The 52,509-nt window shown below is 71.2% G+C and carries 41 protein-coding genes and 8 pseudogenes; 30 read left to right on the top strand and 19 right to left on the bottom strand.

The annotated features are described in order from the left end of the window. Positions 1-82: pseudogene (locus OO52_RS53395) on the top strand (alpha/beta hydrolase); the annotation flags it as partial. 438 nt (positions 83-520) lie between these two features. Then, positions 521-1,378, top strand: coding sequence for a GNAT family N-acetyltransferase (locus OO52_RS39665; protein ID WP_030655905.1), 858 nt, complete (start codon positions 521-523; stop codon positions 1,376-1,378). 57 nt (positions 1,379-1,435) lie between these two features. Here the strand turns inward: OO52_RS39665 and OO52_RS39660 are convergent, their stop codons facing one another. Next, positions 1,436-2,071, bottom strand: coding sequence for a TetR/AcrR family transcriptional regulator (locus OO52_RS39660; protein WP_037630703.1), 636 nt, complete (start codon positions 2,069-2,071; stop codon positions 1,436-1,438). Positions 2,072-2,294: 223 nt separating this feature from the next. After that, positions 2,295-2,623, bottom strand: a pseudogene (locus OO52_RS53390) (hypothetical protein); the annotation flags it as partial. Positions 2,624-3,705: 1,082 nt separating this feature from the next. Between OO52_RS53390 and OO52_RS39655 the strand changes: the two are divergent. From OO52_RS39655 to OO52_RS54380, 8 genes and pseudogenes are all read left to right on the top strand, one after another. Then, on the top strand, positions 3,706-6,327 hold the full coding sequence (locus tag OO52_RS39655; RefSeq protein WP_234339927.1) for an AfsR/SARP family transcriptional regulator: 2,622 nt from the start codon (positions 3,706-3,708) through the stop codon (positions 6,325-6,327). Further along, complete coding sequence (locus OO52_RS53385) at positions 6,327-6,503, top strand: hypothetical protein (RefSeq protein ID WP_234339926.1); 177 nt, start codon at positions 6,327-6,329, stop codon at positions 6,501-6,503. Before OO52_RS39655 ends, OO52_RS53385 begins: the two co-directional genes overlap by 1 nt. Positions 6,504-6,776: 273 nt before the next feature. Further along, positions 6,777-7,613 carry an alpha/beta fold hydrolase gene (locus OO52_RS39650; RefSeq protein WP_030655899.1) on the top strand — a complete coding sequence of 279 codons (837 nt, stop codon included), beginning with the start codon at positions 6,777-6,779 and terminating at the stop codon, positions 7,611-7,613. Between the two features lie 386 nt (positions 7,614-7,999). Further along, positions 8,000-8,926: a helix-turn-helix transcriptional regulator gene (locus tag OO52_RS39645; RefSeq protein ID WP_030655897.1), complete on the top strand. Its 927-nt coding sequence runs from the start codon at positions 8,000-8,002 to the stop codon at positions 8,924-8,926. Continuing rightward, positions 8,923-9,663 carry a helix-turn-helix transcriptional regulator gene (locus tag OO52_RS39640; RefSeq protein ID WP_037630699.1) on the top strand — a complete coding sequence of 247 codons (741 nt, stop codon included), beginning with the start codon at positions 8,923-8,925 and terminating at the stop codon, positions 9,661-9,663. Before OO52_RS39645 ends, OO52_RS39640 begins: the two co-directional genes overlap by 4 nt. A 675-nt stretch (positions 9,664-10,338) precedes the next feature. Then, complete coding sequence (locus tag OO52_RS39630; protein ID WP_030655893.1) at positions 10,339-12,645, top strand: molybdopterin-dependent oxidoreductase; 2,307 nt, start codon at positions 10,339-10,341, stop codon at positions 12,643-12,645. 9 nt (positions 12,646-12,654) lie between these two features. Then, positions 12,655-13,137, top strand: a pseudogene (locus OO52_RS54385) (alpha/beta hydrolase); the annotation flags it as partial. Between the two features lie 107 nt (positions 13,138-13,244). Next, complete coding sequence (locus tag OO52_RS54380) at positions 13,245-13,574, top strand: alpha/beta fold hydrolase (protein ID WP_324608322.1); 330 nt, start codon at positions 13,245-13,247, stop codon at positions 13,572-13,574. 70 nt (positions 13,575-13,644) lie between these two features. On the opposite strand, the gene OO52_RS39620 is transcribed toward OO52_RS54380, so the two are convergent. Beyond that, a complete protein-coding gene (locus OO52_RS39620) occupies positions 13,645-14,121 on the bottom strand; it encodes a VOC family protein (protein ID WP_030655890.1) in 477 nt (158 codons plus the stop codon). A gap of 178 nt (positions 14,122-14,299) precedes the next feature. On the opposite strand from OO52_RS39620, the gene OO52_RS39615 reads away from it, so the two are divergent. After that, the gene (locus OO52_RS39615; protein WP_030655888.1) at positions 14,300-15,982 is read left to right on the top strand and encodes an FAD-dependent oxidoreductase; all 1,683 of its coding nucleotides are present in this window, start codon (positions 14,300-14,302) and stop codon (positions 15,980-15,982) included. Between the two features lie 601 nt (positions 15,983-16,583). Here OO52_RS39615 and OO52_RS39610 read toward each other — a convergent pair. Further along, complete coding sequence (locus OO52_RS39610; RefSeq protein WP_234337900.1) at positions 16,584-19,304, bottom strand: AAA family ATPase; 2,721 nt, start codon at positions 19,302-19,304, stop codon at positions 16,584-16,586. Between the two features lie 386 nt (positions 19,305-19,690). Between OO52_RS39610 and OO52_RS54100 the strand changes: the two genes are divergently transcribed. After that, the gene (locus OO52_RS54100; RefSeq protein WP_030655883.1) at positions 19,691-22,588 is read left to right on the top strand and encodes an ATP-binding protein; all 2,898 of its coding nucleotides are present in this window, start codon (positions 19,691-19,693) and stop codon (positions 22,586-22,588) included. A 234-nt stretch (positions 22,589-22,822) separates the two neighbouring features. Beyond that, complete coding sequence (locus OO52_RS39600) at positions 22,823-23,071, top strand: DUF2630 family protein (protein WP_030655881.1); 249 nt, start codon at positions 22,823-22,825, stop codon at positions 23,069-23,071. Between the two features lie 181 nt (positions 23,072-23,252). On the opposite strand, the gene OO52_RS39595 is transcribed toward OO52_RS39600, so the two are convergent. Beyond that, positions 23,253-24,641 (bottom strand): dihydrolipoyl dehydrogenase family protein, encoded by a 1,389-nt coding sequence (locus OO52_RS39595; protein ID WP_030655879.1) that lies wholly within the window; start codon positions 24,639-24,641, stop codon positions 23,253-23,255. 452 nt (positions 24,642-25,093) lie between these two features. Here OO52_RS39595 and OO52_RS39590 point away from each other — a divergent pair, with 452 nt between their 5' ends. The 7 genes from OO52_RS39590 to OO52_RS39560 all read left to right on the top strand — a co-directional run bounded on the left by OO52_RS39590 (position 25,094) and on the right by OO52_RS39560 (position 32,770). Continuing rightward, positions 25,094-27,091: an AfsR/SARP family transcriptional regulator gene (locus OO52_RS39590; RefSeq protein ID WP_030655877.1), complete on the top strand. Its 1,998-nt coding sequence runs from the start codon at positions 25,094-25,096 to the stop codon at positions 27,089-27,091. A 533-nt stretch (positions 27,092-27,624) separates the two neighbouring features. Continuing rightward, the gene (locus OO52_RS39585; protein ID WP_030655875.1) at positions 27,625-28,635 is read left to right on the top strand and encodes a LysR family transcriptional regulator; all 1,011 of its coding nucleotides are present in this window, start codon (positions 27,625-27,627) and stop codon (positions 28,633-28,635) included. A gap of 325 nt (positions 28,636-28,960) precedes the next feature. Beyond that, complete coding sequence (locus OO52_RS39580) at positions 28,961-29,803, top strand: alpha/beta fold hydrolase (protein ID WP_030655874.1); 843 nt, start codon at positions 28,961-28,963, stop codon at positions 29,801-29,803. Between the two features lie 27 nt (positions 29,804-29,830). After that, positions 29,831-30,550, top strand: coding sequence for a hypothetical protein (locus tag OO52_RS39575; RefSeq protein ID WP_030655872.1), 720 nt, complete (start codon positions 29,831-29,833; stop codon positions 30,548-30,550). A gap of 193 nt (positions 30,551-30,743) precedes the next feature. Beyond that, positions 30,744-31,766, top strand: coding sequence for a zinc-binding alcohol dehydrogenase family protein (locus OO52_RS39570; RefSeq protein ID WP_037630693.1), 1,023 nt, complete (start codon positions 30,744-30,746; stop codon positions 31,764-31,766). Positions 31,767-31,951: 185 nt separating this feature from the next. Next, a complete protein-coding gene (locus OO52_RS39565; protein ID WP_030655867.1) occupies positions 31,952-32,236 on the top strand; it encodes a hypothetical protein in 285 nt (94 codons plus the stop codon). 183 nt (positions 32,237-32,419) lie between these two features. After that, entirely contained in the window at positions 32,420-32,770 is a 351-nt protein-coding gene (locus OO52_RS39560; RefSeq protein WP_234339925.1) for an enoyl-CoA hydratase/isomerase family protein, read from the top strand. A gap of 464 nt (positions 32,771-33,234) precedes the next feature. On the opposite strand, the gene OO52_RS53370 is transcribed toward OO52_RS39560, so the two are convergent. Continuing rightward, positions 33,235-33,519, bottom strand: a complete 285-nt coding sequence (locus OO52_RS53370) for a hypothetical protein (protein ID WP_030655863.1) — start codon at positions 33,517-33,519, stop codon at positions 33,235-33,237. A gap of 282 nt (positions 33,520-33,801) precedes the next feature. On the opposite strand from OO52_RS53370, the gene OO52_RS53365 reads away from it, so the two are divergent. Continuing rightward, positions 33,802-34,554: a GNAT family N-acetyltransferase gene (locus tag OO52_RS53365; protein ID WP_234339924.1), complete on the top strand. Its 753-nt coding sequence runs from the start codon at positions 33,802-33,804 to the stop codon at positions 34,552-34,554. On the opposite strand, the gene OO52_RS39540 is transcribed toward OO52_RS53365, so the two are convergent. From OO52_RS39540 to OO52_RS39525, 4 genes are all read right to left on the bottom strand, one after another. Further along, on the bottom strand, positions 34,532-35,368 hold the full coding sequence (locus OO52_RS39540) for an alpha/beta fold hydrolase (protein ID WP_030655861.1): 837 nt from the start codon (positions 35,366-35,368) through the stop codon (positions 34,532-34,534). The two genes, OO52_RS53365 and OO52_RS39540, sit on opposite strands and share 23 nt — an antisense overlap. Positions 35,369-35,453: 85 nt before the next feature. Further along, the gene (locus OO52_RS53360; protein WP_234339923.1) at positions 35,454-35,660 is read right to left on the bottom strand and encodes a hypothetical protein; all 207 of its coding nucleotides are present in this window, start codon (positions 35,658-35,660) and stop codon (positions 35,454-35,456) included. Next, the gene (locus OO52_RS39535) at positions 35,642-36,472 is read right to left on the bottom strand and encodes an alcohol dehydrogenase catalytic domain-containing protein (protein WP_234339922.1); all 831 of its coding nucleotides are present in this window, start codon (positions 36,470-36,472) and stop codon (positions 35,642-35,644) included. Before OO52_RS39535 ends, OO52_RS53360 begins: the two co-directional genes overlap by 19 nt. Positions 36,473-36,868: 396 nt before the next feature. Next, positions 36,869-37,441, bottom strand: coding sequence for a TetR/AcrR family transcriptional regulator (locus OO52_RS39525; RefSeq protein ID WP_030655860.1), 573 nt, complete (start codon positions 37,439-37,441; stop codon positions 36,869-36,871). Between the two features lie 145 nt (positions 37,442-37,586). Between OO52_RS39525 and OO52_RS39520 the strand changes: the two genes are divergently transcribed. Both OO52_RS39520 and OO52_RS39515 read left to right on the top strand, forming a co-directional pair. Further along, complete coding sequence (locus OO52_RS39520; RefSeq protein ID WP_030655859.1) at positions 37,587-38,087, top strand: cupin domain-containing protein; 501 nt, start codon at positions 37,587-37,589, stop codon at positions 38,085-38,087. Between the two features lie 148 nt (positions 38,088-38,235). Then, on the top strand, positions 38,236-38,670 hold the full coding sequence (locus OO52_RS39515; protein ID WP_030655858.1) for a universal stress protein: 435 nt from the start codon (positions 38,236-38,238) through the stop codon (positions 38,668-38,670). Positions 38,671-38,803: 133 nt separating this feature from the next. On the opposite strand, the gene OO52_RS39510 is transcribed toward OO52_RS39515, so the two are convergent. Further along, on the bottom strand, positions 38,804-39,505 hold the full coding sequence (locus OO52_RS39510) for an AlbA family DNA-binding domain-containing protein (RefSeq protein ID WP_030655857.1): 702 nt from the start codon (positions 39,503-39,505) through the stop codon (positions 38,804-38,806). 618 nt (positions 39,506-40,123) lie between these two features. On the opposite strand from OO52_RS39510, the gene OO52_RS39505 reads away from it, so the two are divergent. Beyond that, positions 40,124-41,041, top strand: a complete 918-nt coding sequence (locus OO52_RS39505; protein WP_030655856.1) for an NADP-dependent oxidoreductase — start codon at positions 40,124-40,126, stop codon at positions 41,039-41,041. A gap of 523 nt (positions 41,042-41,564) precedes the next feature. Here the strand turns inward: OO52_RS39505 and OO52_RS39500 are convergent. Both OO52_RS39500 and OO52_RS48555 read right to left on the bottom strand, forming a co-directional pair. Next, positions 41,565-42,155 (bottom strand): lamin tail domain-containing protein, encoded by a 591-nt coding sequence (locus OO52_RS39500; RefSeq protein WP_324608321.1) that lies wholly within the window; start codon positions 42,153-42,155, stop codon positions 41,565-41,567. A 652-nt stretch (positions 42,156-42,807) separates the two neighbouring features. Continuing rightward, positions 42,808-42,930: pseudogene (locus OO52_RS48555) on the bottom strand (two-component system response regulator); the annotation flags it as partial. A 528-nt stretch (positions 42,931-43,458) separates the two neighbouring features. On the opposite strand from OO52_RS48555, the pseudogene OO52_RS39495 reads away from it, so the two are divergent. From OO52_RS39495 to OO52_RS54800, 3 genes and pseudogenes are all read left to right on the top strand, one after another. Continuing rightward, positions 43,459-43,853 (top strand): annotated as a pseudogene (locus OO52_RS39495) (transposase); the annotation flags it as partial. Between the two features lie 89 nt (positions 43,854-43,942). After that, positions 43,943-44,704 (top strand): hypothetical protein, encoded by a 762-nt coding sequence (locus OO52_RS39490; protein WP_030655854.1) that lies wholly within the window; start codon positions 43,943-43,945, stop codon positions 44,702-44,704. Positions 44,705-44,752: 48 nt separating this feature from the next. Next, entirely contained in the window at positions 44,753-45,001 is a 249-nt protein-coding gene (locus OO52_RS54800) for a transposase (RefSeq protein ID WP_359260597.1), read from the top strand. A gap of 238 nt (positions 45,002-45,239) precedes the next feature. Here OO52_RS54800 and OO52_RS39485 read toward each other — a convergent pair whose 3' ends face one another. The 4 genes from OO52_RS39485 to OO52_RS39470 form a co-directional block, all read right to left on the bottom strand. Further along, positions 45,240-46,211 carry a quinone oxidoreductase family protein gene (locus OO52_RS39485; protein ID WP_030655851.1) on the bottom strand — a complete coding sequence of 324 codons (972 nt, stop codon included), beginning with the start codon at positions 46,209-46,211 and terminating at the stop codon, positions 45,240-45,242. 290 nt (positions 46,212-46,501) lie between these two features. Next, entirely contained in the window at positions 46,502-47,740 is a 1,239-nt protein-coding gene (locus OO52_RS39480; RefSeq protein WP_030655849.1) for an epoxide hydrolase family protein, read from the bottom strand. A gap of 119 nt (positions 47,741-47,859) precedes the next feature. Continuing rightward, the gene (locus OO52_RS39475; protein WP_030655847.1) at positions 47,860-48,318 is read right to left on the bottom strand and encodes a nuclear transport factor 2 family protein; all 459 of its coding nucleotides are present in this window, start codon (positions 48,316-48,318) and stop codon (positions 47,860-47,862) included. Between the two features lie 306 nt (positions 48,319-48,624). Continuing rightward, positions 48,625-49,365 carry an SDR family NAD(P)-dependent oxidoreductase gene (locus tag OO52_RS39470; protein WP_030655845.1) on the bottom strand — a complete coding sequence of 247 codons (741 nt, stop codon included), beginning with the start codon at positions 49,363-49,365 and terminating at the stop codon, positions 48,625-48,627. 287 nt (positions 49,366-49,652) lie between these two features. Between OO52_RS39470 and OO52_RS39465 the strand changes: the two genes are divergently transcribed. Both OO52_RS39465 and OO52_RS39460 read left to right on the top strand, forming a co-directional pair. Continuing rightward, positions 49,653-50,258 (top strand): TetR/AcrR family transcriptional regulator, encoded by a 606-nt coding sequence (locus OO52_RS39465; RefSeq protein WP_037630687.1) that lies wholly within the window; start codon positions 49,653-49,655, stop codon positions 50,256-50,258. Positions 50,259-50,474: 216 nt separating this feature from the next. Beyond that, positions 50,475-50,606 (top strand): annotated as a pseudogene (locus OO52_RS39460) (IS256 family transposase); the annotation flags it as partial. A 130-nt stretch (positions 50,607-50,736) separates the two neighbouring features. Here the strand turns inward: OO52_RS39460 and OO52_RS39455 are convergent. Further along, positions 50,737-51,240: a hypothetical protein gene (locus OO52_RS39455; protein WP_030655841.1), complete on the bottom strand. Its 504-nt coding sequence runs from the start codon at positions 51,238-51,240 to the stop codon at positions 50,737-50,739. A 395-nt stretch (positions 51,241-51,635) separates the two neighbouring features. Here OO52_RS39455 and OO52_RS39450 point away from each other — a divergent pair. Further along, positions 51,636-52,052: pseudogene (locus tag OO52_RS39450) on the top strand (response regulator transcription factor); the annotation flags it as partial. Positions 52,053-52,200: 148 nt separating this feature from the next. On the opposite strand, the pseudogene OO52_RS53355 reads toward OO52_RS39450, so the two are convergent. Beyond that, positions 52,201-52,290, bottom strand: a pseudogene (locus OO52_RS53355) (HNH endonuclease); the annotation flags it as partial. Positions 52,291-52,509 lie beyond the last annotated feature (219 nt).

Here is a 52,509-nt window from a genome sequence, read left to right as displayed (position 1 = left end):
CGCCAACCTCGGCGGGCACACCGGCACCCCGTGGTTCGAGCTGGAGGACGGGTGCCGGTTCTTCGACCGCCACCTGAAGTGAGGCCGGGCCGTCCGGCGGTCGGCAGACGGCGGCACCGGCCGGCCGGGGTGGCTCCCGGCCGGCCGGTGCGCAGGCCGGTACAGGTCCTGAAGAAGCTGGAAGTCCTGCGGGTACGTGCCGCTCAACGCCCCGGTGGCAACCCGGCGTCGGCGTCGGTGAGTCCGGCGAGGCACATGGTGCGCCGTACCGCACAGGGCCCGTTGGTTTCTCCGGCAACGGCGAGCCGATCGGGCGGACTTATTTCACCTCTGGTCACTCGCGGTTCGGTGCCCCCCGCGCTTGCCCTACTGTGGCGTACCGCGTCCGGCGCGACGGGGGAACTGCTCGGGCGCGGCGGAGCGATGGCGGGCATCCACCGGGGACTGCTCGACGTCATCCAGAGGGAGCCCGGAGCCGTGCCGACAGGCCGGGACTCGGGCGTGAGAGGGAGAACCAGGGATGAGGACCACCCTGCCGATCGGCCTGGGCGAGCGGACCGAGATCGAGGCCTACGCGGACTTCGTCACCGGCGCGCCGCCATCCGTGCGGGACGCGCTCGGCATCGGCTCCCGGCGCTTCGGCCCGGCGGTCGCGGTGGCGGTCCGGGAGAGCCGGAGCCGCTTCTTCGACCGGGCCGGCGGGTTCGGCGCGGAGCAGCCGGTCACGGCGGAGACAGTCGCGGAGGTGTGCGACTTCTACCGTGAACAGGGCGTGGCCCAGGGCTCGTTGATGATCGCACCGGCACTCTTGCCGCGGGACTGGGCCGCGACCGCCGCACGGCACGGCCTCACGGAGGGGAACCGTCTGGTCAAGCTGGCGTGCGACACGGAGAAGACACCGGGTGCGACCGACGGCGTCGCGGCGCTCGCACCCGGTCTGCGTGTCGGCCCGGTCCAGCCCGACCAGGCGCACGAGTGGGCCACGGTCATGATGACCACCTTCGGTCTCACCGAGCCCGCCGCCCTGACCGACATGGCCGCGTCATGCGTCGGCAGGCCCGGCTGGCGGCAGTACGCCGTCTGGGAGGACGAGCGGATCATCGCGGTCGCGAGCGTCTTCCTCAACGGTGACTGCGCCGACATGTTCGGCGCCGCGACCCTGCCGGAAGGGCGCCGTCGCGGCGCCCAGTCCGCACTGCTCACCGCACGTGCCCGGGCCGCCCGGGAGGCGGGCTGCCGATGGCTCGTCGCCGAGACCGGCACGGAAGGCCCCGGCGACCACAACACATCCCTGCACAACATGCTGCGCGCCGGTTTCGAGCGGCAGTACGAGCGGGTCACCTGGGTCTGGCACGCCCAGGCCGCCTCGGCCGCATGACGCCCGGGGCGGCTTCGGCACACGCGTCCGTGACCGCCACCGTCGCCGTGCCGGCCGTCACCGTCCCCGGCCCTGCCCGACGGGCGCGTCCTCGGCGCCCGCATCCCCGTGGAGCAGAGCTTCGAGGGAGGCGGTGAGGTCCGCGGTGAGTTGTTCCGTGCTCATCTCCGCCAGCGCCCCGGCGCGTACGACGTACCGGCTGAACGTGACGCCGACGAGCAGAGCGGCGACGAACGGCAGCCGGTGCCGCAGGTCGTGCTCGTCCAGGAGCCGGCGGTACACCTCGTCGGTACGTTCCTGCATCGCCATGTACAGGGCGGCGGCACTGCCGGTGTCGTCGGCGGCGCTGCGCAGCAGTGCCACGAACGTGTCGTTGCCGTCGGCGCTCTCCATGCGATGGACGTAACCGCGGGCGATACGGGCCGGAAGTGGTTCACGGGTGTCCTCGGCCAGGACGTCGACGTCCCGGGTGCCCGGGACGGCCGCCAGGAACAGGCTCTCCTTGCTGCCGAAATGGCGCAACACCGATCCATGGGTGACACCGGCACGCCGGGCGATGTCCCGCAGGGTGGCCCGGTGGTAGCCGCGCTCGGCGAAGGCCTGCGAGGCGGCCTCCAGAATGGCGCGGCGGTGCAGTTCCGGGTTGCGCGTACGGCGGGGCGGCGCGGGCGGGTCGGTGTCGGGTGCGGCCATGGGCCGAGCCTACCGTCGCGGTCGTTGCCGTCGCCGCCTGCTTCCCGCCTGGTCAGTGCAGTTCCGTGAGGGTCCCGAGGCGGGCGAGCGGTTCGCCGCCGGGCAGCGCGATAGGCGAGTGCACCCGCCCGCGTTGAAGTTCTCCAGTCGGAGGACTCTGGTACCGCGTCGCTCCCGCCAGGATGTGAGGTAGACGTGGGGCGGACCTCCGCCACCGTGGTGGTCACGGTCTCGGTGTACCCGTCGGGCAGTACGCCCCCTCCGTCGACGACGTGAGGGCCTTCGTCGCATCGGCGACGTAGTGCATCCCGAAGGGGAGGATGCTACGGACCGGAAGCGCGAGCAGGCCACGCGAGCGGACGGGCGCCGGCGCAGATCGTGCGGGGGGACGGCGAGCGCGAGGCCGGGGAAGCGGTCGAAGAGCGCGGTGAGCGCGATGCCCGTCTCCATCCGGGCCGGCGGGGCGCCGAGGCAGTAGCGGATGCCGTGTCCCAGCGCCAGATGCCCGGTGGCGTCCCGCCCAGGGTCCAGCCGGTCGGGGTCGGTGGACCGGCCCCTCCTCGCGCAGCCGGCCGTAGACGGCGTGGGGGACCCGGAACAGCTCACCGGGATCAACGACGGGCGCCGGGGTGGGCGTTGGGGTGCTCATCGCGACAGCTGAGCAGATCCGGGGCGCGCGCCGGACGCGCCTCGCGGACGGCCGCGCTCCCGGCCCGGTGCGGAGTCGGCGCCCCGCCACCACGGGCTGACGGTCCGCGGGCCGGTTACGACGCGATCCCGGGGGGAGCCCCGGAGACCCGGCCGCCTCCCGGCCGTGAGGCAGGGGCGGCCGGACGTCCTGGGCAGCGGCCCTCGCCCCTGAGGCACCGTCGGCGCTCCCGGAGGCGGATCGGCACCGACGGCACGCCACCGTCGGGCCGTGCACGGATCCCCCACGGATCCGGCGCGCGCGCAGTCTTGCCGCTCGTGGTGCGGGCGCTCGGCATCCCGGAGAACGCTCCGCCCGATCGGGCAGCGTTGTGGCCTTGTCGCGCACCCCGCCCACCGACCCCGTCGAGGCGGCCTCGCGCGAGGTCGGGTCCGCGCGCCGACCTGTCCGGTCTGGGTGATGTGAGCTGAAGCGGCGGGCGAGACCGTTTGACAGAATGAAAATGACCGACCATATTGGAGTAGTGCGCCGCACACACGGCGTCCATCGACGGGGCTGGGGAGGGTGCCGTGATCTAGCGGCCCGGCCGAGTCCCCTGCCTGCACGGATCCGGCCGCCGGGAGATCCAGCGGACGGTCGGAACCGTCGACATGTGCGCGTATGCGCGCGACCGGTCACCGCCGACCTCGTGGCCGGGTCGTGCGCCCTCCGTCGGCACCGGGCCTCCTTGCCGGCCGGTACGCGTGCGGGGGCCCGGCCCGGCGGCCGGGAGTTCGGCTCGACGGTCCATGCATCCCGCAGCGCGCCGACCCGTCGCATGCCCGCCGTCCGCACGACCCGTACGAGCAGCACGACCCGCACGACCCGCACGACCCGTACGAGCAGCACGCAGAAGACACGAGCCGACCATGACCGGGCCGGCGCCGCGGAACGGTGCGGGAAGCGGTGGCCGGAGAGCGGAGTCGGTGGCGAGGAGAGATGCACGATGACAGGGTTGTCGCGCGAGTCAGCTGATCAGGCCGTCCAGTTCTCCGTCCTCGGACCGGTGCGGGTCTGGCGAGGCGGCGGCGAGCTGTTGCTCGGCCCGAAGCAGCAGCGGCTCATCCTCGCCGTGCTCCTGGCGCGTGCCGGCCGGCCCGTCTCGATGCACGAGTTCATCGACCTGCTGTGGGACGGTGATCCGCCGTCGAGCGCGACCAATGCGGTGCACCGGTACGTCGGAGCACTGCGCCGGCTCCTGGAACCGGACCTGCCCGCCAGGTCGCCCGGGCGGTGGCTCGCCCGGCAGGCGGGTGGGTACCTGCTGCGCGCCGACGCCGGCTGCCTCGACCTGCTGAACTTCCGGTCCCTGGTGGACCAGGCACGGCAGGCGGACGCTGCGGGCGACCCGACGGGCTCCGTGGAACTGTTCACCACCGCCCTGGGCCTCTGGCAGGGGCGGTGCGCGGCGGACCTCGAACCGGTCAGCGCCAGCCACCCCGCCTTCGTCATGCTGGAGCACGAATACGTGTCGGTGGCGTGCGCGGCGGCGGACACGGCGCTGCGCTGCCGTCGTGCCGAGGCGGTGCTGCTGCCGTTGCGGCAGGCGGTGGAGCGCCATCCGCTGGACGAGGCGCTGCTGGCGCGCCTGCTGCTGGCGCTGGCCTCGAACGGCAAGCAGGTCGAGGCCCTGGCACTGTACGAGGAGATCCGGCAGCGGTTGGCGGGGCAACTGAGCATGGACCCCGGCGCAGAGTTGCGGGCCGCCCACGAGCGGATCCTGCTGCACCGCTTCGACACCGGCACGCCCGCGGAGACGGAGGAGGACGCGGGAACCGCCGCCTACGGCCCACCGGCTCCCGCCGGTTCGGGACCATCCCCCGCGCCTTCGGTGAGGACGGCGCGGCCGGCCCAGTTGCCCCCCGGCCTGCCCGGATTCACAGGGCGTAAGGACGCGCTCGCGCAGGCCCGCGCCCTGGCCGCGCGGGGCGGGGGCGCGCTGCGGCTGCTGGCCGTGGACGGCATCCCCGGCATCGGCAAGACCGCCCTGGCCGTGCACTTCGCCCACCAGGTCGCCCGCGACTTCCCCGACGGACAGCTCTACGCCGACCTGCGCGGCTTCGCCCCCGACGGCAAACCCGCCGACCCCACCGACATCCTCCAGGGCTTCCTCGACGCCCTGGGCGTCGCCCCCCGGCGCATCCCCGCCGCGACCGGCACCCGCTCCGCGCTCTACCGCAGCGTGCTGGCCGACCGGCGCGTCCTGGTCGTCCTCGACAACGCACGCGACCTCGCCCAGATCAGACCCCTGCTGCCCGGCACCGGCACCTGCATGGTCATCGTCACCAGCCGCAGCCGCCTGACCGCACTGGCCGCCGCCCACGGAGCACACCTGCTCACCCTCGACGTCCCCTCCACCGCCGAAGCGACCACCACCTTCCTCGAACGCGTCCGCACCAGCCGTCCCGACGCCACCCCCGAGGAGATCCGCCCGCTCGTCGAACGCTGCGGCCGCCTCCCCCTCGCCGTCGCCATGGTCGCCGCCCGGGCAGCCGCCTACCCCGAGCGCACCCTCCAGGACATCGGTCTCGAACTGTCCGCCGGCGACCACAGCCTGGACGGCTTCACCGACGACAACCTCGACAACGACGTACGAGGCGTCTTCTCTTGGTCCTACCGCACACTCGGCCCCCAGGCGGCACACCTCTTCCGGCTCCTCCCCCTGCACCCCGGACCCGACGTCACCGCCGCCGCGCTCGCGAGCATGGCCGGCATCCCCCCGCAGGAAGCGGTGCAGGCCGTGGGCGAACTCGTACGGGCCAGACTGCTGAGCGTGCGCGCACGCGACCGTTACCGGGCCCACGACCTGATCCTCGCGTACGCCGCCGAACTGGCCGTCCAGCACGAGCGGGACCGGCCGGCCGCCCGGTCCCGCATGTACGGCCACCACCGCCAGACCACGCACACCGCGAACCTCGTGCTGCGGCCCGGCCCCCGGCCGGCCGCTCACGCGGCGCCGCTGCCGTCCGTGACGCCGGAGCCGCTGGCGGACACCGCCGCGGCGACGGTCTGGTACACACGGGAACGGCCGGTACTGCGTTCTGTGGGGGAGACCGCGGCCGCGCACGGCAACAGCCGGACGGCGTGGAAACCAGGGTCTTGCGGAGGTGCCAGCAGCGCATGTGATGGCGGCACGACTGGGCCGCCACCATGCGTGCCGCCCTGGGAGCGGCGCGCAAGGCCGACGACGTGGAGGGCATGGCGCGGACCCGCCACGGCCTGGCCGGCGCCCTGCGCTGCCTCGGTGACGTGCCCGGTGCGATGCGCCACCTGGAACACGCACGTCACCGCTTCGGACAACTGGCGCGCCACCACCGACTTGGCGCACGTCCTGAGGAAGGCCGGCGTCGTGTACAACGCCCAGGAGGACCACGTCCGAGCGCTGCGTCACATGGAATCGGCCTCGGATCTGCTGAGCGGACCCGAGCCGCGGCACCCCAAGGCCGCGACTCCGGCCGACACCGCCATGACGCGTGTGGAACTCGGAGGTCCGGAGGAGTCCCTGCGGCTCGCGCGCACCGCTGTATGTTCCGCGACCTGCGTGACCTCAGCGGGGAGGGAGTGCTGATGGCGCTCGGCGACGTACGGCTCGACGCCCGGGACGTGGCGGGAGCCCGGCGCGCCCGGACCGACGCCCTCAGAGGCCTGGACGACCCGGATGTGCCGCTGGCAGCCCAGGCCGGGGAGAAACTGGCACGACTGGACACGGGGAAGGAGCAACGGGGAGCGGCATCGGTCATTTGACCATCCGAAGGTTCACGAGCCGTGCCGGGGCCGCCGCCGACGGCCCCGGTGAGCCTTCGACGGACCCGGGTCCGTCCTCGTCGGCGTCGGGCACCCGGGGCACCGCGAGGGGCGGACCATGTGTGCCGCCTGCCGCGCGGGCCGCGCTGTGGACCGGGGTTTGAGGAGTTAAGTCGTTAGACGGATTCGGCCGTGTCCACTGTCGGGAGACGGTGAGTGTGTCGCCCGGCGGTGCGGTTCCCCCGCTCCGCCTCACACCCGAAAGGCCACACCATGCCCTACATCACCGTCGGCCAGGAGAACACCACCGACATCGACCTCTACTACGAGGACCACGGCACCGGACGACCCGTCGTCCTCATCCACGGCTACCCCCTCGACGGCCACTCCTGGGAGAAGCAGACCACCGCCCTCCTCGAAGCCGGCTACCGCGTCATCGCCTACGACCGCCGAGGCTTCGGCCAGTCCAGCCAGCCCACCACCGGCTACGACTACGACACCTTCGCCGCCGACCTCAACACCCTGATCGAAACCCTCGACCTCCACGGCGCCACCCTCGTCGGCTTCTCCATGGGCACCGGCGAAGTCGCCCGCTACCTCGCCACCTACGGCTCCGCCCGCATCACCAAGGCCGCCTTCCTCGCCTCCCTCGAACCCTTCCTCCTCAAGACCGACGACAACCCCGCCGGCGCCGGCGACCAGGCCTTCTTCCAAGGCGTCTCCGACACCGCCAGGAGCGACCGCTACGCCTACTACACCACCTTCTACAACGACTTCTACAACCTCGCCGACAACCTCGGCACCCGCATCAGCGAAGAAGCCGTCCGCAACAGCTGGAACGTCGCCACCCGCGGCAGCGCCCACGCCGCCTGGGCCGCACCCCTCAGCTGGCCCACCGACTTCCGCAACGACATCCCCCAGATCGACGTCCCCGCCCTCATCCTCCACGGCACCGCCGACAACGTCCTCCCCATCGACTCCACCGCCCGCCCCTTCCACAAGGCCCTCCCCCACGCCGACTACGTCGAGATCGACGGCGCCCCCCACGGCCTGCTCTGGACCCACGCCGAAGAAGTCAACAATGCCCTCCTCACCTTCCTCGCCAAGTAGTCACCGCCGGTGCCACGGTGGCCCACCCCGCGATCCGGCGGTGCGGGCCACCCGGGCACACCGCCGAGCCGTCCGCAGCCGGCGAGGGCGGGAGCGCGGAACACCCGCGTGGTCTGTCGTCGACCACGTCGAATGACAGATGTCAGGGACGTCGCGCGTGTCCAGGTCGGAACGGTCCCGCTGCGAGCAAGTTCCCGCCCTCCTGGTCGTGCGGTCCCGCCGGCGGCCCGGCGGCCTCGGCGACGGGCGGGAAGGCCGGCGAACGAACCGGAGACACGGCATGAAGCCGGACACCCACCCACCCATGCGGCGCGGCCAGTGTCGGCTCGTGTGCCGGGTGTCCCTCATCGGCGACGCACGCCCGAGCCGAAGGGAGGAACGAGACGGTGACGACCACATCCCTCCCGTACCGCGGCACGTGGGCGGGCGCGGCCCCGCGTCCCTCCTCGGCCCCGGACAGCGCCCGGCACGCCGACGCGGCAGGCAGGGGTGGTGGCCTCGACACCTGCTGGCGCGTCCTCGGCCGGGCCGCGCGGGGCCAGGGTGCCGCGGTGGTGGTGCGGGGCGAGGCCGGAACCGGCAGGGGCACGCTTCTGCGAAGCGTCGCGGACCGGGCGGTCGGCAGCGGCTGGCGGGTGCTGCGCGTGCCGGGCGGCGACGCGCGCGCCAGGGGTGCCTTCGGCGCCTTCGAGCCCCTGGCCGATGAACTGCTCGGCCTGGCCGTCGGACTGCCCGACCCGCTGCGCGCGGCTCTGCGGAGGGCGCTGCGGGGAGATCCGGCTCCGGACGCGCCGTCGACGGACGCGGCCCCGCGGCAGGTGCTGGCGTCCGCGGCGCGGCGCGGTCCCGTCCCGGTGGTCGTCGACGACTGCCACCTGCTCGAACCCGCCCCGGTCCGGGCCGTCACGCTCGCCACCAGCCGTCCGCCGGGCACGGCCGTCGGCCTAATGGCGGCCATCGCGGTCGGTGCCCGTGACCCCTTCCACGGGTGCGAGGTCACGGAGGTGTTCACCCGGCTGGGAGCCACACCCTGGCAGGAGTCCGCGCGTGCCGCACTGCGGGCGGTCGGCGTGAGTCTTCCCGGCCCGGGCGCCGTCCCGCACAGGGACCCGGGGCGCTCCGCCCTGACCGCTCACGAACTGCGGATCGTCCGGAGGGCCGCCCGCGGGCTGTCCGACCAGGAGATCGCGGACCAGCTGGCCGTCTCGCCGCGGACGGTGGCTTCCCATCTGTACAAGGTGTTCCCGCGACTGGGCATCAGCTCCCGGCGGGAACTCGACCGCGCATCGCAGGAACTCGGTGATCACACATGACACGAAGTGCCGTCGAGGCACCGGTGCGGGAGCGTCCGGGTTCGGCCGGCCGGTTCCGTCTGACGTCCGTGCCGGAGGCGCCGGTGAGGAGGGCCCCCGCAGGGGTCGAGGAGCCGGACGCCCGGCCGGTGACGCTCACCGTGACGGCGAGCGACGTGCTCACGGAGGAGGGCGCGCAGGCCTACCTCCGTACGGCGTCGGGTGTGCGCGTGGTGCCCTGGGAGGACCGGCACGGAGCGGACGTGGCGCTGGTGCTGGCGCACAAGGTCTCCCTGGCGACGCTCCAACGTGTCGAGGAGGTCGCCAGGTCGGACCAGGGGCGGGGGCTGCCGGTGCTGCTGGTGGTGGACTCGATCAGCGAGCGGCACCTGTGGTACGCGGTCGACCGCGGAGTGGTGGGTGTGCTGCTGCGCGGCGAGGTCGGTTACGCCGACATCGTGCGGGCGAGCCGCAGGGCGCTGCGGGGGGAGTCACCGCTGCCGCCCACCCTGGTGCGCGCCCTGGTCGAGCGCCTGCGCTCGCTGCCCGGGCACCAGCCGGGCTCGTCCGACCTGTCCGCCCGGGAGGTGGACGTCCTGCGGCTGCTGGCCGAGGGGTTGAGCACCGCGGAGGTGGCGGGGCGCCTCAACTACTCGGAACGCACGATCAAGAACGTGCTGCACGACGTCATCACCCGGCTGGGCCTGCGCAACCGGACGCAGGCGGTGGCCTACGCCATCCGCAACGGCGCCCTGTGAGAGCCGGACCGTGGACGGAGGGCCGTCGGGGCACGCTGTCGGGCGCGCCCCGACGGAGCCGGGGTGTTTGCGTACCGTCGCCGTCGAGCGCGAGGCCGATGACGAGCCGATGGCGCCTTGTGCTCCGACGGCACACCCGGCCGGGACGACCGCTCGCGGACGGCGGGCCGTCAGGTCGTCGAGTGGCACGCGGAGGCGGTGTGCGAATGTGCGGCGGACCATGGGCTCGGCGCACGCCCGGCCGGCTCCGCGACATCCCCGGTCAGCGAGCGCCGGAGCTCCCCGGCAGGATCACGCCAGAGCACTGGCGCACTCCCCTGCCCGCGCAGGCGGCGCCTGCAAGCACTTGCTTACGACCCACCAGGCTTCGGGTACGGCCCGGCCGGCGGGCTGTCGTACCAGCGGACCGGCTGGCAGCCGGGCATGAGCCACCGCACGGTCGCGAGCCACCTGTCGCATGTCTTCGCCAAGACAGGCGTCACCTCACGCAAGCACCTGCCCGCGGCGCTCCGCGCCTGACACACGCGGGAACACGGCAAATCACCGCCTTGACAAGGACAGTTCGGTGAAGAAACCCTGTCCTCTGGAATGTGTACCCCTCAGACACCCGGGCGTCACCGCTCGCCGAGCGGATCGTCACCCGGTGTGGGGCCGGCGCGGAAGCGGGAAACACGTATGACCGACTGGCACAAGACAGCGTGCAGCCTCTGCTACGTCAACTGCGGTCTTGAGGTCGCGATCGACGGGCATACGATCACCCGCGTACGCGGCGACAAGGAGAACCCGCGCACCCGGGGCTACCTCTGCCAGAAGGCGCAGCGGCTGACGTGGTACGGCGACCACCCGGACCGTCTCACCACCCCGCTGCGCCGCCGCCCCGACGGCGGCCACGAGCCCGTGGACTGGGACACCGCGCTGACCGAGATCGCGCGGCGCCTGCGGGACATCCGGGACACCACCGAGCCGGGAGGCCCCGGGGCGCTCGCCTACGTCGGCGGCGGGGGCCAGGGCAACCACTCCGGTGGCGCGTACGGGAACGCGCTGATGAGCTGGATGAACTCCACACGGTTCTTCGGCGCCCTGTCACAGGAGAAGACCGGGGACTTCTGGGTCAACGGCAAACTGTTCGGCGGGCAGGTCTGCCACACGTCCGAGGGCGTCGAGGAGTGCGACCTGCTGGTCGCCATCGGCTGCAACCCGTGGATGGCGCACGGCTTCAACCGTGCCCGCAACGAGGTGAACGCCATCAAGAACGACCCCGGCCGGAAGATGATCGTCATCGATCCGCGGCGCACCGAGACGGCGGAGGTGGCCGACGTCCACCTGCCGTTGCGGCCCGGAACCGACGCCTACCTGCTGGGGGCGATCCTCGCCCTCGTCGTACGGCGCGGCGGCGCGGACGAGGCGTTCCTGCGGGCACACACCGAGGGTTACGAACAGGTCGCCGACGCCCTGCTGCGCATCCCCGTGGACGAGTGGATCGCCCACGCCGAGGTGGAGCGGACGGAGGTGGAGCGGGCCGTGGAGCTGATCCTGGCCGCGCGGGCGATGACCGTCCGCGTCGAACTGGGCGTCCAGCAGGGGCGCAACTCCACGCTCAACAGCTACCTGGAGAAGCTGCTGTACCTGGTCACCGGGCACTTCGGCCGGCCGGGCACCAACGCCCTGCACTCCTGGCTGATCCCGCTGTGGAAGGAGTCCCGCGGGGAGCGCTCGCAGATCACCGGGTTCGAGTACATCGGCGGGTACCTGCCCATGAACACCCTGGCCGAAGAGGTCCTCGCCGACCATCCGCACCGGGCCCGTGCCGTCTGGGTGGACTCGTCCAATCCGGCCAACACCGCGGCGGACACGGCGTCCGTCGAGCGCGCCCTCGCGGCATGCGAACTGTCGGTGGTCGTCGACATCGCCTACACGGAGACGGCGGCGCTGGCCGACTACGTACTGCCCGCGGCCTCGCAGCACGAGAAGTGGGAGTGGACGTTCTTCGACTTCGAGTGGCCGACGAACTACTTCCAGCTCCGCCGGCCGCTGTTCGCCCCGCTGCCGGGCACCCTGGTGGAGGCCGAGATCTACACCCGGCTCCTGGAGGAGCTCGGCGCCCTGCCGGACCGGGCGGAGCTCGAACGGCTCACGGAGCTGGCCCGCACCGACCGGCCGAACCTGCTGCGGCACGCCGCCGCCGTCCTGCGCGAGGCCCCCGGCACCGCCCCCGCGCTGCTGTACCGCACGCTCGGCCGCACACTGCCCGAGGGCGCGGCCTCCGCGGCGGTCCTGTGGCCCGGCTGCCACTCCGCCGCGCGCCGGCTGGGACCCGCCGTCCAACGGGCGCTGGGCAGCGAGGCGTCCGGGACAGCGCTCGGCGAGGAACTCTTCGACCGCGTCCTGCGGTCACCGAGCGGTCTCGCCTTCAGCGCGCACGACTACGACGAGGTGTGGAGCCTGATGCGCAGCGAACGCGTCACGCTCGCCGTGCCGGAGCTGCTCACCTGGCTCACGTCCCTGGACCCGGCCGCCGACCGTCGTGATCCCCGTTTCCCGCTGTCCCTGGTCAACGGTCAGCGCCGCAGCCACAACGCCAACCAGATCCTGCGCCCGCCCGCTTGGCGCAGGACCGACCCGGACGGCGCGCTGCGCGCCCGCGCCGAGGACCTGTCCGCCGCCGGTGTCGCCCCGGGCGACTGGGTGGCCGTGGTGTCGAGGACCGGACGCCTGGTCGCGCTGGCCGAAGCCGACGAGACGCTGCGGGCCGGGCAGGTGGCCCTGCCCCACGGTTTCGGCATGTCGGTCCCCGACGGCCGCGGTGGGCGTGTCACCAATGGCCCGCGGATCAACCTGCTCACCGACGCCACCGACCGTGACCCGATCGCCGGCACGCCGCACCACAAGGACGTGCCGGTACGGCTGGAGCGGCCGACGTCCGAGGAACGGGAGAGCGCCCAGCGGGACAGCGACCGCGTGCGTGCGCTGATGGACGCCTGACCGCCGGCGGTGTCGCGGGCCCGGCACGGCACGGGCCCGCGTCCTCTGTCGACGAGACGAGTCCGGCGAAACGAACATACGCTGTACGCCGGGACATACACATCTCTTCCTCCCCTCATCCGCCGGGATCTGAGCACCCGTCGAGGTGTGTTCGCCGCCCTCTGTGCCGAGCCGGTACCGGCCGCCCGGGGCAGGGTTCTCCTGCTGCCGGGCTACACCGAGGACAAGGAGGACTTCCTCCCGCTGCTGCCGCTGCTGTCCGAGGCCGGCTACCGGGCCTTCGCGGTGGACCTGCGTGGCCAGAACGAGACGGACGGCGGCCATGACGCGACGGCGTACCGGCGGGAGGAACTCGGCCAGGACGTCGTGGCGCTGGCCGAGGCGCTCGGCACCCGACCGCATCTGGCCGGCCATTCCATGGGCGGCCAGATGCGGTCGGGGCGCCGCGCTCGCCGCACCCTCGGCGTTCGCGTCCCAGACGCTGCTGTCCTCGAGGCCCGGGCGGGTGAGGGAGCAACGCGGAGCGCAGGTGAAGCTGCTCACCGGGCCACTCACCACGATGACGATGGAGCATGTGTGGCAGGCCCTGCGGCAACCGCGTGCCGCATCGTCCGGCGCCGAGGAGCGTCGCGCGCTGGCTGCGCACCAGCCGCACCCAGCTGCTGGCCACCGGACGGAACCTGCTGGAGGAACCCGACCGGACCGCGGAACTGGCCGGGCTGAGCGGGCTGCCGGTGGACGTGGTGCACGGCGACCGGGACGACACCTGGGCACCGGCCCTGCTCGCGGACATGGCACGCCGGCTGGACGCCCGGCACACCGTCCTGGCGGACACGGGGCACTCACCGCACGTGGAGCGCCCCCGGGCGACGGCGCGGGCGATGACGGGCTTCTGGGACGGCGACCCGATCACGGCGACGGGGCGGTGAGCGGCAGGGTCGTGAGCGGCGGGGCGGTGAGCGACGAGGCTCCCCCGGCCGCCGGGGATCTCACCGCCGGTCAGGCATCCGTGGCCGGAGCGGTGCCGGGGCGCAGCCAGGGGGACGCGAAGTCCACGTGTGCGGGGCCGAGTCCGTGGGGCTCGTCGGTGTAGAACCGCAGCCGGACACCGTCGGGGTCGGAGACCACCAGGAGATGGCCGACCAGGGCGACGATGACCGGTGAGTGGGGCACGCCGAGCGTGTCGAGGTGACGGATCCAGCCGTCGAGTTCCGCCCGGCCCGTCACCGTGAAGGTCAGCGGGTCGAAGCCGGCCAGCCGTCCGGCGGTCGCCGGGTCGAGACGCAGTTCCACGGGCACGTCCACACCGGGGACGTCGAGGATGACGGCGAACAGCTGCCCGTCCCGGGTGACGTGGTCGTACTCCGGGATGCGACGTGCGCCCAGGACGGAGCCGTACCAGGCGATGCTCCGCTCCAGATCGGACACGGGAATCTTGATGTGGTGCAGGCCCCGCACCACGGGTCGGGCGGACATACGAAACACGCTCCTCGGATGTACGTGCCCCGCTGCCGGGGGCACCATCGAACATACTCCGGACGTGTGGGGCCGTTCGTGCAGCGAAACTGTCCTCGCGTGCACATGTGCGCCGCCGGAGCCGCACACACGAGGCGATCCGTCGCCCGGCGGTGTGACCCGGTGGCATTCTTCGGGCATGGCAACCTCATTCCCCGAGATCGGTGATCGTCCCGACGATCTCGCCACCGCCGCCGAAGTGCGGCTGGACGACGGACAGCTCGCCCGGGCCGCCCGGTACGCGACCCGCGAGGAGGTCCGGGCGGGAGACGTCCTCTACCAGGTGGAGGACGACTCGGTCGACCTCTTCCTGTGCGGGACGGCGACGCTGGAGGCGGTCATCCCGTCCTCGGAGGGCGGTGACGGGCACCTCTTCATGACGCACGGCCCCGGCCAGTTCGCCGGCGAACTCAACCTGCTCACCGGACAGCGGCGCGGGCTGACCGTACGCGTCGCCACCGGCGGCACGATCCACCGGGTGCGGCCCGCGGCCTTCCGCCGGCTGATGGCCCAGGAGACCGAGCTGTCCGACCTGCTCCTGCGCGCGATCCTCGCCCGGCGCCGGCTGCTGCGCCAGGCGACGCAGCAGACGCTGCGGATCGTCGGCGACGCCGGAACGGCCGAGGGCCTGGCCATGCGCACCTTCCTGGACCGTCAGGGCGTGCCGCACCGGTGGCTGGACAGCGGTTCCCCGCAGGGTGCGGACGCGATGCGCTCGTCCGGTCTCGCCGAGGAGGACCTGCCCGCGGCGCTGTCGTCGCGCGAGGCGACGCCCCGTGTGACGCCGGGCGTGCTGAGCCAGCAGCTCAATCTCGCCTACCGCCGTACCGGACGCGGCTCGGCCGACCTCACCGTCGTGGGTGCAGGTCCGGCGGGGCTGGCGGCCGCGGTGTACGGCGCCTCCGAGGGGCTGGAGACGGTGCTGCTGGACGGGGTGGCCGTCGGCGGCCAGGCCGCCACCAGCGCACGTATCGAGAATTACCTCGGTTTCCCCTTCGGGCTCAGCGGAGCCGACCTGACCGCGCGTGCCGCCGTACAGGCGCTGAAGTTCGGTGTGCGCATCGCCAGTCCGTGCGGCGTCGTGGGGCTGAGCACCGAGGGCCGCGACCACGTCGTGACCCTGGTGGACGGAACCCGCGTCGAGACACGGGCGGTGATCGTCGCGACCGGAGCGGAGTACCGGGCGCTCCCCCTCGACGGCTGGGCGGAACTGACCGGCTGCGGCATCTACTACGCGGCCACCGACCTGGAGGCACACGCGGTCGCCGGCCGGCCGGTCGCGGTGGTCGGCGGCGCCAACTCCGCGGGCCAGGCCGCCCTGCACCTGGCCCGGTACGCCTCCGAGGTCACCCTGGTGGTACGGGGAACCGATCTGGGCGCCCGCATGTCCGCGTACCTCGTGGAACGGATCGTGAACGACCCGCGGATCACCGTGCTCACCGGCACCGAGGTGACGGCGCTGCACGGCCGGCCGCACCTGGACGGAGTGTCCCTGACCACCCGGGACGGGGGCACCGGGGCACGCTGTATCGACTGCGCGGGCCTGTTCTGCTTCATCGGGGCCCGGCCGGCGACGACATGGCTCGGTGGAGTGGTCCTGGACGCGGACGGGTTCGTGCCGACGGACCGGCAGTTGCCGGCGGCGGACCTCGGACCGCGCTGGAAGGAACTGGGGCGCGAGCCACTGCCGTACGAGACCAGCGTGCCCGGCGTATTCGCCGCCGGCGACGTGCGGCTGGCCTCGATGAAGCGGGTCGCCGCCGCGGTCGGCGACGGCGCCAGCGCGGTCCGCTCGGTCCACCAGTACCTCGCGACGCTCTGAGACGGCCACGGCCGGTCCTCGCCGGGCGAGAATGCGGGCATACGTGATTCCCACACCGGCCCCGAGCCGATGGCCCCGGTTCGGGCTCCCTGGTTGGTTGCCGTAGTGGGCAGGCTTCTACAGGATGGAAACCAGGCGCTGATCCTCCCGACCTGACCGCCTGCCGACGAGCGAGCACTACGCCGACGAAGTCGTCGTCGATGCCGGCGTGGGCCAGCGAGCCGCCCAGCGCACCGCTGCGTGCGCCCACGGCGGCACGAAGAAGATCAGACCGAACAGCGTGCCGCAGGACACGGCAGGGAAGAAGCGGGCCGGAACGCGCCGAAGGTACCGGTCCGGGTCGGCTCCGCAGCAGTTCGTCCGGGACGTCCGTACCGAGGAAGTCGAGGAGGGCGGCGAGTTTCCGGTCGAGCTCAGGTCGCCCGGTGTCCGGCGCGGCGGAAGAGGGGGGGTGCGCCGCGTTCTTCTCGAAGATCATGAAGCCGTGCGGGGCCGCCGAGTCGATGAGCGCGGTGATCTCGGTCCAGGAGGCCGTGCGGATCAGGGACTCCAGTCCTCCTCCGGCGAGGCCGATCCACAAGTGCCCCGGTCGGCGCGGCCGTCACGTGCCGTTCACCTCGTCGAAGGATCTGAGCGCGTCGCGCAGGGCGGCGCGGGAGGTGATGCCCAGCTTGGGGAACACCCGGTAGAGGTGGGCGCCGGCGGTGCGGGGCGAGATGTTGAGCTGCCGGCCGATCTCCTTGTTGGACAGGCCGCTCGCCGCGAGTTCCGCGATACGGCGCTCCTGTGCGCTCATCCTCACGCCCGTCCTGGCGTCCGCGACCCCGACGCCCACGCCGGCCGCGCGCAGTTCGTCCCGCGCGCGCTGCGCCCACAGCGGTGCCTTCAACTGCTGCTCGAACAGTTCCAGCGCCACGCTCAGCTGGACGCGCGCGGCGGTGTACTCGCGGCGCCGGCGGAGCCACTCGCCGTACCACAGCCGGACACGGCCGTATTCGAAGGTCCACAGGGAGGCGTCCGGGACCGCGAGGGCCGCCTCGTACAGCGCGCCCGCCTCGTCGTCGGGCGCGGCGACCGCGGCGGCCGCGGCGAGGATGACCGCGTGGTGCGGTGAGATGGCGTCCAGACGCGCCTGCCGGCCCGCTTCGACGTGTGCGCGAGCCGCCTCGGTCCGGCCGGTGCGCATCGCGGACTCCACGAGGTCCAGGAACACGCGCGAGAAGTGGGGGAAGTGCGAGGGCAGTTCTCCCGGCGGGGTCAGCGCGGAGGTCAGCAGGTAGGCCTCCTCGAAGTCCCCGCGGCCGACCGCGGCGCGGGCCCAGGTCTCGTTCACGGTGGACATCAGCAGCTGCATGCGGCGCGGCTGGGCCCACGCGGTGATCGTGTCGCAGTGCCGGCGCAGCGCTTCCTCGTCTCCGCGGCCGGACGCGACCATGGCCAGCCCGTACGTGAAGATGATGTGGATGAGGTGGTACTCGTGCTCGGTGGCGTCCGCGAAACCCTGGGACGCGATCGTCTGGACCTTGTCCCACTCCCCCCGCATGAACGCCTCGTGGGTCCTGGCCACCACGCCGAAGCGCAGGCTGTCGTACGCCCGGTGCCCGACGGCCTCCCGCCACACGCCGTCGTAGTACGTGAAGCAGTCCAGGTACATGGCCGTGTAGATCAGCCAGGTGACACGCCACAGAGGTGTGTCGGGGGACAGTGCGGCCGTCGCCTTGTCCAGTCGTTCCCGCACGTCATGAGCGGTGCGCGCCGGGTCGGCGACGCAGTCGAAGCACATGCGCGCGGACTCGGAGACCCGGTCTAGCGCGCGGTACACGGGTGGCCACAGTTCCGCACGGCCGCCCCACACCGCCGCGTTGAGCAGGACGTAGAACGCGTCGTCGAACGCGTCCGCGTCGGTCGGGACGGTGTTTCCGCGCGCCGCCTCCATGGCGGGGGGCAGGATGCGGTAGACCGCGTCGATGTCTCCTTCCCGGTGGAACTGCACGTAGCCCGCGGCTGCCGCGCCACGCAGTGACTCCGTGGTCTGGCCGGCCAGTTCGTGGGCCGTTCCCAGGAGTCCGGCGATGCCGGCGGCGAAGGCGGCCTGCTCCAGGCGGCGGGCGCGTTCGGTGGGGTCCTGGCTGAGTTCGGCGGCACGCCGGTACGCCGTGGCGCCCTCCGCGGCGCCGCCACGGGCCACGGCCCGCTCCGCGGCACGGGTGAGTTCGACGGCGACCGCCTCGTCGGGGTCGTCCGCGGCGTGGGCGAGATGCAGGGCACGCCGTTCCGGCTCCGCCTTCAGGACCTCGGCCAGCGCACGGTGCGCGGCTCTGCGGCGTCCGGCCGGGGACAAGTGCACCACGCACGAGCGGACCAGGGGGTGCCGGAAGGTGACCTGCTCCGCGACGTGGTCGACACGGACCAGCCCGGTGCGCTCGCTCGTCTCCAGCAGTCCCTCGTCCCACTCCTCGCCCCCCGCGCCGAAGGCCGCCCGGATGTCCCCCAGATTGCCGGGGCGCTCTCCGTCCAGGGCCGTCAGCAACAGGGCGAAACGTGTCACGGAGCCGAGCTGCCGGACACGGTCGGCGAACACACTCTCCAGCCGGCTGTTGAGCGGCAGGTTCGCCGGCAGGGCTTCGGCGCCGTCCCGCTGGGCCTCGGTGAGCTGGCTCGCCAGCTCCACCAGCGCGAGCGGGTTGCCTTCCGACTCGTCCAGCAGGCGCCGCCTGGTCGTCTCGGCCAGCCCCGGGTGACTGCTGTCGAGCAGCGTCAGCGCGTCGGGGGCCGGCAGCGGTCCGACGTCGAGCACGCGCAGGCCCGTGGGATCGAGGAAGCCGTGTGCCGCGCTGCGCGCGGCCATGATGAAGGCCGCCCGGCAACTGCCGAGCCTGCGGGTGATGAACGTCAGCACCTCGGCGCTGGAACGGTCGATCCAGTGCACGTCGTCCACCACCACGCACAGGGGCCACCGCCTGGACGCGGCCTGGAGGAGCGCCAGCGCCGCCGCCGAGATGGCGAAGCGTCCGGGCGCCGAGCCCTCACGGATGGAGAGCGCCTGTTCCAGCACGCCGCTCTGGAAGGCCGGCAGCCCCGCGAGGTGGTCGAACAGCGGATAGAGGAGCTGGTGCAGCGCGGAGAACGCAAGTTCCTGTTCGCTCTCGACCCCGACGATCTGGAGCACGCGCGCCCCGCCGGAGCGGGCGCGGGCGGTCACGGCGTCCAGCAGCGCGGTCTTCCCCACCCCGGGGTCGCCTCGCAGCAGCAGCGCCGCTCCCTCGTTCTCCGCCTCGACCAGCAGCGCTTCCAGTGCACGCAACTCGGACGTACGGCCCACCAACGACAACGTTCCTCCCACGCCGGAGGGCGGTTACCCCTGCCGGCGCTCATATGGTGGCTGCCGGCGGACGGGTGACGCATCTGTCGGTCGACTGGTATCGGCCGCGTGAAGGGCCGCCACACCTTGCAGTCGCCCTCGCCGCTGGGCCGGTCGGTGCGGCAGGGCGGCGACGGCCTCTGGAGCCCGCCCGCGATGTCTCGGGCACGCCCGCGCGGACGGGTTGTGGAATCAATCTGGAATGTCTTCGCTTTTTCTGCGGAAATTCTTGATTACCCGGAAGGGCGACCTGCGACGCGTTCTTGACTTCCCCATGAAAAGGAAAAACCCGGCCCTACGGTATTCCGTGATAACTTCCGGGTAATTGCCAGGAGCCGGGAGGAACAATGGTCCGTGGACGCGGGGACGAGGACCCACTGGACGGGATCATCGGGCGCGAGCCGGAGATATCGCGTGTCCTGCGAGGCCTTTTCCCGGAGCGGGTCGAGGAGGCGGGCGCCCTCCTCCTCGTGGGTGAGCCCGGCATGGGCAAGACCACGCTGCTGCACGCCATGAGGGCGGAGGCGGGCCGCCGCGGGACCGTCCTCGGCTGCGCCGGCAGCCAGGCCGAGCGAACACTCGCGTACGGCGCCCTCCACCAGTTGCTGAGACCCACCCTGGACCACCTGCCCCAGCTGCCGGCTCCGCAGCGCGCTGCCCTCTCCCGCGCCCTCGGCATACAACACGCGTCCGCCCGTACCACCGAGGCGGACGGCGGTGACGGGCGGCTGCTCGTCGGACTCGCGTCCCTGAACCTGCTGCTGGCTTCCGCGAGCCACCGCCCGGTCACGATCGTCGTGGACGACCTCCAGTGGCTGGACGACCCTTCCCTGGACACCGTGCTGTTCGTCGCACGGCGCCTCGCCGGCGAACCGGTGGGCCTGCTGGCGGCGGTGCGCGGCGACGGCACGTGCGCACCCGGGTGGCCCGATTTCGAGCCGGTTCCGGTCGGGCCCTTGTCCGAGGAAGCGGCCGGACGCTTGCTGGACGCGCAGCCCGTGGTTCCGCGGGGCCGGTTGCGCGGGCAGCTGCTGCGGCTGGCGGCGGGCAATCCGCTGGCGTTGGTGGAGCTGGCGCGAGACGCGGCGGAACGGGGCTTCCCGGGGTGGGACACGGCGGTGGGGGCGGGATTCCCGGTTCCGGCCCGGCTGGAGAAGGCCTACGCGGAACGGCTGGACGGACTGCCGGAGGCGACACGGCGGGTGCTGTTGTTCGCGGCGGCCGCGGACGGGCCGGACATCCGGGCGGCGCTGTCGGCGGCGGCGTCGGTGCCCGGCGGCGGCGCCGAGGCGTGGGCGGCCGCGGAGGACGCGGGACTGGTGCGTCTGATGAGCGGAAGGGTCGCGTTCCTGCATCCGCTCATGCGGTCCGTGGTGTACGGGAGGGCGTCGTTCGCGGAGCGCCGTGAGGTGCACCTGCGGCTGGCCGACGGGCTGGCGGAGGATCCCGACCGGCGGGCGTGGCATCTGGCCGCGGCGTCCCTGGCACCGGACGAGTCGGTCGCGGGCGCGCTGGTGGCGACGGCGGACCGGGCACGCCGACGGGGCGGCTATCGCGTGGCGGCGGCGGCACTGGAGCGCGCGGCGCAGTTGAGCGAGCAGGGGTGGTCGCGGGCACGGCGGTTGCTGGACGCCTGCGAACTGGCCACGCACGCGGGCGAGCCGTGGTGGGTCGAGGCGCTGACGGGCGAGGTGGCCGCGGCCACGGACGACACCGGGATGCTGGCCGAGGCGGCGTTGCACCGGGGGTGGGCGCTGGCGTCGACGGGCCGGCAGAGGGCCGCGCTGTCGCATCTGCTGCCGCTGGCCGCCGACGTGATGGACGCCTCGCCGGTGACGGCGCTGGACGCGGTCAGTCACAGCGCGGTGGTTCTCTACTGCAGCGGTGACGAGGCATTCCGCCGGCAGGCACGGGGGTTGCTGGCACGTATTCCGGGTGACGTGGGCAGCCCGTACGAACAGGTGTGGGCACGTGCCTGCAGTGATCCCTTCGGCGACCGTCGCGGTGCGCTGGCGTCGCTGGAGCGCGCCGCGGCCGAGGCGGACGACGTGCCCGGACGGCTGAGCGTGCTGGGGAGCGCGGCCTGGATGCTGGACGAGACGGCGCTGGGGGTGCGGTTGCTGAGCCGGGTGATGGAACGTCTGCGCACGGTGACGACCGCAGGCTCCAGCGCCATGGTGGGACAGGCGCTGGCGTTGGCACAGTTCGACGCGGGGGCGTGGGAGGCGGCGTGCGAGTCCGCCGAGGACGCGCGGCGGGTGGCGGAGGAGAAGGGGATGGAGCCGGCGGCGTGGGTGGCCGTGTACGTGAGCGCGATGGTGCTGGCGTTGCGCGGGGAGGACGCCCGGGGGCTGATGGCGCGGGCCGTGCGGGGGCTCGACATGTCGGAGAGCCGGGCCCTGGGTGTGCGCATGGCGATGGTGCGTGCGGCGGTGGCCGCCGCCGAGGGCGATCACGCGGTGGAGTTCGAGTTGCTGCGGGGGCTGTTCACGGCGGATCCCGAGCCGCGGCCGGTGCACTACCACTGCTCCCTCTACGGGGTGGGGGACCTGGCCGCCGCTGCCGTCCGGGTGGGGCGGCCGGCGGAAGCGGTGGCGGTGGTCGACGCGGTGGAGCGGTGGGTGGGCGAGGGGATGTCGTCGCGCCTGCGGCTGATCGTGGGGCGGGCACGGGCGTTGCTGTGCGAGGGGGAGGATGCTGAAGGGCTGTTCCGTACAGTCGTGGGGGACCCGGTGGGAGAGCAGTGGCCGTTCGAACGGGCGGTGGTGTCGCTGGAGTTCGGTGAGTGGCTGCGCCGCAGGCGTCGGATGAGCGAGGCGCGGGCCGAACTGTCGCGGGCTCTCACGGTGTTCGAGCGGTTGAAGGCGCACCCGTGGGCGGAGCGGACGGCGGGCGAGCTGCGGGCCTGCGGGGTGCCCGTGCGGGACGCGGAGGGCGGTTCGGGCTCGGTGGAGCGGCTGACCCCGCAGCAGTTGCAGATCGCGCGGCTCGCGGCGGCGGGGCTCACCAATCGGCAGATCGGCGAGCGGTTGCTGCTGTCCGCCCGTACCGTGGGCTTCCACCTGTACCAGGTGTTCCCGAAGCTGGGAGTCAGCAGCCGGACCCAGCTCCACGACGCGCTCAGCCGCGCCGGGATGCCATCGGAGCGCACACCTGACCACGCGTCCGGCACCGGGACCACGCCCGCGACGCCTCCCGTCGCCGCCCCCGGCGCGACGCCGTCACGGCTGGTGAGCCGGGGGTAGCGCACACGCGCGGACACCGGCGTACCGGGTGACACGGTCACGTCGGCGACGGCTCCCGTCCGAACAGGTAAGTCAAACAACGGATCACTCCGGACGGTGAGGAGGAAGGAATCGGGGGGCGAGGGCGCCCCGCACCCCACGTCGCGCCTTCTCGGGTGACATGTCGTCACCCGGCCGAGTTCCGAGGCGCGGCGGCCGGGCCGCCACACCCCGATGAACCAGGAGACCACACCCATGGAAACCGACCAGCGCATCCTGCACCGGATCACGGAGATGGCGGACGAGGAACGCAGGCTGCGGGACTCCCTCACCGCGGGCGGCGTGGACCGCGCCGCGGAGCGTGACCGGCTCGGTTCGCTCGAACGGGAGTTGGACCAGTGCTGGGACCTGCTGCGGCAGCGGCGGGCCAGGGTCGGGTTCGGGGAGGATGCCGATGAGGCCCGTGTGCGGCCGCAGTCCCAGGTGGAGAGCTACCGGTCCTGACGGGACGGTGGCGCGCGGCGGGGCGCGCGAGGCCCACGCGGCCGCGTGGTGCATCCGGAAGTTGGGTCGCTTGAGTCCCTGATGTCCCGTCCTGACGTCCCTGACGTACACAATTGCCCGGCATGCCGGCGGCAAGGGGAGACGTTTCCGGTCGCTGCCGGGCGGTGGCCGGCGCGGCTGCTCAGTCCACCCAGGAGGCGAACAGCGCGTTGAGTCCCTCCGCCATGGTCGGGTGCGCGATCATGCCGTCCCGCAGACGGGTGAACGGCATCTGGGCCCACATGGCCGTCTGCACCACGGACAGCACCTCCGCCGATTCGGGGCCGAGCAGGGCGGCGCCCAGGATCTGCTCGGTGTCCCGGTCGACCACCGCCTTCCACAGACCCCGTGTGTCCCGCAGGGTGCGCGCCCGCGGGATGGCCTTGACCGGCAGTTTCGCGACCCTGATGGAACGGCCCGTGGCGCGGGCCTGCTCCTCGGTGAGACCGACGCGGGCGAGCTCCGGGTCGGTGAACAGGTTCCACGGCACCAGTCGGCCGGCCGCGCTGCGGGAACCGCCGTCGATGTTGGCCTTGACGATGCGGTAGTCGTCCAGGGACACGTGGGTGAACTGCGGGCTGCCGGCCACGTCGCCCACCGCCCAGGTGCGCGGGGCGTCGGTCGCCAGCCTGTCGTCCACCCGTACGAACCCGCGGTCGTCGGTCCGCACCCCCGCCGCCTCCAGGCCGAGGTCGCGCGTGACGGGGTCCCGGCCGGTCGCCGCGAGGATGTCGTCGGCGGTCAGGGTCCGCCCGTCCTCCAGCAGCACCCGCACCGTCTCCCGTTCCCGGACCACTTCCTTCACCGTGACGTCGGTGATCAGTTCGACGCCGTCCTCCCGGAGGTAGTCCGCCAGGGCCGTGGCGATGTCCCGGTCCTCGCTCCGCAGCAGGTGGGGGCCGCGTTCCAGGACCGTCACCCGGCTGCCGAACGCGGCGAACATGTGGGCGAACTCCAGGCCCACGTAACCGCCGCCGAGGACCAGGAGCCGGTCCGGGACGCGGCGCAGGTCCATGATGCTCTCGCTGGTCAGCGGTTCCGCCTCGGCGAGCCCGGGAATGGCCGCGATGTGCGGCGTCGTCCCCGTGTTGATCACCACGTCGGTGCCGCGCACGACACGGCGGCCCCCGTCGTTGAGGGCGATGTCCACCGTCCGCTCCGCCACGAAGCGCGCGGTGCCCAGGACGAAGTCCATGCCGCTGTCCAGGAATTGCCGGTGGTTGAGCGCGACCATGTCGGAGACGACGCCGTCCTTGTGCGCGCGCAACAGCTCCAGGTCCACCTGGGGCGTCCCCAGCCGGATCCCCAGCGACTCCGCGGTGCCGGCCCTGCGGGCCAGCCGGGCGCTGGTCACCAGCGTCTTGGTGGGGATACAGGCCACGTTGATACAGGTGCCGCCGATCATGCCCCGTTCCACCATCACCACTCTGCCACCGGCCCGCGCGGTGTCCATGGCGAGCGTCTTGCCGGCCTTGCCGCCCCCCACCACCAGCAGGTCCACGTCTTCCACGAGTTCCTCCGCACCCTTCATTCCCTCTTCGTCCTCCTCGGCCGTGCACAAGCGGTGGGGCGGGACGGCCGGCGCGTCACACACCGGCCGCCCCGTCCCAGCTTCGCGGCTGTCACGGAGGGACGCATCAGTCGAATGACCAGTCACTCCGCGGCGCGATGCAGACGACCCTGCCCCCCTCCTGCCGTGACGGGGCGCGGAACGACGGGCGCGGGGGTCGGGGCGACACCTCCGCCGGGCCTCCCGGGACACGGGTCGCGGGGCCGTCACGGGGGCCGCGGCGGCCCCGGTGGCGGGAGTCCGGGGTGTCGTCCACCGCGGTGAGTCAACCGACTGATGACCGCCGAGCGGCCCGGACCTACTTTTTCGGCGTGGCCGCCGGACGGAGCACCACCTCGTGGAGGGGTACGCCGGTGCGCAGGCGGCGGACCGCTGCCGGGAAGCCGTCCGGACGGTGAAAGGAGGACGCCTCGATGCCCGTGACACCGCGTCTACGCATCGACGAAGAACAGGGGCCCGCACATGCCGTGCGTTTCACGCTGCTGGGGCCGGTGCGGGCCTGGCGGGCCGAGGAGGAACTCCCGCTCGGCCCGCGCCAGCAACGCCTGCTCCTCGCCGCGCTGCTGGCGGGCGCGGGACGGCCCGTCCCGCTGACGGAACTCATCGGCCTGCTGTGGGACGGCGACCCACCGGTCAGCGCGGTGAACGCGGTCCACCGGTACGTCGGCTCGCTACGGCGGCTGCTGGAACCGGGCCTGCCGATCAGGTCGTCGGGCCGGTGGCTCGTCCGGCAGGCGGGGAGCTACCTGCTGCGTGTCGACGCGGACGGTCTGGACCTGCTCAGGTTCCGCGACCTCGTCCGGCGGGCCCGCGCCACGGCCGCCACGGGCGACCTCCCGGCGGCCGTCGACATGTACCTGGAGGCGCTGGACCTGTGGCAGGGCCACTGCGCGGAGGACCTGGGCGCCGTCGCCGCGGTGCACCCGGCCTTCGCCATGGTGGAGCACGAATACGCTCCGGTCGTGTGCGAGGCGGCCACCGCGGCCCTGGGCTGCGGCCGGGCCGGCTCCGTCCTGCTGCCCGTCCGGCGGGCCGCCGACCGCCGCCCGCTCGACGAGGCGCTCCAGGCGTCCCTGCTGCTCGTGCTGGCCGCGGACGGCAAGCAGGCGGAAGCGATCACGCAGTACCAGACCATCAGGGTCCGGTTGTCGGAGGAACTGGGGGTCGACCCCGGGACGGAGCTGCGGGCCGCTCACCAGAGCGTGCTGCGTGGCGGGCCGGCCGAGCCCCGGGTACAGGCCACCGGGTCCGGGTCACCGCCGCTCCCGCGATCCCGGGCGCCGTGGATCGAGCCCGCCCAGCTGCCACCGGACCTGCCGTTCTTCACCGGACGCGAGCGAGCCCTCGGCGAGGCGCTGGACACCGCGCACCGGGTCGGCGACGGCCTGCGTCTCCTGGCCGTCGACGGCATCCCCGGGGTCGGCAAGACCGCACTGGCTGTCCACTTCGCGCACCGGGTGGCGGCGGACTTCCCCGACGGGCAGCTCTACACGGATCTGGGCGGCTTCGCGGCACACGGCGACCCCGCGGACCCGGGTGAAGTGCTGCACGGGTTCCTGGAAGCCCTGGGCGTGGCCCGGCACCGTATCCCCGCCTCCACGGAGGCGAGGTCGGCGCTCTTCCGCAGCGTCCTGTCCGGGCGTCGCGTGCTCGTGGTGCTCGACAACGCATCCGACGCGGACCAGGTACGGCCGCTGCTGCCCGGAGCCTCCGAGTGCATGGTCGTGGTGACCGGCCGGAGCCGGCTGATCGGTCTGGCCACCGCGCACGGAGCACGGCTGCTCTCCCTGGACCTGCCCTCGGTGGCCGAGGCGACGGCGGGCTTCCTCCGCCGTGTCGCTCCCGCGCGGACCGACGTGGACGTGGCCGTCGTCGAGGAGATCGTGGCGCGCTGCGGCCGGCTGCCCCTCGCCCTGGCCCTCGTGGCCGCCCGCGCGGCGAGCCGTCCCGAGCAGCCGCTGACCCGGCTGGCCGCCGAACTGGCCACCGCGCAGGGCAGCCTCGGGGGCTTCGACGAGGACGACAGCGCCAACGCCGTGCGCGGTGTCTTCTCCTGGTCCTACCGGACACTCGGTGCCGAGGCCAAGCGGGTCTTCCGCCTGCTGCCCCTGCACCGGGCTTCCGACATCGGCACGGCCACCCTGGCGAGGGCGGCCGGTGTCTCACGGGAGGCGGCGGCCGCGGCTACCGGGGAGTTGGTGCGCGCCCGTCTGCTGGACGTCCGGGGCCATGACCGGTACGGCGCGCACGACCTGGTACTGGCCTACGCGGCCGAGCTGCGCCGTGCCGCGGAAGCGGACCGTCCGGCCGCGCCGCGGCGCTCGTACGTGCACTCCCACCGCTCCGCACGGCCCGTGGCGCGACCGCTGCCCGGCCGGGCCGACGCACACCTGGAGGAATGGGCCTTCTGAACACACCCTGTGCGGAGATGGTGCGTGCGGGGGGTGGTCGTCGTACCGCCGCACCCGCCGCCCCGCTGGACGGCGGGGCGACCGGCAGGCCCTACGACGGGGCGCGCGGCCGGAGACGGAGCACGGCCGGAGACGGAGCACGGCCGGAGAGGGCGCGTGGCCGGAGACGGAGCACGCCGGAGGCAGCGCGCGGCCTGAGAGGGCGCGGGGCCTGGGACGGCGCACGCCCGCCGGATCGCCGGCACGGGCGCCGGGTAGGGGACGTCCGGGGGAACCGCATGGCGCTAACCGCCGTCTCGCTGCCGGGCCCGCGCGGGCCTCCACGGGTCAGCCTGGTACCGTCCAGGCGACGTTCGCCGGGCGAGGGACCGCGAGCTCACCGCCGCGGCGACCCGTCCCATCGGCGCCCGGCCCGCCGGCCGCGACCCTCCTGGACCAGAGCCCGGCCGGCGCGTCCGAGGCGGATGCGTAATCCGGCGATGCCGGGTACCGGTCGCCGAACCCACGGCCTTCGTCAGAAGGAGCAGCCCGCTGTGAACACGTATGAGGCGGACACGTTCCCGGCCGCCACCGAGCCGGACATCGACCCGAGACTGCTGCGCGCCTTTCTCGCCGTGGCCAGGGAAGGGCACTTCGGGCACGCCGCGGCCGGCCTGGGCATCGCCCAGCCCGCGCTCAGCAGGCAGGTGCGCCGGCTGGAACGTCTGCTGGGCACCGACCTGCTGGTCCGCACCCCCCGGGGTGCCGAACTCACCGAGGCCGGCCGGAAGGTCGTACCGGAGGCGGAGCGCGCCCTGGCGCACAACCGGCGCCTCGTACGGGCCGCCCGGTCCCTGGCCGACACCGGGGCCGCCGTCCTGACGGTCTCGGCCCCGATGCCCAGTCCACCGGGCGGGCTGCCCGCCGAGGCGGTACGCCGGCTGTGGTCCGGCCGCACGCGCACGCGGGTGTCGGTCGTGGAACTCCGGGACGGACAGCAGGCGGCGGCGCTCGCCGACGGACGTGTCGACGCCGTCCTCACCTGGGATCCGCCGGTGGCGGACGGACTGGCCACCGAGGTACTGGTGGAGGAGCGCACCAGCGCGCTCCTGGCCCAGGGGCATCCCCGCGCCGCGGCGGAATCCATGCCGCTCGCGGCGCTGGGAGCGCAGACCGTGCTGTTCCCCGTGCGCGAGCGCAGCCACTGCTGGGCCCAGCTGGACGCCGCGGCGGCAGCCGAGGGGGTGGGCATCACGCCCGTGCCCACGGCGCCCTCGGCGGTGGCCGACCTGGTGGCGGCCGGCCTGGGCGTGTCCGCCGTACCGGGATCGTTCCGGTTCGCCGGGTATCCGGGCGTGACGTTCGTACCGCTGGAGGGGCTGTCCGGCACGATGAGCGTGGTCTGGCGGCGTGACGACGACTCCCGGGCCGTGACCGGCTTCGCGGCGGCCTGCCGCGACGCCGCCCGGACCCTGGCCGCCGCACACGGGGAGGTCTGGCGGCTCCCGGAGGCGGCCGGCCCTCTCGCCCGACGGGCGGGAAGCGGTTTGGAACCGACCCCGTAGCCTGACCCGCTCTCCGTGACGGGACCGGCCCACCGGACGGCCGCCCGCCGCGGGGAGCGCCGCCCTCGGCACGTCCGCCTGGTGCGCCCGGACACCGGGCCGACTGGGGGCTGCCCGCCTCCCCCGTTCCGCGCCCGTCGGCACGCCCCGCCCGGCCGCGCCCACCTTCCCGTCAAGACACGCCCCACAAAGTTTCCACTGCCCGTTCCGCATGCTGTTCGGCAGGCAGCGCGTGGCCCGTTCCGGAACGGACGGCGAGCCCGCGGAAAGCCGCCCCGGCTACACCACCCCCGAGGATTCCGATCCCCTTCCGGCAGGGAGAAACATGTCAGCTGTTACCCACCACACCGCTCCCACGCAGTTCGTCGAGGCCGACGGTGTCCGCTACGCCTACCGCCGGCTCGGCTCCGGCGGCGAGGTCCCCCTCGTCATGCTCCAGCACTTCACCGGCAATCTCGACAACTGGGACCCCGCCCTGGTCGACGCACTCGCTGCCGAACGCGAGGTGATCCTGGTCGACTACCCCGGTGTCGCCTCCTCCACCGGCCCCTTCGCCACCACCATCGCGCAGATGGCCCAGCAGATGATCACCTTCACCGCCGCCCTCGGCCTGGAACGCATCGACCTGCTCGGCTTCTCCATCGGCGGCTTCGCCGCCCAGGACATCGCGCTGGTCAGGCCCCGCCTGGTCCGCCGTCTCGTCCTCGCCGGGACCGGCCCCAAGGGCGCCCCGGGCATGCACGGCTGGCGCAAGGACATCGAGACGCACGCCCGCGCCGAGGTGCCCACCGGCGAGGACCTGCTCTACATCTTCTTCGCCCACACCGAGACCAGCCAGGCCAAGGGTGTGGAGTTCCTCGGCCGGTTCCTGGCCCGCACCGAGGGCCGGGACGTGCCCAGCAGCCTCGCCTCGCGCGACGCCCAGTACGACGCCGTACTGGAGTGGGGCATCCCGGACCACTCCGCGCTGCAGCGCCTCACCGGCATCCAGTGCCCCACGCTCGTCATCCAGGGCGACGACGACCTGATGATCCCCACGAAGAACAGCTACCTGATGGCCGGCCTGATCCCGGACGCGCAGATCCGGATCTACCCCGACGCCGCCCACGCCTCGCTGTTCCAGTACCCCGCCGAAGCCGCCAAGGACGTCAACGCCTTCCTCGGCTGATCCCCGCCACATCATCAGGAGAACACCATGTCCGACCTGCTCAGCACCATCTTCGACGCCTACGGCGGGCGCGCCCGCTGGGAAGAGGCCGGCCGGATCACCGCCCGGCAGTTCTTCGGCGGTGCCCTGTGGGGCATGAAGGGCCACCCCGGCGCCCTCGACGACGTCGACGTCACCGTCGACCTGCGCCGCGAGTACGTCACCCAGAAGCCGTTCTTCCACCCCGACCACCACACGGCCTTCTCCGCCGACCGCGTGGCCGTGGAGGACTCCGACGGCAACGTGGTCGAGGAACTGACCGATCCCCGCGCGTCCTTCGCCGGCCACGACCTGATGACGCCGTGGACGAGGCTCCAGCTCGCCTACTTCTCCGGCAGTGCCATGTGGACGTACCTCGCCGAGCCGCTCTCGCTGACCTACCCCGGCGTGCGGACGGAAGAGATCGGTCCGTGGACGGAGGACGGGGAGAAGTTCCGGCGCCTGCACATCACCTTCCCCGACAGCATCGCGACCCTCAGCACCGAGCAGACCGTGTACGTCGACTCGCAGGGTCTGATCCGCCGGCGCGACTACAGCGTCGAGATCGCCGGCAACACCCCCGCCGCGCACTACATCTCCGGACACCAGGAAGTCTCCGGCCTGGTCATCCCCACCACACGGATGATCTACAGCCGCGACGACGAGGGTCACAAGATCCCCGAGCCGCTCGTCGTCTCGGTCCGGCTCGAGAACGTCGCGGTGTCCTGACCCGCACGGCGCACCTCCGGAGCGGTGGCCCCGGCCGAGAAGGCCGCCACCGCGGCGGACCGGTGCACGACGTGCCCCGGTGCCGAGCCGCACAGTCCGGGGCCACCCGGCCGCCCGAACGGCCCCGCCCCCACCACGACCAGTCCGACCAGTCCGACCAGTCCGACCAGTCCGACCAGGAGAACCCTGCGACATGACCACCACCATGCGCGCCGTCGCCTACCGCGCGTCCCTGCCGGTGACCGACGACGACAGCCTCCTCGACGTCAAGCTGCCCGTGCCCGAACCCGGCCCCCGGGACCTGCTCGTCCAGGTCGAGGCCGTCGCCGTCAACCCGGTCGACCACAAGGTCCGGAAGAACCAGGATCCGAAGGGCCGTGAGCGGGTGCTGGGCTGGGACGCCGCCGGCACGGTCGTCGCGACCGGTTCCCAGGTGGAGAACTTCAAGCCCGGGGACGAGGTGTTCTACGCCGGAGCGCTCGACCGGCCGGGTGCCAACTCCGAGTATCACGCGGTCGACGAGCGTCTCGTCGCCCTGAAGCCCACCACGCTGACCTTCACCGAGGCGGCGGCGCTGCCGCTGACCTCGCTCACCGCGTGGGAGGGCCTGTTCGAGCGGATCGGACTGCACCACGACCTGATCGACGAGACGGGCTGCCTGCTGGTGACGGCGGCCGGCGGCGGTGTCGGAGCCGTGGTCAGCCAATTGGCCCACACGCTGACCGACCTGACGGTGATCGGGACGGCGTCCCGCCCGGAGACGGTCGACTTCGCCCGTCGCATGGGCGCCCACCACATCGTGGATCACCACCAGGCCTTGCTGCCGCAGCTGGCGGAGGTGGCCCCGAACGGCATCGACCATGTCTTCAGCACGGCGGGGACCGACCGCAACCTGGCGGCCTACGCCGAGGCCCTCAACCCGTTCGGCCAGATCGTCGCGGTCGACGACGCCGAGACCCTGCCCGTCGGCCTGCTGATGCCGAAGAGCATCGGCTTCCACTGGGAGTTCATGTTCACCCGTTCCCTGTTCCGGACCGCGGACATGGACCGGCAGGGCAGGATCCTCACCCAGGTGGCGCGCCTCGTGGACGCCGGCGTCATGGTCTCCACCGCGACCAGGGACCTGGGCCCCGTCAACGCGGCGAATCTGCGGGAGGCCCACGGCATCATGGAATCCGGCACCGCCATCGGCAAGATCACCCTCACCGGCTTCTGAGGCAGCCGGAGGACGGGGCGCCGCGGGCCGGGTGCTGACGGTTCGGGCAGGAGAGTTGCACGTTGGTGCCTCGTCCACGGCGGACTCAGGTGTCACGAGGTCATATGGGGGAACGTGAGCGAAGCGGCTTCGGACACATGAGGCGTGCTTTCCGCAAGCGCCGCCGGAAAGGGACTCGTGACGACGTGAACATCGTGATCGAAGCTGGGGTGACGGCGGGCATCGCAGAGGACGGGGCGCTCACGTTGCTGTCGCCCCAGGGCGCTCCCCACTTCTACGCGCCCGAGGCCAGCGCCATGTGGATCGCCCTGCGGCAGCACGGTGGCGACGTCCGGGCCGCCGCCGCGGTGCTCGGCAGCGCGTGGAACGCCGACGTCTCGGCGGTTCACCGGCTCCTCCACGGGCAGGTGGCCGACTGGCAGCGGGCCGGCCTGGTGAAGGTGTCCCCCGAACCCGCCCACGCTTCCTGACGAGGCCGGATCGGCTCCTCGGCTCCGTGGCAGGTGACTGGTCACATGGCCCGGGCCGGTGCGGGCCGCGGAGGAACTCGGTTCCTGGTCCCGTGCGCTGCGCCTGCCGGAGGAGATTCCCAGCCCACCGTCGCGGGCCGTCGACGGTCTCGCCTCGGGCGGAGGCCATGAGATCGCCCTGGCGTGCCCCCTGCAGATCGCCTCCCCCGCTCCCGCTTCCAGCAGCCGGAAGTCGCCGTCGGCATCATCCCGGGCGGCGGAGGAAGTGTCCGGCTGCCTCGGCTGATCGGCTCCGGCCGCGCGGCCGAGGCGATCCTGACGGGACGACAGGTCTTCGCGGAGGATGCCCTGAGGTTCGGATGGGTCAACGCCATCCTGACGGGCGCCCGCTTCTCACAGGAGGCGTTGCGCTGGGTCGAGGCCATCGCCAGGAACTCGGCGCCGGCGCTGCACGCGGCGAAGCACTCCGTCGTGGCCGGCTCACGCCTTCCGTTCGGCGAGGCGATGGCGACGGGAGCGGTGCCTCTTCGGTGACACCCGCCAAATGGTGAACCCACACTGAACTCAGCCCGCATTGGATGCTGCTCAGCGCGGAGAAGCAGCCCACGGGACTGCGTACGTGTGGGGGCTCGGCACCGCCTCCGAGGAGTCCGTCGCGGACTGGTTCGACAGCGGCTGGTCGCGGGAACCCGAGGCGCTCGCCCATGTTCAGTTCCAGGTCGTAGATCGTCTCCGGGCTCGCCTTCGCCGACAGTCGCAGGCGCTGCTGGACGAAGTCCCGGGCGAGCAGCCCGGCGAAGCGCGGATGGGTGGCCGCCGGATCGCCGGGGCCGTGCAGCGGGGCCTCCGCGTTGATGATCTCCTTGACCGCGCGGAGGGCATCGGTGCCGAAGGAGGCGATCCGCCGCGCGAACCGGTCGACGACCGCGTCCAGTTCGGCGTCGGGGACGGGGCGGTTGACCCAGCCGTACCCGGCGGCCGTGTCGGCGTCGTGGTCCTCACCGGAGGTGATGATCTCCAGGGCCCCGGGACCGCCCGGTGAGCTGCACCATGCACTGGATGCCGCCGCAGCGGGAAGTGATCCCCGTACCGATCTCCAACTGGCTGAGCACGGCCACGTCGGGGTCCGTCTCCAACTGGTCGACGACCTTCCCGAGGGTGGACTCCACCTCGGGGTCGTAGAGGTTGAAGGGCGGATCGTCGAAGGTGACCCTCCAGTACCCAGGGCTCTGCTGTTCGGCGCGCACAGGGGCGTGCGAGGAGGCGGTTGCGGTGTTCGACATGGAGGAGTCCCGGTTCGTAGGGTGCACGGGAGAAGTGGCACACCGGCCTGACGCAGAAGGCGGGTCGACTGGCCATGACCTTACGGCCGCCGCCATGCCGGGGCCGGTGCCGGACGCCAACGGTGTCCGATGGGGCACATTCCGCGGCACACCGACCGGGGCGTCAGTCATTCTTTCCCCGCCGACAGTCGTCCGACGGAAGCGGGCGGCCCATTTCCCCGCTGGACTGTTCCCACATGTCGACCACGGCGCGGGCACCTGCGCCCGAAACAGGACCTCACCGTGACACCTGATGCGCTGACAGCCCCTCCCACCGGTACGGCCGGAGCCGGGGGCCACCGGATCCGCACCCGTTCGGGCCGGACGATCGTGACCCGGCAAGCCGAGGCGGCGGATCTCGCGGCGGTGAACGCCATGCACGGCCGCTGTTCCCCGCAGACGCTCTACCGCCGCTACCAGACCGGGCGTTTCGCCCTGCGTGAGCACGAGTGGGGCCGGCTGACCCGACAGGGGATGAGCTGGGTGACGAGTCCCGCGAGCCGTCCTGACGTGGTCGTCGCCCTCACCCACCTGGTGCACGACGGCACCGAGGGCAGCGGTGAACTGGCCTTACTCGTGGAGGACGGCTGGCAGGACATGGGCCTCGGCACGGCGCTGGCACGCTGGGCGCTGTCCCGGGCGCCGCTCTCCGGCATCCGGCGAGCGGTGGTCGTCACGATGCGCGACAACCGCCGGATGACCGCCATCTGCCACTCGCTCGGCGCACACATCGAGCCGACGGGAACCCCGGGCGGTACGCGGGGCGGCACGGAGGACTACGACGACATCGTCCACTTCGTGCTGGCCGTGCTCGATGAGGCCACGCCGTGCGCGGCACATGTGGCCGTGCTTCGGCCTGACCCGGTGCGCAGAGCTGTGACCCCGTTCGGGGCCCGGCGGAAGAGCCGTACCCCCGGCGAACCTTCACGACACCAGGGCCGCACGAGGGCCGGCCTCCGTTCGGCCGTGCGGGTCAGGCGGACAGGAAGCGGTTGACGTCGTGGGCGAAGTCGTCGGGGTGCTGGAAGAGGAAGCCGTGTCCGGCGTCGCTGTAGAGGATCACCTTGGCATGGGGGAGCTTCTGCGACATCGCGTAGGTGGCATAGGCGTGGATCATGACGTCGTGGGCGCCGTTGGCGACCAGGACCGGCAGGGTCAGTTCCTCCTGCCGGTGCCAGAAACCCTCGAACGAGCTGATGGCACCGAGCTGGCCGCGTACCGCCTCGGGGCCGACGGCCGCCTGGGAGTCCTTCAGCCGGTATTCGATGCGCTCCAAGGACGCCCGGCCCGCGGCCGTCGCCTCCTCGGTCTCGGGAAAGAAGAGGTAGAGGAAGTCCTCTGCGGCGTTGACCGGCTTCGCCATGGTCTGCCGGGTGCGGGCCGAGGGCGGCGGCAGGTCGGGCACACCACCGGCCGAGCTGCCCGCCACCACCAGGTGACGGACGATGTCGGGGGCGGCCAGTGCCACGCCCTGGGCGACGATGCCGCCCATCGACCAGCCCAGGACGTCGATGTCCGTCAGGCCGAGCGCGTGGATGAAGGCGAGGGAGCCTTCCACCATGTCCTCGACGGAGGCCGGCGCGGCACCGGTGGACAGGTTGATGCCCCGGTTGTCGAAGACGATGACTTCGCGTTCGGCGACCAGGGGTTCCAGGAAGGCGGGGTCCCAGTGGTCGATGGTGCCACGGAACCGCATGTGCATCAGCAGCGGCCGGCCGCCCGCCCGGCCGAACCTGCGGTAGGCGAACCGCTCCCCCGCAGGTCCGTCGACGTAACGGGTCTCGGCCGCATCGGCCACGTAAGCAGACATGTCAATGACTCCCGTTCAGGAAGGACGGCGCCCTGTTCCAGGGCGCCGGTCGGGCTGCGGCGGGGCGGACGCGCGTACGCCGCCGTCAGACGCCGATGACCATGCGGAACCGTGCCTCGCCGCGCAGCATCCGGGCGTAGGCCGCCTGCGCGTCGGCCAGCGACGTCCGCTCCACCATCGGAGCCACGTCATGGGCCTGCGCGAAGACGAGGTTCTGCTCGTTCTCCGCCGGGGTTCCGGTGAGGGAGCCGGACACCTGCACGGCGTCGAAGATCAGTTGACGCGGCGCCACACGGACCGGCTCCGGCGACACCCCCACCAGGACCAGCCGGCCCCGGCGGGCCAGGCCGGCCAGCAGGGGCTCACGTCCCCGCCCGCCGCCGTGCCCAGCACCATCCGGGCACCCCCGAGCTCGGTGAGCCGCTCGGCGGCGTCCGTGGCCTTGCTGTCGACATAGTGGTGCGCACCCAGCCGGAGGGCCAGTTCCTCCTTGTCGGCTCCGCGCGCGACCGCGACCACCCGCAGCGCCAGGGCACGCGCGTACTGCAGGGCCAGGTGTCCCAGACCGCCGATGCCCTGCACGGCCACCAGGTCGCCGGCCACCAGGCCGCCCGGCTGCCGGACGTTGTCGACCAGGGCGTTGTACACGGTGAACCCCGCGCACAGCAGCGGCGCGATCCGGGTGGCGCTCATCTCCTCCGGCACGGCCACCAGGCCGGTCTGCCGGGCGTACATGTACTCGGCGTAGCCGCCGTCGACGTGCACACCCGTGTACGGCTGGTCGGTGCAGCCAACGAAGTCGCCCAGTCGGCACTCCATGCACACCCCGCAGTGCCCGCCGAGGAACCCCACACCCACCCGGTCGCCCACCCTCCACCCCGTGACGCCCTCGCCGAGGGCGTCAATGCGGCCGACGGCCTCATGTCCGGGGACCCGGCCCGGCTCCCCCTCGTCATGCGGACGCACGGCGATCGAGTCGCTGTGGCAGATGCCGCACGCCTCCACCCGGACACGTACCTGCCCCGGACCCGGTGGGACCAGGTCCCGCTCAGTGAGACGCAGGCCCCCGTCGGGGGCGACCTCGACTGCGCGATACGTGGCCATGGGCACTCCATGTGAGAGAGGGCGAGTGTGCGCGGAGGGCGTGGTCCGTGTGCGTCACACCGGTCGGCCCCAGCGTCGCGTGCCGTAGTGGAATGTTTGTGGCCCCGCTCTTGACCACGGGCCCTTGACTCCGGGTCCTTGACCACGGGTCGACGGGTCGACGGGTCGACGGGTCGGGGATCATCCGCAAACGGCTGACTCTGCGGGCCAAGACCACGGCCGATCACGCACACCTGGGCGAGGAGATGAGCATCGCCCCGGCAGCGCTGCGCCCCTGACGGTCGAGTGGGCACCGGTGCGCTCCCCGGCCGGGGCCACCGGGTGGCCTTCTCCTCGGTGTGCGCGCGGTGGACGAACGGTGGGGCCGGTCGCCCCTTCACCGGAAGAACGCGGCGGTCACGCCCCGATGGCGTTGAGGGCGAGGTCGAGGGAGCGCATGGCCGCGTCCTCGTCCCGGGTCGCCTTGCCGCGCAGGCCCGCGCCCTCGAAGGCGTCGATCAGGAAGGCGGCGAGGTCACTCGCAGATTCCGAGGAGGCGATCTCCCCCGACCGCTGCCCCTCCTCGATGACCGGGGCCAGTACGCCGACCCACGCGGCAAGGCTGCGGCGGACGACGTCCCCGACCTCGTCGCCGACCGTGGGTCCCTCGCTCGCCATGGTCATCAGCAGGCATCCGTACTCGACCCCGGTGGAGCTGGTGCGCGAGGCCTGCGCGGCGAAGTGTGCGCGCAGCCGCTCCGTCGCCGAGAGCCCGTCGGTGGCGAGCATGGTCACATCCGTCCCGCGGCTGTAGCGGCGGACGATCTCGGCGGCGAGTTCCTGCTTGCACTTGAAGTGGTTGTAGAAGGACCCCTTCGGCACACCCGCGGCATTGGCGATGTCCGCGACGCTGGCGCCATTGAAGCCCTGACGACGGAACACGGTCTCCGCGTGTTCGATCAGCTTTCCCCTGACGCTCACCTGAGGCATAGCCCTCAATATGACCGGTCTGCTTGACATTGTCAAAGTGTCGCCCGATGCCGATTCGGCATCGGGCGATGACACATCCGTCTTGGACGGCCCGCTCCGCCCAGTGCTCAAATGTCACCCGAACTGAGCGGAAGCGAGGAGAACCGTGACTTCCCTGTCCGGCACCATCACATCCCCCGTCCTGACGGACCCCGACACCCAGCAGGCGGTGCGGTTCCTCGGCGGTCTCGTACGGATGCGGGCGCGGGCCGCCGACACCGCGGGCGCCTACGCACTGCTGGAACACACCGGTGAGCGGGGCTACATGTCGCCGCTGCACCTGCACGAGTCCGACGAGGAAACGTTTCTCATCCTGGACGGCACGCTGCGGGTGGAGGTCGGCGACGAGGTGCGGAGTGTGGGGGCGGGCGGGCTCGCGCTGCTGCCGCGCGGGCTGGCGCACGGCTTCGTCGTGACCTCCCCGACGGCACGCTTCCTGACGCTGCACACTCCGGGCGGAGGTTTCGACGCGCTCGTGGCGGACGTGGGTGTGCCGTTCGACGGAACCGTGCCGCCGGAGGCCGGACCGGGTCCCGACCCGGAGGAGCTGACCCGGCTCGCCGCCGCGCACGGCATCCGGATCGTCGGTCCGCCGCTGCTGCCCTGACGCGGGCGACTCCCGGGAGGGCGTTGTTGATATTGACTTACAAAACGACCAGTCATATTTTCTAGGTAGAGGCCGGTTCGCCCTCCTCGTCCATCATCACCCCACCGCCCTAGCTCCGGCCGCAGCGGTCGCAGAGAGGAAGAACGCCGTGTTCGAACGCATCCTGGTGGCCATCGATCCCAGCGCCGCCCGGAAGACGGCACTCCTGATGGCCGGCGAGCTGGCCCGCCCGGCGAACGCAACCGTCCACGTGCTCCACGTCATGACGTCCATGGTCGCCGGCGACACCGTCGTGAAGCTGGAGGAAGAGGAGCAGGGCAAGGCGATCCTGGAGGAGGCCCTGGCCACCCTCCGCGGCCTCGGTGTGGAGGCGGAGGGACACCTGGCGCACAGCCTGACGCAGCAGGTGCCCTCCGTCATCTCCGCTGCCGCCGAGGACTTCAAGGCGGACCTGCTCGTCGTCAGCCCCCACCACCGTGGCGCGGTCGCGGCCCTGTTCAACCCGCGGGTCAGTGACGCCGTCGCGCACGCGGGCGGAATCGCCGTTCTGCTGGCTCCCGAGGACACGCGTCCAGGCCGGTAGCGGTGACGTGGCGTCGCTCGAGAACGCGGTGGTCCTCGTCACCGGCGACGGCCGGGAGCGCGGGACGGCCGAGCAGGCGAGGGACGTCACCGTACTCGTCGACACCGCGGGCGTCTCGGTGCGGGCCCGTTCGTCATCTCGCCGGTCGAGGACATCCGGCGCGACGGGGGACTCCGCCGTCCTCTGTCCCCGCTGCGCACCAGCGGAACAGGGCCCGGTGCAGGGGGGAGTTGTTCAGCGCGTCTGCGAATGCCTGCACGCTGCGCTCCGACAGCGGGCGCCAGGTGGCCGATGCGTCGACCGGAACGAACATCCCGGTACGCACGAGGAAGTCGGCGCTCGGCTGCCCCTGGTCGTCCATGGGCAGGTCGGGCAGCGGCAACCGCAGTCCGGCAGCCACAGGCTGGGACGCAGCTTCGTTGATCAGCCGTGCGAGCCCTGCCCGGTCCGCTACCGCGTTGCGTCCGTGCAGCCGTATCGGTGCAGCCCCCTGGACCAGAAGCGGGCGGGATGCCTTCGCCGGATCCACGCGGACGACCAGGATCATGCGGCCGTCGGTCTCAGGTAGGGGGACCGGGATGATCTCCGGCTCCCAGGGCGGCTCCAGCGTCTGATGGCAGCCGTTGACGATCTGGACGATCGTGTCCTCGGGCACGCCGATGATCCGGTCGTCGACGCTGCGTTCGGTGACGCCGACCAGGATGAGGCCGCCGTAGCTGTTGGCCATCGCCGCGACTGAGACAGGAACCTTGGGGGTGTATTTCTCCTTGTACTCCAAGGTCAGGCTCTCGGGCTGGCCGATGGCAACCAACTCGCGAATCCGCTCCAGGGTCACGTCCGCAGGACGAGAGGCGAACAGTGAAGCCGCAGATGTCATACGAGCCGCCCATCCGCTGGACTTGTGTGGATCGAAGGTGTCAGCAGGTCGAGCTATCGAAGCCGTAGGGGCCCGCGCCCGGGTTTCCCTGCCACTCGCCGGACCGCTCGAGCAGCCGTTCTACGAGCGCGAGAGGCACCATCAGGTGCCCAGAACGGCCCACCAGGCCGCAAAGATGTGCAGGCCCGCTTCATCGGGGCGATGACGGACGGGAAGTGACGCAGAGCTCAATCATCGTCTCGGTACTCGTCCTCGGTGTCTTCTACGTCCTCTATGAGCGTGAACATCTCGTCCAGGTCCAGGTCCTCGTAGCCGCCCACGACCGTGGCAACGCTCCGCACCCCACCCCCGGTCACGGGCCCCGGGCAGGAAACAGCCCCGGCCTGCGTGGTCGCCGGCCGGGGCTGAACCCGTGATGCATGTGGTCGTGAAAGGGTGGTCGTCTACGCGGCGAAAGGCGCTGTCACTCGATCGTGCAGCAGTCCCCTTGTTGCCGTTCCTCTATGGGCTGATCAGCCCACTCCATGGCTTGGGCGGCACCCAGAGCCGGCGAGCACGAGATATACGGAGGCACCAGTGAAGGCAATCGTCGCGACGGATCCGGCCGCGGAAGCAGCCGGGATCACACTCGCGGAGCGGCCTGAGCCGACGCCGGCGATCAACGACGTCGTCGTTGAAGTCCATGCATCGGGCTTCGTCCCCGCGGAGTGGGAGTGGCCCTCGACGTGGGTCGATCGCGCCGGTCGCGATCGAGCCCAGGCGATCATCGGCCACGAGTTCGCCGGAGTGGTCACCTCCCTCGGCTACGGCACGACGGGGCTCTCGCTGGGACAGCGGGTGCTCGGGATCACGGACTGGCACCGCGATGGAACCCTGGCCGAGTACGCGGCCGTGGAGGCACGCAATCTGGCGCCACTGCCGGGGAACGTCGACTTCACGGTGGGTGCGAGCCTGCCGATCTCCGGCCTGACCGCGTGGCAAGGTCTGTTCCAGCACGGTCGTCTTCAGGCGGGGCAGAGCGTCCTCGCACACGGCGCCGCCGGCGCAGTCGGGTCCGTGGTTACGCAGCTCGCCCGGGAGTTCGGCGCCTACGTCATCGGTACCGGGCGGGCGACGGACCGCCAGGCGGCGCTCGACTTCGGCGCGAACGAGTTCCTCGACCTCGCCACCGAGGATCTCGACGACATCGGCGGGGTCGACGTGGTCTTCGATGTCATCGGCGCTGACATCCAAAGGCGCTCGGCGAGAATCATCCGGCCTGGCGGGACGCTGGTGTCGGTGGTCGGGCCTGTTGAGGCTCGCCCTGTCAACGGCTTGGCTGTCGACTTCGTCGTCGAGTCCGTTCCGAGTCAGCTGGTGGAGATCGTCGACCGGGTGCGGGACGGGCGCCTTCGCACGCACATCGGAACCGTTGCGACCCTCGACGACGCCGTCCCTGCGCTCAACCCGACCGAGCGGCGCAAGGGCAAGACCGTCATTCACGTGCGCCCCTGAGCGCCCTGGAATGGGCCAACAGCGGTGGTGGGCTGGACGACCACTGACCTGCCCGGTGCCGGACGAGAAATGCCACGGACTTGAGACTGATCATGGTGACACGGCCGTGAGACAACCAAGAAAGCCCGGGTCGCAAAAGATCGGCATGTCGCACGCGGCAAGATCCCACACCAGCGTATGAACCCCGTCGGCGGCCCGCATCTGTCCGCACCACCACGCCCGGCCCGCGTGGCGTACACAGACAGCACCGTGATCAGGCCACCCGTTCAGCTCCGTGTGCATGGGCTCGCAAGGGGCACCCCGCTGTATGCGTTGCGCATGGCCTCCCGGGTGGGGGTGTCGCGGCCGGTCCCCGAGTCCGGTCGCGACATCCTCGCCGGGCGCCGACCCCGGAACGCCTGCGCGCGCCCGCACAGGGAGGGACGGCTGCCGCCCCCGGCTGACTGAGCCATGCGCATCACGGAAGGTGGGCCGCCCCTGCACGAGGCGACCCACCCCTGGCGTCATCTACCGCCGCGCGAGGTCAGTCGCGGTGTCCGTCGCGGTGGTCACCGCCGTGACGCCAGCCGTCACCCCGGTGGCCGCCGCCGTGACGCCAGCCGTCACCGCGGTGGCCGCCGCCGCGGTACCGGTCGTCGCCGCGGTGGTCGCGGTCGTAGCCCCAGGACACCTCGTCGACGAGCCGGCCGCGGTGGTTGCGCAGGGTCGCGGTGTCGGAGTGGCTGTCCCACACGTAGGCCCGCCGGTCCTGGTACACGTCCGTCCTGTTGTCGCGGCCAATCCCGGTGTGGACACGGACGGTCGCGCGGCCGCTCAGCCGGTAGTGGTCAAAGGTGTAGGTGAGGCCGTCCTCGTCGGAGAGAGTCCAGCCGTCCAGGTTCACCGCCCGTCCCGAGTCGTTGGTAATCTCCACCCACTCCGCGTTCAGCGAGCGGTTGGAACGGTCGTCTTGGCCCGGGGAGTCGTACTGCACGTCGCTGATGAACACCGCCGGGCGGTGATGGCGGCCGTTGTGGTGGTCGTCGGCCGACGCCGGCAGCGCCACCGCGCCTACCACCGCAGCAGCCACACCGGCGACGGCGGTCAGACGACGGACGGAAGAAGAAACGGACACGAAGGTCCCCCTTCAAGTGCGCACACCCAGCCCAACCCCGCAGCGTTGAAACCGCGGCCCGGCCAGGTGCGTTGTGCTGGTGCGCAGCCGGTCGGCCGCGCACCCACACCTTCCGGTCCGCGCCTCGAGCTGTGAGGGATTTACGACGCCTGTTACAGATTGAGCAGATTTCTGTGACACTCACCTGTAATGACCACTGATCGACTGAATCGGGCAGACCGGTGAGGCATCGGATGCCGGCTCCTTGGAACTACCGGCTTGAAGCGACGCATCGCCAGACTGCGCCACCTCACCGTGACGAGCGCACTCACCCGAAAGTGAGTAACAAGCCCCCGCTCCGGTCATGAAGCCGTACGGCGCAGCAGCGAGACGGGCTTATTTGCGCGCCGCACTCGGAGCCGGCGGGGGCGTGGCGGTCGAGGCAGGGGCCCAGCTCCGACAGCGTGGTGTACCGGACCATGCCCGGTCGGCGGTCGCGGGGTACCGCTCGCCGTGACCGACAGGTCCGCAGTCGTCACGTCTCTCGACGTCCTGTGCGCCTACCTGCGCCTGCCCTACCCCCCCGCCCGCGGCAGCGACGGGCAGTTGCTGTGTCCTGGATCACAGACGCTTAAGCACCGTTCGCTCCGCTTCCGCCCAGCGTAGTGCGGGGCTAGCCGCGCCAGCTGTAGAGGCGTTCCGGGCGGCCGGCGGTGCCGTAGCGCAGGGTGACGTCGGCATGGCCAGTGGTGTGGAAGTGCTCCAGCTGGCGGCGGGCGCTGACACGGGGGATGCCGGCGTTGTTGTTCAGGGCGTCCGGGCAGCCGAACCGGAGACAGCGCGAGGTCACCGAAGGCCAAGTCGGCATCCTCGATTCGACGTTCAGCAGAACCGTCCTCACGTTCTCTAGATCAGCGTGCGAAGATCTGGCTGGTCACAGGGCTGCCGCCGCTGTGATGCCGTGCGCCGCGCACCGTGGTACGCGAGAAGGCTCGCCGCCCCGAGCCGCGGAGATGGGCAGAGGCGCCGGCCAAGGTAGGCATTGGCGAACTGCGAGTGCTGGGGATTCGGCTTTGCCTGCAAGCCGAATCCCGGAGCAGAGATCGACCGCCGCGGTGGCATCGCCGCTCGACCGGGCCGGTCAGCTCAGGCCGAGTTCGGACAAGGCGGCGGTCCGTCGCTGGCGATGGCGTGTTAGGCAGCCGAGAGGGCGACCCTGCCATCGCAGACCGCGGTGCGCGCGGTGGGCCGTAGCCCCGTCGGCGGCGCAACGCGGACGGCTGCGATGCCCAGCTGGAGCGGGGACGGCGGTAGCGCGGTGACAGCGGGCTTGCCCCTGGTCGTCGGCGTCTCGGCCGCCAACACCCACGACAGCGAAGCGCTGAAGCCCATGGTCGAGGGCCACCAAACGAGACACGACCCCCACCGAGGCCGTCACTTCAAGCCCCAACGCCTGCACGCCGACAAGGCGTATGACACCCCCACCTGCGGAAATGGTTACGCGGCAAACGCATCGGCGTGCGCATCGCCCGCAAAGGCATCGAGTCCAGCGAACGCCTGGGCCGCCGCCGTTGGGTGATAGAGCGGACGATGTCCTGGCTGTCCGGCTACCGCAGGCTCAGCCCCCGCTACGAGCGCGATCCCCGTAACTACCTGGCCTTTCTCGGCTTGGCCGCCGCTTTGTGCTGCTACAAGCGACTGATCCGCCTCACCACATAGGACACGGTCTAAGAACACGTAACACGAACTTGGTCGACAGCCTCAGGGCCTCTTGGTGATGTGGCTTGAGCTTTCGATATGTTCGTGCCATGAGTGGCAGCTTCGACGTGGCCCGAGCCCTGGACGGCGGGGTTTCCGACCGGGACCGAGCCTGGACGTTTATCCGCAGCTTTGCTGCCGCTTGGGGCGAGCCGTTGGTCGAAGACGTCGGCTCCCTTACGGCGGAACTGGCACGGGCCGAGGCGACGCTCGGTTGTTCGCTGCCGGCCGCGCTGCACGAGGTCCATGCACTCGTAGGCACTCGGCCCGACCTGGTCGCCAACCAGGACCCCCTGCTGCCGCCTCACGAGATGTTCGTGCATGACGAGTGCGGCGGTGTCCTCGTGTTCCGTAGCGAGAACCAGGGCTGTGCCTTCTGGGGCGTGCGCCTTACTGACCTTGATCAGGAGGATCCGCCAGTGCTCGTTCAGGCGCGTCACAGCTGGGTGCCGTTCATGGACCGAGTGTCCCTGGCCTGCGTCGAGCTCGTACTGAGCGAGGCACTGTTCGGCGGTGGGGGACGGCTGTACAACGCGTGCGAGCTGCCTGCGGACCTGCTCAGGAAGATGCCTGAGCAATTCCAGCAGGTCCCACTGCCGGACTACCCGATGTGGACGGGTCCGGAAGACTTTCCCGTGCGTTGGTTCTCCGCGCCGGGCAAGCTGCTGCGTCAAGACGGCCTGGGCGCCCACAGCTGGCTCCATGTTCGGGGCCGCACCCGCACCGACTTGGATGCAATCTGCGCGACCATTCCCGGACGCTGGTCCCTGGGATACACCGACTCACTGAGCTCCGAGCCGCTGCCCTTCTGAGTCCTGGTCGCGCGTGACTGGTCTGGCGATTCGGCCGTTCGTAATGGTGTGAGTACTCGGCCGTGGATCGTAGGCGACGCCTTGTGGGCGCTGATCAAACCGCTGCTGCCGCCCTGGCCCGAGCGCTCGCCGGGGCCACGGCCGGTGGCAGACAGGCGCTGTCTGCAGGGCATCCTCTATCTTGTCTCCACCCACACTCGCTCAGCACGTAAAACCCCGGCCATACAAGGAAGATGCCCAGCTCACAGCCTTGTGCAACACGTTTTAGACCGTGCTGCGGACCCGCTGTCCGGGTAGATGACTGACTCCGTGGTGCCCGGCCCCTGGGCCGTGGCCGCGAACTGGGTGATCATCTAGGAGAAGGGTGTCGCGGCGATCGCCCAACACATCGCAGCGGAGGGGGCAGCGCCTTCTCCGCCAGAGAACCGGGACGGATACCGGTCGCGTCGCCCTACCGACGCCCCTGAACACCATCGTCCTGATCCTGGTGTCGCCCTATGTTCAGGGCAGCGCCTCAGCATCGGAGGCCTCCTCGTCACCGCCGCGGATCGAGCAGCAGTTTGCCGGAGGTGCGCCGCGACTCGATGTCCAGGTGCGCCTGCTCGGCTTCCCCAAGCGGATAGCTTGCGGTGACCTCGACATGCAGGTCGCCTTTGCGGATCATGTCGAACAGGTCCGCGGAGTGCTGCAGCAGTAGTTCCCGGGTATGGATGTGGTCCGCGAACACGGCGTAGGTGACCTTGATGCTCTTGGGCAGGTCGACCATTCGTACCTCGGGGATGTCGTCGATGAGCGGGCCGTAGTACACGAGCGTGCCGACCCGGCGCAGTACCTCCGTGGAGGGCCAGAAGGTGCTGGCGCCGCCGCCGTCGAAGACTGCGTGCACTCCCTCGCCGTCGGTCAAGTCCTTGACACGTGCTACGAAATCGCCACCAGAGGAGACGAGGACCTCGTCCGCCCCGACCGCCTTTGCGAGCGGGACCTTCTCCTCGCGAGAGACCAAGCCGATCACTCGCACACCGCGCAGCTTCAGCAACTGGGTGACCATCCGTCCCACGCCGCCAGCGGCGGAGTGAACGAGCGCGGTCTCGCCCTCCGACAGTGGCGCAGACTCGGTGACGAAGTGATGCGCGGTCAGCCCCTGCATCATGGTTGCGGCGGCGATGTCGCTCGGGATGTCGTCCGGAATGGGTACGACCCGGTCAGCGGGGACCGCGATCCGCTCGGCATAGCTGCCGTAGATGTAGGCCCAAGCCACTCGGTCACCGATCGCAAAACGGCTCACGCCTTCGCCGACAGCGGTGACCCGGCCGGCGCCCTCGACTCCAGGTACGAGAGGCATGGCACCTGCCATGCCGAATCCGACACGTGTGCCGGTGTCCATGAAGTTGACACCGCAGAAATCGATGTCGACAACCAGTTGGCCCGGGCCCGCTTCCGGGTCCGGCCATTCCTTCAACCGCAGCACTTCCGGGCCGCCAGGTTCTTCCACTACTACTGCGCGCATGACGCACACCTCTTCTTCTCGTGTTGTTGTCGGGTCAGACACCGCAGGTCAGGTCTGTGTGAGCAGGGACGCGACGCAGGAACCATGGATTGGAAGCAAACGCGATCCGCTTGCGGCAAGCGTCGGGGCCCGCCAACCGAAGTCGGCGGGCCCCGACGCGCTCTCCCGCTCCTCATGTTCCCCAGCCTGTTGAACTGGCCAACCAACCGGGGAAGGGAAAACGGGCGGGCTTGTCACCTCTTCCCGCATCTCGGGGGAACCTCAGCAGGCCCCCACGTAGTGCGTGTGGCTCAGCGCACCACCCTGCGGATGGTCTCGGTCAGGTCCGCGACGAAGCCCTCGGGGTTCTCGTAGTGGACGAAGTGGCCGCCCTTCATGTGGGCGTTGACGTTGACCACGTTGTACAGGGAACGGGTAGGGCCGTTCTCGAAGACGGCGATGCGGTCCTCAACGGTGTTGACGGCCGGCGGGTAGGCATCGCCGAGCAGGAAGGTGAAGCCCGCGGGCGCCTCCACCATGGGTGTGCGGTTGTGCGACGGCACCCAGGGGTAGCGCACCGCGTTGCGGTACATCCGGATCGATGTGCCGATGGACTGGGTAACCCAGAAGACAGTGGCCTGGGTGAGGATGAAGTCACGGGAGAAGGCCTCTTCGAAGTTCCCGCGCTTGTCACTCCACTTCTTCCAGCGGCGCAGAAGCCAGGCGAGCATGCCGATGGGCGAATCGTTGAGGCCGTGCGCGAGTGTCGATCCGTCCAGCATGTGAGCGGCGACGTGTGACACGTAGGTGCTGATCATGAACTCCAGGCCCTCGCGCAGCTCGGGCGAGGCGTCCTCTGGGATCTTGGCACCGTCGGTCAGGTCCCAGAACCGTTCGTTGGAGAACATGCCCGGGGGCAGGTCGTGCCCGAGGTGCAGGGCGATGATGCTGTCCGCGTACTTGTGACCGAGCGCGCCGATGACCAGGGCGCCGTAGTCGGAGCCGGCTGCCGCGTACTTCTCGTATCCGAGTGTGTCGGTCATGAGTTTGTGCAAGATGTCGGCGATCTTCCAGTAATTCAGGTCGCCTCTGCCGACGGGAGTGGACCAGGCGAAGCCGGGCATGTCCGGGATGATCACATCGAAGGACAGGGACGGGTCGCCGCCATGCGCGGCCGGGTCGGTGAGCGGGCCGATGAGGTCGTAGCTGAACTCACCCGGCCAGGGCCAACCGTGGTTGATGATCAGCGGAATCGGGTTCGGGCCCTTGCCTCGCACGTACACGAAGTGCACGGGGGCGCCGTCGATCTCGACCTTGTGCTGGTTCCAGGAGTTCAGCCGCTTCTCCTGGGCGCGCCAGTCGAAGCCGTTCGCCCAGTACTCCACCAGCGGCTTGAGATACGCCGTGCTGATGCCGTAGTACTCCTCTTCGTTGTCCAGATCGTCGAAGAAGCGGGTCTTTTGCAGGCGCTCCTTCAGGTCGTCCAGAACGTCCTGCGGGACATCGATCTTGTACGGTTCCAGGGCCTTGGCCTGCGTGCTGTCACTCACGGTAGCTTCTCTTTCTGTGCGAGTGAGAAAAGTGGGGAGGGGGGTGTCCGAGCCGAGCTGCGACTCGCGCTGTGGAAGTCGCCATCAGCTACGGCCGCAGACTCGGGTGTGCGGTGTGGTTACTCGCTGAAGTCCAGCCGGATCCGGGTCTGCTTCAGCTCGGCGATGCGCCAGCCGGCGGCGGTCCTGACGAATCGGGCGTGGTAGTGGCCGAAGCCGTGCATGACCCGGAAGGGGATGTCCTCGGACACCGGCGCGTCGGCGGGCCGGGTGACGATGTCCTCCATCGACCACACGCCATGGGCGCTGGTCGCCGAGTCGACGTCGATCTCGTCGGTGAAGAGGTGGTGGATCAAGGTGACGTCCGGGCCCCCGCTGGCCCCGATCGTCTCGGCGATTTGCTCCCGGCCCTCCATGTGCAGCCACACCGAGCCGTCCGGCTTGTGCGGGGTGAAGGTGCCGTCCTCGGTGAACAGCTCCGTCAGGTCCTGCCAGCGCTGGTTATCGGCGTAACGGACGTAGCTGGCCATCAGGCGGCGCAGGTCCTCGATGATGCTCAGACGGTCGACGGTGTCCATCAGTTCCTCCGTATCGGACCATGTGATCCGGCTCGTCAATAGGTGGACTAAAAGCAAAGTTGGTGGGACTACGAGGCCCTGAGGTTCAGCCTCGATGGCACGTCTCGCGCCAGTTGCAGATCACCCGTCGCGCTGTCACGCCATGAACAGTTCGCGATACGTGGCAAGGAGTCATAAGCCATATGACCGAGTTCGTTTCTCACACCCGCCGCCATGTCGGTGAAGGCGCCGGGGTGATGGCGCTGACGAAGGGCGTTGTGCCCTGCGGCCGCTTGCTCCGCGCTCGGCGGAAGGGCCTGGCGGGGCCTACAGCGTGGTTCCGCCGTCAATGGTGATGCTGGCGCCTGTCATGTAGCGCGATTCCTCGCCGGCCAGGTAGGAGATGAGAGCGGCGATCTCCTCGGGTGCTCCGACACGCTTGAGCGGGCTGGACTCCGCGAGCATGTCGACGAAGTCCGCGTTGAGGTCCGTATGGGTCGGGCCGGGCTGGATGTTGTTGACCGTGATTCCTCGGGGCGCCAGGTCGAGCGCGACACCCCGGACCAGACCGACCAGCGCCGCCTTGGTCATCTGGTAGACGCTGGTACCCGGTGTGCGCGTGCTGATCGCCGCGTTGCTGCCGATCGTGATGATTCGCGCGCCGTCCACCACATGCGGCAGGGTCGCCTGGATCGACAAGAACACCGCTCGCACGTTGATGGCGAGCATCGTGTCAAGCTCTTCGAGCGTGACCGTGTCGATGGTGCCCATCCGGAAGATCCCGGCATTGACCACCACGACGCTGAGGGCACCGAAACGGTTCACGGCCTGTGCCACTGCACCTCGTACAGCTTCCGCATCGGCGCTGTCCGCCTGGATGGCGAAGGCCCGGCCGCCCTCACGCTCGACGGAGTCGACAAGCTCATTGGCCTTGTCGGCCCGGGAGGCGTAGGTGAAGGCAACGGCGTAACCATCGGCCGCCAGACGAGCGACCGCAGCCGCGCCGATACCCCGGGAGCCGCCGAAGACCAGCGCAGCCTTGCGGCCTTCCCCGAATATGTCAGACATTACGTGCCCTTCTTTGCCAGTCATGATCCGTTGCTTCCTCACGAAGCGGTGCACCCGTGGTGACAGTTCGTCACCCACAAGCGGACCACCCGGTCAGGTTCAAACCATACAGCTATCCGGACCGGGCGGTCACGTTAGCTGGCTCACAATCGGACCACCCGGTCAGGTTCTGGGTAGAATCGAAGCGGGTCAGGCCTCACGCTGGATGCGGAGGCCCGCTGACGGTCAAGGCCGCGACGACCCACCGGCCCCGTTGCGGCCAGATTCAGGCGTGAGAGAGAGGCGTCATGACCAACTCGGTGACCAAGCCGATGCGCAGCGATGCGATACGAACCAGAAAGCTCCTGATGGAGGCCGCCGCCACAGCGTTCGCCGAGCAAGGCGTGGAGGTATCGATCTCGGAGATCGCCGAGCGGGCCGGGATCGGCAAAGGGACTGTCTTTCGGCACTTCAGCACAAAAGAAGACCTACTGGCGTCAATCGTCTCCGAGAACCAGAACACTCTCGTGACGATCGGCGAGAGGCTCGCGCAAACCGCGGCTCCGGCTGAGGCGCTGCTGGAATTCATGGCCGCCGCCATCGAGCTGCAGATCAGAGACCGCGCGTTCTGCCAGGTAGCGCACGGGGAAGCCCGTAACCACCCCGACGTACGCAACGGCCTCGCGGCCCTCGACGCGATCACCACAACGCTGACCGACCGCGCCCGCGCACACGGCGCCATTCGTCAGGACATCACCGGACAGGACGTCATGCTTCTCATGAGCGGAATCTTCCAGACCGCGTCCCCCCTGCTGCCGACCCAACCACACCTGTGGCGCCGCTACCTACGCCTGATCTTCGACGGTATGCAAGCCGAGACACCCGCGCTGCCGGGTCCTGCACCAGAGGGATAAGCACGCCGCCGACGGTCAGGAGACCGCCATGGCGTATCCGGCACGACGGGAGCACGCCTGTACGCCGGCCAATCGCAAACTACGGGACTGTAAAACCAACGGCTGATCTATCCAGCGAGGAGCAGCCAAGTGACGGATTAGGATGCGGTGTTGGATCGCCCGAAGGCTGACGATGCGGTCGGCACGCCCCAGCGTGCGGATGAGCAGCTGATCGCGATGCTGGTGGACCGGGCCCGGAGCGAGGGTCTGTACCTGACCGGTGAGGGCGGGCTGCTGCAGCAGCTGACGAAGCGGGTGCTGGAGTCTGCCCTGAAAGGCGAGATCACCGATCACCTCGGCTACGACAAACCGTATCTGCGGGCAGGCCTACCCTTTGAGCTACCAGGAGGCCCTGCTTTCACGCGCGGCGGCCGCCGCACTCACCCGATCTAGACTCCCGTTCGATCGACAGCCTTCAAGATCGGCACAAAACAACCACTTACCTGTCGGGATGCTCCGGCAGGGCGAGCCAGTCCGACCAGGAGATCTCGCGGCCGAGGAAGCGCGGCTGCTCGAACGGCCAGTCGTCGGCGATCCACTGCGGCACCAGCGCGTCGAGGGCTTGCTCGACCTTGCTGCCCACCAGCTCGTCCACCACCCACCAGGAGATCTCGCCGTCCGCGCCGGCCCTCTCCGGTGGGTCGATGTAGACGCAGCCAAGCAGAGCTGTCTCCGCCGCGTCGAACAGCGCGTAGTTGAAGGACTGGTGCGCGGCGATCTCCTTCTCGTGCCGCAACAGGTCGGCCTGGTCGGCCTCGTAGGTCATGGTGGCCGCGGGCCAGCCCCAGGCCGGGCCGAAGATGGTCCACAGCCGCTCGCGCGAACCCATCACAGCCGGATAGTCGAGCGGGGTGTCCGCCTCCCGGATCGGCCGCAGGTGATGACCACCGCCCGGCAGCGGTACCAGGACGGGGTGGACGAAGTCATCGGGAAGCCAGCTCATGGCGCCCGACCGTAGCAGCGCGCGGCCATCCCGTTCCCCTGGATTTTCCCCGTATATCGCCAGGCCCTGCTCTCATGCCGGGCAGGGCCCGCGCGATCACCCGATCGAGACTGGACCTGGACGGGGATGTCGCCGCGTTCGGCGACGAGGCGGTCGTAGACGGGAGTTTGCGAGAACACGGTGGTGCGGTTTCCCTTCAGCGGCCGGTGCGTCGGACTAGCGCAGCATACGGGCCCGGAAACCCCTCAGCTTGAGGCGGGGCGTTCAGGCCAGGACGACGGGGGCGGTGGTCTCGGTGGTCCAGTCGCCGTCGAAGAGCGCGGCGACCAGGCGGGCGTGGTCGCCGGGGAGCTGGCCGGTGCGGTGTTTGGTGCGGGCTTTGGCGAGCCAGGCGCACCTTCGAGCTGGACGAGTTCGTCGTCCAGGCCCTGCGGGCAGGCGCGAGCGGCTTCCTCGGCAAGGGCGTCGATCCGGCCCAGCTCCTCGACGCCATCCGCCTCGTCGCGGCCGACGAGGCCCTGCTCTCGCCCACGGCGACCAAGGGACTGATCGCTCGCTTCCTCGCCCAGCCCTCCCCCGGCGAGCTTGCCGACCGCGAACGGCTCACCGCCCTCACCCCGCGGGAGCGGGAAGTGATGACACTGGTCGCCACAGGTCTGTCCAACGACGAGATCGCCGAACACCTCTTCGTCACGCCTGTCACCGTCAAGACACACGCCAACCGCGCCATGGCCAAACTCGGCGCCCGGGACAGGGCACAACTCGTCGTCATCGCCTATGAGACCGGCCTCGTCCGCGCGGGAGGACCGTGAGCCTGAGCCGGCAGCACATGGCCGGCAACTGCCTCCGCAACCTCTGGCCGGCACCATCCCGCCCACGGCCTGCCCATCCATCGCCATCCGGTAGCGGACGAGCAGGCCGGGATCGTCCAGCAGTCCGGCGAGCCGTTCACGCATCCCGCAGGGCGCGGTCGTCGCCGAGGTCGTTGGCGTATGCCTCGCGCTCGGCAGCGGTCCAGGTCGAGGCGCCGGAGTCCCAGGCTTCGGCCAGGCCGGCGCCGTCGTGGATGGTCGTCTGGGTCTGACCGGTTGGGACGCCACAGCGCCGGCGTGTGGTCCTTGGGCGGCAAGTAGAGCCACTCGGCGCGCACCGCCTGAAGCCGTGGGGCCAGGCGACAGGCCCTGGGTCAGAGCCTGCGGATGTGCCGGTCCAGCAGAGTCCGGATGCCGTCCACGCCCCCCGGTTCTTGCACGCCGCGTTTGGGCAGCA

This window comes from Streptomyces flaveolus (assembly GCF_000716535.1).
GTDB classification, from domain to species: Bacteria; Actinomycetota; Actinomycetes; order Streptomycetales; family Streptomycetaceae; genus Streptomyces; species Streptomyces flaveolus_A.
Note: the sequence above shows the minus strand (reverse complement) of the source record. Positions and strands in the feature narration are given on the sequence as shown.

Excerpts from the sequence above, each read along its gene's own strand:
- OO52_RS39615 (WP_030655888.1), top strand. The coding sequence starts at position 14,300 with ATGGCAACCTCATTCCCCGAGATCGGTGATCGTCCCGACGATCTCGCC.
- OO52_RS39630 (WP_030655893.1), top strand. The coding sequence starts at position 10,339 with ATGACCGACTGGCACAAGACAGCGTGCAGCCTCTGCTACGTCAACTGC.
- OO52_RS39540 (WP_030655861.1), bottom strand. The coding sequence starts at position 35,368 with ATGTCTGCTTACGTGGCCGATGCGGCCGAGACCCGTTACGTCGACGGA.
- OO52_RS39580 (WP_030655874.1), top strand. The coding sequence starts at position 28,961 with ATGTCAGCTGTTACCCACCACACCGCTCCCACGCAGTTCGTCGAGGCC.
- OO52_RS39600 (WP_030655881.1), top strand. The coding sequence starts at position 22,823 with ATGGAAACCGACCAGCGCATCCTGCACCGGATCACGGAGATGGCGGAC.
- OO52_RS53370 (WP_030655863.1), bottom strand. The coding sequence starts at position 33,519 with ATGTCGAACACCGCAACCGCCTCCTCGCACGCCCCTGTGCGCGCCGAA.
- OO52_RS39570 (WP_037630693.1), top strand. The coding sequence starts at position 30,744 with ATGACCACCACCATGCGCGCCGTCGCCTACCGCGCGTCCCTGCCGGTG.
- OO52_RS54100 (WP_030655883.1), top strand. The coding sequence starts at position 19,691 with ATGGTCCGTGGACGCGGGGACGAGGACCCACTGGACGGGATCATCGGG.
- OO52_RS53385 (WP_234339926.1), top strand. The coding sequence starts at position 6,327 with ATGGCGCTCGGCGACGTACGGCTCGACGCCCGGGACGTGGCGGGAGCC.
- OO52_RS39490 (WP_030655854.1), top strand. The coding sequence starts at position 43,943 with ATGAGTGGCAGCTTCGACGTGGCCCGAGCCCTGGACGGCGGGGTTTCC.
- OO52_RS39590 (WP_030655877.1), top strand. The coding sequence starts at position 25,094 with ATGCCCGTGACACCGCGTCTACGCATCGACGAAGAACAGGGGCCCGCA.
- OO52_RS39465 (WP_037630687.1), top strand. The coding sequence starts at position 49,653 with ATGACCAACTCGGTGACCAAGCCGATGCGCAGCGATGCGATACGAACC.
- OO52_RS39525 (WP_030655860.1), bottom strand. The coding sequence starts at position 37,441 with ATGCCTCAGGTGAGCGTCAGGGGAAAGCTGATCGAACACGCGGAGACC.
- OO52_RS39455 (WP_030655841.1), bottom strand. The coding sequence starts at position 51,240 with ATGAGCTGGCTTCCCGATGACTTCGTCCACCCCGTCCTGGTACCGCTG.
- OO52_RS39655 (WP_234339927.1), top strand. The coding sequence starts at position 3,706 with ATGACAGGGTTGTCGCGCGAGTCAGCTGATCAGGCCGTCCAGTTCTCC.
- OO52_RS39620 (WP_030655890.1), bottom strand. The coding sequence starts at position 14,121 with ATGTCCGCCCGACCCGTGGTGCGGGGCCTGCACCACATCAAGATTCCC.
- OO52_RS39470 (WP_030655845.1), bottom strand. The coding sequence starts at position 49,365 with ATGTCTGACATATTCGGGGAAGGCCGCAAGGCTGCGCTGGTCTTCGGC.
- OO52_RS39575 (WP_030655872.1), top strand. The coding sequence starts at position 29,831 with ATGTCCGACCTGCTCAGCACCATCTTCGACGCCTACGGCGGGCGCGCC.
- OO52_RS39665 (WP_030655905.1), top strand. The coding sequence starts at position 521 with ATGAGGACCACCCTGCCGATCGGCCTGGGCGAGCGGACCGAGATCGAG.
- OO52_RS39640 (WP_037630699.1), top strand. The coding sequence starts at position 8,923 with ATGACACGAAGTGCCGTCGAGGCACCGGTGCGGGAGCGTCCGGGTTCG.
- OO52_RS39650 (WP_030655899.1), top strand. The coding sequence starts at position 6,777 with ATGCCCTACATCACCGTCGGCCAGGAGAACACCACCGACATCGACCTC.
- OO52_RS39535 (WP_234339922.1), bottom strand. The coding sequence starts at position 36,472 with ATGGCCACGTATCGCGCAGTCGAGGTCGCCCCCGACGGGGGCCTGCGT.
- OO52_RS39660 (WP_037630703.1), bottom strand. The coding sequence starts at position 2,071 with ATGGCCGCACCCGACACCGACCCGCCCGCGCCGCCCCGCCGTACGCGC.
- OO52_RS39595 (WP_030655879.1), bottom strand. The coding sequence starts at position 24,641 with ATGAAGGGTGCGGAGGAACTCGTGGAAGACGTGGACCTGCTGGTGGTG.
- OO52_RS39475 (WP_030655847.1), bottom strand. The coding sequence starts at position 48,318 with ATGGACACCGTCGACCGTCTGAGCATCATCGAGGACCTGCGCCGCCTG.
- OO52_RS39485 (WP_030655851.1), bottom strand. The coding sequence starts at position 46,211 with ATGCGCGCAGTAGTAGTGGAAGAACCTGGCGGCCCGGAAGTGCTGCGG.